The following is a 52,654-nucleotide window of genomic DNA, read 5'->3' on the forward strand; positions in this document are numbered from 1 at the left end:
CGCCGGGGAGCCGTGGGGCGAGGTCCGTGCGGTCGGCATCGGCAGCGCGGGTCCCGTGGACGCGTCCGCGGGCACGGTCAGCCCGGTCAACGTCCCCGGCTGGCGCGGCTACCCCCTGGTCGAGCGGGTCCGCGCCGCCGCGGGCGGACGCCCCGTCGAGCTGGTGGGCGACGGCGTGGCCATGACGGCGGCCGAGCACTGGCAGGGCGCCGCCCGCGGCCACGACAACGCGCTGTGCATGGTGGTGTCCACGGGCGTCGGCGGCGGCCTGATCCTGAACGGCGCGCTGCACCCGGGCCCCACGGGCAACGCGGGCCACATCGGTCACATCAGCGTGGACCTCGACGGCGATCCGTGCCCGTGCGGGGCGCGCGGCTGCGTCGAGCGGATAGCGAGCGGCCCGAACATCGCCCGGCGCGCCCTGGAGGCGGGTTGGCTCCCCGGCCCCGACGGCGACACCTCCGCGGCGGCCGTGGCGCTCGCGGCGCGTGCGGGGGACCCCGTCGCCATCGCGTCGTTCGAGCGCGCGGCGCAGGCCCTCGCGGCGGGCATCGCCGCCACGGCCACGCTCGTCGAGATCGACATCGCGGTGATCGGCGGGGGCGTGGCGATGGCGGGCGACGTCCTGTTCGCCCCCCTGCGCCGAGCCCTGCGCGACTACGCCACGCTGTCCTTCGTCAGCCGCCTGACCGTGACCCCCGCCCTGATGGGCACCGACGCGGGCCTCGTCGGCGCCGCGGCGGCCGCGCTGCGGGCGTACCCGGACGCGACGGTGGGGCGGTTGCGGCCCGCGGTGAATCGCTGAGAGCGGTCGCGCCGGCCGTTGTTGCTACGTGGCTGTGGTGCGCCAGTACGTCACCCAGTCGTGGGCGTTGTGACCCATAACGGGACGCCGGCAGGAAAGGGCTGACCGCGGCTTCACGCCGCTGTGTACGGGCCTGCGAGTGGTCGAGGGGGGGCGCCCTTGGCGAACGGTCTCGTCAAGGGCGATGACTCCGAAGAGTTCGCCGATGCGCAGTGCTACGGGTGCCCACCTGCCGTCGGGTGGCAGGCGGTGGGCACGGCGGGCTGGTCGCGTGGTGTGGAGAACAGCCTGGCCAGGAGTGGGACGTCACTCGGATGGCTCATGCGGACAGTGCCCTGGCGGGCCGAGCGGTGCGGCGGCGTCAAGCATGGCCAGAGACCGCCGTGACGTTTCCGGCGCAGTCTTCCCCGCCTTCGATGCGTTCCGAGCCGAAGGCCGACAGACAGGGATCACGCCATGGCAGAAGACCAGGACCGGCAGGAGAACCAGCCGGGTATGCGCAACGCGCCCACCAGGGGCAAGGAGCAGGAATCGGGCTCGGCCCTCCGCTCGTGGGCGAAGGAACAGGGGTACAACCTCAACGATCGTGGCCGCGTCCCCGCCGACATCAAAGAGGCGTACGAGAGGGCGAGGGACAACGGTTGATACGTCCCTTTGGCTGCCCCGCCCGATCGGCGTTCGGTGCGATCGGGCGGCGGCAGCCGAGAAGGGGCACGGCCCGGGGCCCCCGGCAGAAGATCCGCGAGAAGCATGCGAGTGTCGATCCGGAAGACACACGCATGGCGGGAGAGCACGCGGTGCGAATTGACGGGATCCTGCTCGCGATTGAGCAGGAATTCGCTGCCCGTCGGGAGGAAACTCGGACGCGACGAAGCGATTGGGCAGATGAACGGTGGTCTGATCGTTGAGAGGGCTGACGGCCTCCGCGGACTGCTGATGCACACCGCCGACGTACGAAGTGTCTGACCACCTCGGCCCGTCACCCCTTCGACGTCGCGTCGCCCTGGCTGGGCCGGGCGTGCGGTGGCTGTCCCTCCCGACGTTATGATCTTGTTTGCTGTGGGGGAAAGACCGCACATATTCCGTAATGGGGGGACATCTTGAAGATCGCATCGAAGCTGGCTGCCGTGGCCGCGTCCAGTGCCGCTCTGGTCATGGTGACGCCGTCGACCAGCCAGGCCGATACCTGGATGCTGTTCGTGAACTACAACAGCGGCCGCTGCCTGGAGATCGCGGACGGCAGCTCCGCCAATGGCGCCCGGGCGCAGCAGTGGAGCTGCAACGGTCAGGACTCGGCCCGATGGCGCATGTCGTGGGTCAACAGTGAGCGCGTGTACTTCAAGCTCGTGAACAAGGCCACGGGCAAGTGTCTGGAGATCGAGAACTCCAGCAAGTCCAACGGTGCCCGCGCCCAGCAGTGGGCCTGCAAGTCCGGGGTCCAGGGGCAGATCTGGGGCCGGGGTTCGAACGGCCGACTCGTGAACGCCGCCAGCGGCAAGGACCTGGAGATCGAGAACTCCAGCAAGGCCAATGGCGCTCGCGCCCAGCAGTGGGGTGAGTGGGGCAGCAGCGGAGGCACCACGAAGTGGGCTCGGGTCGCAGCGGGCAACTGAGCTCGGTCGCCTGCCGCGGGATGCCGACCCCCGTGCCGCCGAGCGCTCCCGGGATGCGAGGATCAGGCGGGTGAACAGTGATGCCGTCGTGCTCGACAATCCCGTGGCCCAGTCGCTGCTCGGGCAGCACGCGGAGCTGGCCCGACGGCGGGGGCAGGCGGCCACGTACCTGCCGGACGTCGCGACCTTCTGCGCGGTGCCGGCCGAGCCCGACTCGGCGGACTGGGCCGATCTGGCGCGGTTGCTCGGCAGCGGCGGGTTCGCCGACATGTTCAGCAGCCCGGCGGTCCCGCCGGCGGACTGGGAGCCGGTCTTCGAGCTGGAGGGGCGGCAGATGCTGTGGCCCGCCGGCCGCCGGCCCAGTAAGCCGGACCCTGATGTCGACGTCGCCATCGTGGAGTTGGGGCCGACGGACGTGCCCGACATGCTCGACCTCGTCGCGCGGGCCGCGCCAGGGCCGTTCTGGCCCCGTACCTGTGAACTCGGCACCTATCTCGGGATCCGCGCGCAAGGGCGCCTGGTGGCGATGGCGGGCGAGCGGCTGCGGCCGCCGGGCTGGACCGAGATAAGCGCCGTGTGCACGGCCCCCGAGGCACGGGGCCAGGGGCACGCCGCCCGTCTGGTGCTCGCGTTGGTCGAACGCATCCTGTCCCGGGGCGAGCGGCCGTTCCTGCACGTGGCCGAGGCGAACACCGGTGCCATCGCCCTCTATGAGCGGCTCGGGTTCGAGAGCCGTAAGTCGGTGACCTTCCGCGGGTTCCGTACGCCGTGACGTGCTGTGTGGGCCCGGCCGAGTCCTTGGGACAGGGCCGGGCCCACTGGCGCAGCCGGGACGCGCACGGGCGTCGCGGCCGCGGACTCAGCAGCCGAGTACCGGCTCCGCCCAGTCCGCGTGGTCCGAGTCGATCCCGTCGCCGCCGTCGGTGACGACGAGCCGGACCACCTCGGCGCCGGTCACGTCGGCCGAGAGGGCCTGTGCGGGATCGGCGGTGGTGAGGACGCCGGTGGAGGCGGCCAGTTTGTCGTCCGCCCACACCTGGAAGGCGACCGTGCCCTTGGTGGCCTTCTCGTCGTCGACGCCGACCTGCGCGGTCAGCTTCTCGCAGGCGCCGCCCGCGTAGTACTCGACGCTGCTGTCGGCGTGTACGCCGAGCCCCTTGGCGTACACCTTGCCGCCGATGGTGATCGGATTGCCGTCACCCGCGTCGCTCTCGCCGTTGCTGGTGTCCTTCTCGACCGGGCCCCAGCCGTTGGTGCTGGACAGCCAGGGGAGTCCGCTGAGCGCGGAGTCGCCCGCGGGCGGGGCCACCACGACCTGGGCGGTCAGGGGCAGTTCGAGCGGGACGCGGCCGCCGCCGGGGGCGCGGTGGCTCGCCTTCAGATCGAGGGTGTACGTGCCGGGCTTGGCGTCGCGCGGCGCCGTCACCTGCCATGACGTACCGAGGATCTCGCCCGTGCGGAGCGCGGACGCGCGGGTCGGGGAGGTCGCCGTCAGGCCCCAGCCGGAGGGTCCTGTGAGCGAGACGCGGACGTCACGGGCATTCGTGCTGCCCCGGTTGGCGACCTTGGTGAGGAGCTTCTCGGCCTTGCCGGCCTCCACCAGCGGCCTGCCGTCGGCGCCGAGGTCGACGGCGGGCGGCTTGTCCTGCCACTTGTCGTCGGCCGATACGCGCACCAGGACGGTGCCGTGCGCGGGCACGGTCGCGGAGATGGTGTCCGCGACGTTGTAGCTCTCGTGCTTCCACAGGTCGCGCAGGGTGTAGCCGTCGGCGGCAGGCAGGCCCACGGCGCGCGCGGTGGTGGAGATGGTCTGCGCGCTGCCGGTCTCGTTGAACAGCGCGACGGCGCGGCTGCCGTCCTTCATCTCCTTGGCGACGACCCAGCGCCCGCCCGTGGACGAGACGACGTGGCCCTGCTTGCCCAGCGGGTCCTGGTCGACGGCGATGACTTCCTTGTTGCCGAGGATGTCGAACGTCTCGGGGCTGACCTTGCGCAGGTCGGAGCCGATGAGCAGCGGCGCGGCCATGATCGACCACATGGAGAAGTGCGTGCGGTACTCGGTGGCGGTCATGCCGCCGTTGCCGACCTCCAGCATGTCCGGGTCGTTCCAGCGCCCGGGGCCCGCGTGCTGGGCGAGCGGCAGGTTCTGCTTCATGATCGACAACATGGAGCCCCAGTTGTCGCTGATGTCGCCAGTGGTGCGCCACAGGTGGCCGACGTCGGCGGCCCACTCCCACGGCTTGTTCTCGCCCCACTCGCAGATGCTGTAGACGATCGGGCGGCCCGTCGTCTCGGAGGCGGCCTTGAGCGCGTCGCGCATGGCGATGTAGCGCTTCTTCGCGTCCACGCCCTGGTTATTGCAGTTGTCGTACTTGAGGTAGTCGACGCCCCAGTCGGCGAACTGCTGGGCGTCGCTGTGCTCGTGGCCGAGGCCGCCCGGGAAGCCCGCCGTGTTGCAGGTCTTCGTCCCGGCACTGGTGTAGATGCCGAGCTTGAGCCCCTTGGAGTGGACGTAGTCGGCGACGGCCTTGATGCCGTTGGGGAACCGCTTGGGGTCGGGCACCAGCTTGCCGTTCGCGTCGCGCTGCGGCAGCGCCCAGCAGTCGTCGAGGTTGACGTACTCGTACCCCGCGTCCTTGAGGCCCTTCTGTACGAAGATGTCGGCGATCCCCTTGACCATGGACTCGTCGAAGTCGGCGCGGCAGTGCGTGGCGTTCCAGTTGTTGAAGCCCATGGGCGGGGTGAGGGCGAGGCCGTCGGGCAGCCGTGGGCCGTCGACCGCGCGCGCCTGGGCGGTGTCCGGGGCGTCGGTGTCCCGGGCGACGGCGGGTGCCGCGAGACCGGCCGCGCACAGCAGCGCGGCGGCGAGCGACCCGACCACTCTTCGGCGGGTTGTGGGGGTGGGAAGGTGACGCATCGTTACGTTCCTCCGTACTCGCGGAAGATGGGATGTCTTCGTGTACGTGTCACGTGTGCGCGCTTACGGTAGGGCGTGTTGAAGTCTGTTGGAAGAGGAGCGGTAACGGTTCGGGCAGCCGACGTCAAAACCCTTGACGGCGTTGGCTCTTGGGGGTGAGATCCAAGCCACGCGTTCGGTTGTGTTTGGTTGCACCCCGAGGAGGGGGACATGGCACAGTCAGTGCTCAATGCGTTCAACGGTCCGGGAGCCCCGTACGGCGGCTCCGGACATCCGATGTCCCGGCGGAATCTCCTGCGCGGTGCGGCCGTCGGCGCCGGGGCGGTCACCCTCCCGGCACTGCTCACCGCCTGCGGCGACGGGCCCGGCGGCAACAAGAACGAAGTGACGGTGGGCTCCAACTCGTCGGACGCCGTGCCCAAGAAGGCGTTCGCGGCCGCCTTCGACGCGTACGAGAAGGAGAGCGGCAAGACCGTCAAGGTCAACACCACAGAGCACAACGAATTCCAGCAGAACATCACGCGCTATCTCCAGGGTTCACCGGACAACGTCTTCATGTGGTTCGCCGGTTACCGCATGCAGTACTTCGCCGAGAAGGGCCTGCTGGTCGAGATCAGCGATGTCTGGAAGGACTTCAAGGGGTTCTCGCCGGCGCTGAAGGAACAGTCCACGCACGACGGCAAGCAGTACTTCGTGCCGTACTACTACTACCCGTGGGCCGTCTTCCACCGGAAGAGCCTCTTCCAGAAGCAGGGCTATGAACAGGCCAAGAACTGGGACCAGTTCATCGCCCTCGCCAAGAAGATGCACAAGGACGGCATTCCCGTCGCCTTCTGCGACAAGGACGGCTGGCCCGCCATGGGCACCTTCGACTACATCAACCTGCGGCTCAACGGCTACGACTTCCACAAGAGTTTGATGGCGGGCGAGGAGGCGTGGACCGACCGGAAGGTGAAGAAGGTCTTCGACCTGTGGCGTGAACTCATGCCGTACTACCAAAAGGGCGCGCTCGGCCGCACCTGGGAGGAGGCCGGGCAGGGGCTGCAGCAGCGCAAGACCGGCATGGCCGTCTTCGGAATGCCGCACCCCGGCCAGCAGTTCCCGGTGAACGAGCGCGACGACATCGACTTCTTCGCGTTCCCCGAGATCGACCCGCAGTTCGGCCAGGACGCCGTGGAAGCCCCCATCGACGGATTCCTCATCGCCAAGAAGTCGCGGAACGTCGAAGCCGCCAAGGACCTGCTCACCTGGCTCGGCACCGCGAAGGCCGAGGACGTCTACCTCAAGGGCGACCCCAACAACATCGCGGTCAACGGCGGCGCCGACACCAGGAAGTACAGCCCGCTGCAGAAGAAATCCGCCGACCTTGTCTCCAAGGCCAAACACATCTCCCAGTTCCTGGACCGCGACACCCGCCCCGACTTCGCGCAGACCGTGATGATCAAGGCGCTGCAGGACTTCATCGACAACCCGAAGGACGTCGACGGGCTCGTCAACAGCATCGAACGCCAGAAGAAGGACATCTTCTCCGCGTCCGTGAGCTGAGCCGCCCGCGCGCCAGAGAACCGATTCGGGAGGAACGCACTCCGTGCCGCAGAAAACCGCGCGGCGCGCCGGACGACGGGCGACGCGGCGCTTCACGCGCCGGGACATCGCCGTGCTCGGCGTGCTTCTGGGCATCCCCATTCTGCTGGACATCGTCATCGTCTGGGGCCCGGCCCTGGCCTCCGTGGGACTGTCCTTCACGTCCTGGGACGGCATCGGCGACATCAAGTGGGTGGGCGGCGACAACTACGAGAACCTGGTCCAGGACTATCCCGCGTTCTGGCCCGCGGTCCGCCACAACCTGCTGTGGATCGCCTTCCTCGGCCTGGTCGCGACGCCCTTCGGGCTCTTCCTCGCCGTCCTCATCGACCGCGGCATCCGCTTCAGCCGCTTCTACCAGTCCGTGCTGTACATGCCGGTCGTGCTGTCCCTCGCCGTCGTCGGCTTCATGGCGCAGCTCCTGCTCGGCACCGATCAGGGCGTCGTCAACACGATCCTGAACGACCCCAACGACCCCGTGGACTGGCTCGGCGACTCCGACATCAACCTGTGGATGATGATGCTGGCCGCGAGCTGGCGGCACACCGGCTACGTCATGATCCTCTATCTGGCCGGACTGAAATCCGTCGATCCTGCCCTGAAGGAAGCGGCGGCCATCGACGGCGCCAACGAACGCCAGACGTTCTTCCGCGTCACACTGCCGACGCTGCGCCCGGTGAATGTCATCGTCGGCGTCATCACCGTGATCGAGGCGCTGCGCGCCTTCGACATCGTGTACGCGGTGAACAAGGGCCGCAACGGCCTCGAACTGCTCTCCGTGCTCATCACCGACAACATCATCGGCGAGGCGAGCCGCATCGGATTCGGCTCCGCCATCGCCGTGGTCCTGCTCAGTGTCTCGCTGGGATTCATCGTGACGTTCCTGGTCCAGGAGCTGAGAGGGGCACGCGAGAAATGACCGCGGACATCCGTACCAGCGCCCGCCCCGGCCGATCCGCGCCGCCCGCGCGGGAGTCCGGCCCGCCCCGGCGCCCGCGCCGCGGCCGCTTCGGCGCCCACATCTTCCTGTCCGCGGTGTCCCTGGTGTTCCTCGCACCGCTGCTGCTCGCCGTCTACGCGAGCCTGCGCCCGTACGAGGAGACGGCGCAGAACGGCTACTTCTCGTTCCCGAAGAAGCTGTCGTTCGACTATTACCGCGAGGCCTACACCGAATCCGGTATGGGCAAGTACTTCACGAACACGCTGATCATCGCCGTCCCCGCGGTGGTCGTCACGCTGTTCCTCGCCGCGTTCGTCGCGTTCGCCGTCTCCCGCATCAACATCCGCGGCAGCCTGGCCCTGCTGATGTTCTTCACCGCGGGTAATCTGCTCCCGCCGCAGGTCCTGGTCACGCCCCTCTACGTGCTCTTCCTGAAGATCGACCTGCCCTGGTGGATGTCCGACTCGATGACGCTGTACGACTCGTACTGGGCCGTCATCCTCGTCAACATCGGCTTCCAGGTCGGCTTCTGCGTCTTCGTCCTCGCCAATTTCATGCGCACCCTGCCCAAGGAGATCCTGGAGGCCGCGATCGTCGACGGCGCCGGTGTCTGGACGCAGTTCTGGCGCATCACGCTGCCCCTGTGCCGCCCGGCCATCGCAGCCCTCGCGACGCTCGAGTTCACCTGGATCTACAACGACTTCCTCTGGGCCCTGATCTTCATCTCCAACCCCGACAAACTCCCGATCACGTCATCGCTCAACAACCTGCGCGGCCAGTTCTTCACCGACTACAACCTGCTGGCCGCGGGCTCGGTCCTGGTGGCCCTGCCGACGATCCTGGTCTTCCTGCTGCTGCAGCGGCACTTCATCGCGGGGCTGACGCTGGGGTCGAGCAAGGGCTGAGCATGAGTCCGGATGTCGATTCCGCGTCAGTCCCAGCCGCCGGTGAGCCCTCCGTTGAGCTGCGCGGAGCAGATGTTGTAGCCGCCCGACGCGTGACCCTTCTTTGTCGTGCCGTCCACCGTCACTGAGCAGTTGATGTCGCCGCCGCCCAACAACTGCGCCGACACGTGGTAGTAGAGGGCGTCCGTGTCCAGGGTGAGGGTCTTGGTCATCGGCAGGCCCGATCCCTCGCGACTGTCGCTGTCACTGCCGTAGGTGACATCGGTGCCGGCCGGGGCGGAGCCCCACACCTTGAACACGACCTTCCCGGAGGGAGCCTTGCCAGGGGCCGGTTTGTTGTCGCTGTCCGCAGCGGCTTCGGGCTCAGAGGTTTTGGGCTTCGCTGTCTTGGTGACGGTCACTGTTGGCTGGGGTGCGGGCTTGGCGGCCCTTCCCGCGGGCTTCTGCGTGACGGTGACCGTGGGTCGAGGTTTCGCGGCGGGACTCGTTTGCTCTTCGCCACCCGCTGCGGCGCCGATGCCCATGCCCGCGCCCAGGATCACGAACGCGGCCGGAATCACGATCCGCTTTCTCACCCACTTCGGCCGGGCCGACGGTGTCGGCGGTCCGGGTGGGGGTTGCTGGGGCGGCGGTGCTTGATGATGCGACATGTGTCCCCCACAGGTGATTCAGGGTCAGACGACCGTAGCGGGAGGAGTGGGGGGTTCGAGGGGCGTTCGCGGCCGAGGTGACGGAATCGTGATGAAATATGAACGTTCGATGGCTTGTGCGGGGCGAACCTGTGAAGCCGCCCGGCGCAGTGGGGTGTCTGTTACTGCGCCGGGCGGACTTCAGGACTGCGGCCGCTTGCCGTGGTTGGCCGCGTGCTTGCGGCGGGACTTCTTCTTGCGGCGGCGCTTCGAGGACATGGCCGCGCTCCTCTCACCGGTCGGGTCACGGGTGTACGGCGCCGGAACACCGGTAGCACCGGTTTTCGGCGTTTTTCCACCCTTTCACACCGTGGAGGTGCCCGCGATTCGCCGTCGGCCGGTGGGCCGGCCGGGGCCGTCACGGTCAGGATTCCGGCTCCTGCCGGGCCAGCGCTTCTCGTACGGACGCCACCGGCGAGAGCGTGGCCTTGAGGCCGGTGATGCCCATGACGCGCAGCGACATCGGGTCCGTGCACACCACGCGCAGCCGGGCGCCTCTGGCGTTGAGGCGGCGCTGGGCCCGCGTCAGCAGGGACAGGCCCGAGCAGTCGAGGAACGTGGCACGGGTCAGATCGACCACGACGGTGCGGGCGGAGCCTGCCGTCACCGGGTCGAGAACGGGTATCGCCAGCTGGAACCCCACGAGGTCCAGGTCGCCGTGCAGCTCCACGACGGAGGCGTCCCCTACGTCGTACACCCGGGGTGTTAACTCCGGGGTCTCGCAAGCGAATTCGCTCAGTTCGTCCTGATGCACTAATCCCCCCAGAGCGGGCCCCGGCCAGGGCACGAGGCCGGGGGCGGCTGCCGTGAGGCAACCGGAACGAGGAGGTCACCAGGGGCCGGGGTGCCTGGCGGATCACCGTATCGGCCATGGCTCCGCCACGGAGTGCGGGAACGATTCGCGAGGGTGCGCTGCCACTCGATGGGGGGAAGTTGCCATGAGCCTCTTGACATGATGCGGCAGCTTTTGGACCGAGGGCTGCCGCCCTCATCAGGGGCTGGTTTCCGTGGCAGTGTGTTGCGGGCAAGCCACTGGGGGCCAACAGAAGAGGGGGAACCGTGATCGTCTGGATCAACGGCACGTTCGGTGCGGGCAAGACAAGCACCGCGCGAGAACTGATCGAGCTGATCCCGAACAGCACACTCTTCGACCCTGAGGTCATCGGCGGCGCCCTGCCGCACCTGCTGCCCGCCAAGCACCTCGCCGAGGTGAGCGACATCCAGGACCTGCCGATCTGGCGGCGCCTGGTGGTCGACACGGCGGCAGCGCTGCTCGCCGAGGTCGGCGGCGTACTCGTGGTGCCCATGACGCTGCTGCGTCAGGAGTACCGCGACGAGATATTCGGCGGCCTCGCCGCCCGCCGCATACCCGTGCGCCACGTCCTGCTCGCTCCGGACGAAACGATCCTGCGTGCACGCATCGCGGGCCGCGAGGTCCCCCCTGACGTCCCCGACGCCGAACTGCGCGTTCGCCAGTGGTCGTTCGACCACATCGAGCCGTACTACGCCGCCCTCGCCGCCTGGCTCGGCGCGGACGCCCACCGCGTGGACAACGGCCGTCTGAGCCCGTACGAGACGGCCGACCACATCGCCGACGCCGTACGCACCGGAGCCGCGGCCGTCAGCGACATCGTGCAGACCCCCGAACCCACCGCCGAGACGCTCGCCGCCGGCGTGCTGCTCTTCGACGAGCAGGACCGCGTGCTGCTCGTCGACCCCACGTACAAAGCGGGCTGGGAGTTCCCCGGCGGCGTGGTGGAACCCGGCGAGGCCCCCGCGAGCGCGGGCGTGCGCGAGGTCGCCGAGGAGACCGGCATCCGGCTCACCACGACGCCCCGCCTGCTCGTCGCCGACTGGGAGCCGCCCGTGCCGCCCGGTTACGGCGGCATGCGCCTGCTCTTCGACGGTGGCCGCCTCGACAGCGCCGTCGCCCGCAGCCTGCTGCTGCCGGGACCCGAACTGCGCGGCTGGCGCTTCGTCACCGAGGAGGAGGCCGCCCACCTGCTCCCGCCGGTGCGCTACGAACGCCTGCGCTGGGCGCTGCGCGCGCGGGAGCGGGGCGCGGCGCTGTACCTGGAGGCCGGGGAGCCGGTCGGCGGCTGAGTCAGGCGGGCAGCAGTGGCTGCCGCCCGCTCAGCAGGGCGGCGCCGAGCGCCGTGACCGCGTGCAGCGTGGTGTTGCGGTGGCGGCGGCTGGAGACGAGCGCCGCGTGGCGCAGCGCGGTGAGGTGGCGGCTGGCGTTGGACGGGGTCAGGCCGGTGTGCCGGGCCAGTTCGGTGGTGGTGAACGTGCCGTCGGCCGCGGCCTCCAGGAGCTGGGCGCGGGCGCGGCCGAGCAGGGCGGTCAGGGCCGGGTGCCCGGCGGGGACGGCGGCGGGCGCGAGGTGCTCCCAGCCCGGCCGGTGCTCGATGGGGTAGACCAGGACGGGTTCGAGGACGGGGTCGAAGAGGACCGTGGGGCGGTAGCGGCAGAAGAACGACGGCTGCAGGAGCAGGCCGCGGCCGTCCAGGCGGAGGTCCTGGTCGACGGGGAAGTCCAGGGTGAGGACCGGGTAGCTCCAGCGGGCGGACGCGTGCAGGGTGGTCAGCACCGCCGACCACCCGTCGCGCACCAGGGCCCTGGTGCGCAGCGCGACGTCGTGGCACACCTCGTCGTCGATGGTGCGCCAGTACGGCTGGAGCCCGGCGCCGAAGTACGCGTGCGCGGTGTCGGCGATCCGGCCGAGCACTTGCGCGGAGCCCGCGGCCAGTTCGGCCGTCCAGGAGGGCAGCCGGAGATCCCGGTGGAGGCGCACGAAGGTCTCCAGGTCGGTGCGCAGCCGGTGCCGGGGCGCGGCGCGCAGGGCCGCCGTCTGGGTCCGCAGGTCGGCGCCGGTCTGCGGGGTGAGGAAGTCGCACGTGTAGCCCCGGGCCGGGGAGAGCGTGGTGAGCAGCCGGGTGCCGGCCGGGAGCCCCGGGGCCACTCGCCGGCGCCAGGGGCCGAACAGCACGGAGGCGTCGCGCCGTTGGAGCCGGTGCAGGCTGATGTTCAGCTCCCACATCGGATCGGGCCCCGCGGCGAAACGAGTGCGCGCGAGATCGTCGGAAGTGAAATGAATCCGCAGCATTCCGTTTCCCCCGATTTGGTTATCTCAGGTAACTTCCCTGTGGTCTCGGTGCGGTTCGGTGGCCGCACGCCAGGGATATTGTGTCCAGTCGCACACTTGTAGCAGCGCGGCCGGTTAATGCATCAGTCTCTTTTCGGCACGAAGAAAGGGCGTTCCCTCCACCATCGGTTGAAGGGGAAAACATGCGTAAGGCTTGGGGTGTCGCGGCGGCTTCGGCGACGCTGGTGCTCGGTGGGCTCGCGGCGGTTCCGGCTTCCGCGGGGACGTCGTCAGCTGGGCGCGCATGTACTACACGCCGCAGGCGCTCAACGGTGAGCGATGAATGTGAGAAACGTGATCGGAGGAAGTCGGCGCAGAATTTGGAATTTCGCGCACTTGAACGTGACGTCGCCGCAGATGACGGCGAATGCGCGCCGAGAAGTCGACTTCCGTCGTCGGCCATTGAGGCGCGGCGCAAGCTCGTGCACTCCCTTCCGGAGAAGGATCGCGCGGTTGTCGCCGAGCTGACGGACATTCAGGCGGAGGCGTTGAAACGGGCCAAGGTGGCCCTGACCGGCAAGCCGCGGCGGGCGGTCCGTCAGGCCGCCGCCGGGCGAGCGCCGCTCAGGCCGTGGACACCGTCGGAGCGGGCCTCAGGAGTTCCCGTACTGCTCCGCCGCCGCCCGCAGCACCGCCGCCGCGTCCCGCTCCACCGGTTCGCCGTGCCCGAAGCACGCCACGTCCGTCTCAAGGGCGGCGAGCCGGTGGAAGGACTCGACGGCCCGCGCCTTGTCCAGGTTGTAGACGCCGAGCAGCACACCGGTCTCCGGCGTACGGGCGATCGCGTCCCCCGTGAACAGCACGCCGTGCTCCGGCAGATGGAGCGCGATGCTGCCCTCGGTGTGACCGGGCGCGCCCACCACGCGAGCCCCGCCCCCGAAACCGAGGACGTCGTCGTCCGTCACCTCCTGGAGCTCGGCCGCGTACACGCGCTGCTCGGTGGGCTTCGGGGCGAGCTGTGTGGACCTGGCGAACAGCGGCACCTCCCAGTCCTCCAACACCGGGGCGGGGCCGGGCGCTTCGCCCCGCACCATCGGCGCGTCCAGGTGGTGCGCGTAGACCGTCGCACCGCTGAGCGCCGCGAACTCGCCCGCGCCGCCCGCGTGGTCCCCGTGGAAATGCGTGATGACGACACGGCGTACGTCCTCGGGGCGCCGCCCGAGTCCGGTGATCGCGTCCGCGAGCTGCTGTCCGGAACCGGGCGTGCCCGCGTCGACGAGGGTCAACTCCTCGTCGTCACACCACAGATAGGCCTGTCCGACGGCGAAGCGCAGGAGGTGGAGCCGGGGGAGGACCTGGGTGATCTCGATCTGGTTCATGCCGTGACGTTAGGAACGCCGCGCCGCCCCGGGCCAGTGGGGTCAGCCGTGGGCGTACGCGTTCTGCCCGTGGCATAAGAGGAGTTCGTGGTCACGGCCGGGTGCCCGGGGTACGGCACCGTCAGTACGCGCACCCCGGGCGCGCGCTCCTAGAGCGCGCACGAGTTGACCGGATCGCCTCCGCCCGGCCGCGGCAGCGTCCGGCTCGGCGGCGGTGCCACACCGTCCTCGGCCCAGGCCGCAAGGGCGTCGAAGGCGTCCCGCACGCACGGCAGCAGCGGCCGGACGAGCCGCGGCTGCGCGGCGTACAGGCCGTCGGTGTGGTTGCCGCCGGTGACGCGGTAGTAGCGGTGCAGACTTCCGCGGCCCGCGCGGTCGACGAGCCGCGCGTACCGGTCCGAGCCGGGACCGATCGGGACGAGCGCGTCGAGCGTGCCGTGCACGGTGAGCAGCGGGCGGGCGATGCGGCCGGTCAGCGACACCCTGCCCACGGCGTCGTGCACCGCGCGCGGGCGGGACGCGTAGTCGTAGTCGGTGTCGCAACCCTTGCCGGTGCCCTCGCGGCAGAACGGTGTGCCCGCCTCGGTGGCACCGTCGTACCCGGGGTCGAGCTCCTCGCGGATGAGACGCTGGAAGGAGTCCCACTGCGTGCGGTAGTGCGACTCCCACAGCGGCTCCGACTCGGCCGGGTATCCGGCCGCGACCATCGCCTCGCGCGCCCCCGGCTCGCCCGCCAGCACGCGCGGGTAGGCGCGCAGCGCGGGCGGCAGTGTCGCCAGGAGGTTCGGCGACTTCCGGGTCAGCAGCACGCCCTCCCAGTCCAGTCCGCCGTCGTACAGCCGGGGTACGCTCTCCAGCTGCCAGCGGACCAGATAGCCGGCCATCGACATGCCCGCCGCGAATGTGTGCCGGGGCGCGCGACCGTAGTGCCGGGCCGCCACGGCCTTCGCGGCGACGGTGAGCTGGGTGAGGCGGAAGTGCCACTCGGCGATGGCGTCGCCGGGACGCTTGCCGTCGCGGTACAGCGTGGGGCCGGTGTTCCCCTTGTCGGTGGCGGCGAACGCGTAGCCCTTCGCCAGGACGTGGTCGCCGATCGTGCGGTCGTTGGCGTACTGCTCCCGGATGCCGGGCGGGCCCGCGACGACCAGGCCGCCGTTCCAGCGCTCGGGGAGCCGGATCACGAACTGGCTGTCGTGGTCCCAGCCGTGCGTCTTGTTGGTGGCGGAGGAGTCCGGGAAGTAGCCGTCGAGCTGGACGCCCGGCACACCGGACGGGCTGCGGGTGCCGGGGGCCTCCAGGCCCGCCCAGTCCGCCGGATCGGTGTGGCCGGAGGCGATGGTGCCGGCGGTGGTGAGGTCGGGGAGGCAGGCGGCTACGGCGCGCTCGGCGCCGGGCACGCGCAGCCGGTCGCCACTCCGGCAACCGCGCCCTCCGGCGTCGGCTTCCGTGGGCGTGGCCCCGGCCGCCGGGGTGAGCGCCGCGAGCAGCAAGGCGGCTGCGACGCAGGCTAGTTGTCGCTTCATGGGTGGGCTCCTCTGCTGGGACCGCGAGCTGGCTGCGGGCCGTGGGCTGCGGACTGCGGGCTGCGGTACGGAACGACACGGCGACCGTAGGAAGCGGTCATCGAGGGCCATAAGTGCCGTCCGGCCACAGCCGAGGTCAGGGAACGGGCCTGCCGACGTTGGCGGTTGGCCGTTCGACACGTGCCGAACGGCCAAAGCCGCACCGGAGGTCCGCCGAGGAGTCCTGGCGTCGCGGCCATCCCAAGTACCGTCTGATGCAATCCCGTTGGAGGTGCGGATGACGGCCATGTCCCAGGCCCTTGCGGCGCCCCGCGCGCGGACGGCGCCGCATCGCCGCCCCGCGCGCTCCGTGCTGTGGGTCTCGTCCGTGCTGTACGCGGCCGTGCTGTTCGCCGGTGTGTACTACGCCTTGGTCGGCGACGACCCCCAACCCCCGCTCCGTACGGCCGGGTTCGTCGTGGCGGTGGCCGGGCTGTTCGCCCTGGACGCGGCGGAGCGGCAGCATTTCCGGCGGACCTCGGCCGCGCTTCCCGCCGCTACGGCGGCCGGTCTCCTCGTCGCGCGCCTCGCGCTCTTCTTCGTGGTCGCCGCCTGCGACGGTGCGGGCCTGTCGCGGGTGCTGTTCGTCCTGGTGCCGTTCACGGCGTACTTCGCGTTCGGGCGCCGGGCGAGCCTCGTGCTCGGCGCAGGCTGCGCGGGGGCGCTCCTCGCCTGGTACGTGCTGGCCGTCGACGGCTGGTACGCGGACGCCGAGGCGATCTCCGACCTGCTGATGTTCGGCCTCGGGCTCGTCCTCGCCGTGTCGATGGCGACGGTGGCGACGGGCGAGCAGGAGGCCCGGGGGCGCGTCGAGTCGACGGTGCGTGAACTCACCCATTCCCACCGCCGGTTGGAGGGGTACGCCGCACGGGTGGCCGAACTGTCCACGGCGCGGGAGCGCAACCGCCTGGCCCGCGAGATCCACGACAGCCTCGGCCACCACCTCACCGCCATCGCGGTCCAGCTGGAGAAGGCCGAGGCCTTCCGTGACCTCGACCGTGCCGCCGCCGACCGGGCCCTCGCCGACGCCCGCTGGTCGGCGCGGCGCGCCCTCGAAGAGGTCCGGCAGTCGGTCCGCGCCCTGCGCGACGAGGCCGAACCGTTCGCCCTGTCGGCCGCACTCGCCGACCTCGTACGGCACATCGACGACGGCAGCCCACGCGTCACCCTGCACATCGATGGCAGCGAAGTCGGGTACGACGCAGGGCAGTTGACCGCGCTGTACCGGGCGGCTCAGGAAGGCCTGACGAACGCCCGCCGCCACGCGGACGCGGCCCACGTCAAGGTGTCCGTGGCGTACGGGAGTTCACACGTCCGACTCGTCGTCGCCGACGACGGCTCCGGCATCGGGGACCCGGCGGCGCCCGGTGCCGCGCCCGGCTTCGGCCTGCGCGGACTGCGTGAACGCGTCCAACTCCTGGGCGGTGAGCTGGACATCGAGAGCGCGGCCGGTGCCGGGACGACGCTCGGCGTGACGCTGCCGCGCACGACGCCGGCCGGGAACGGCACCGCGTCGACCGGACGTACGCGATGAGCGAACCCGTGACCGTCCTCGTCGTCGATGATCAGGAACTCGTGCGCGAAGGCATCGCGTCCCTGCTCGGCATCCAGCCCGGCGTCCGGGTGGTCGGCACCTGCGCCGACGGCGCGGAGGCGGTCGAGGCGGCCGGGGCCCTGGCGCCCGAGGTGATCCTCATGGACGTACGGATGCCCGGGATGGACGGCGTCGAGGCGGTGACGGCGCTGGGCGTGAGCGCACCCGCGTGCCGGGTCGTGATGCTGACGACGTTCGACGACGAGGAGTACGTGGTGCGCGCGCTGCGGGCCGGAGCCGTCGGCTACCTCCTCAAGAGCCTGCCCGCGGCCGAACTCGCCGCCGCCGTACGGCTCGCCCGCACCGGCGTCACCCAGCTCGACGCGTCGGTCACCCGTCGCCTCGCGGAGTCACTGACGCTCCCGGAGAAGCCGACTACCCCGGCGAACCCGCCTCCCGCGGAGGAGCGACCGGTCCCGCAGAACCAGCCGCTCCCGGAGAACACCCCGCCGAACACCTCGCCGACCCCCCGCGAGATCGAAATCCTCCGGCTCGTCGCGGCCGGTGCCACCAACCGCGAGATCGCCGGACGCCTCTTCCTGAGCGAGGGCACCGTGAAGAACCACATCTCACGCATCCTCACCCGCCTCGGCCTGCGCGGCCGCGCCCAGGCCGCGCTGTACGCACGCGATCAGGGGCTGCTCTGACGGGCCGGGCCCCGCAGCAGGGTCAGCGCGTCGCGTACCGCTGCAGGAACAGCGCCTCCGCCACCGACATCCGCTCAAGCTCCTCCGGCGACACGCTCTCGTTGACCGCGTGGATCTGCGCCTCGGGCTCGTTCAGGCCGATCAGCAGGATCTCCGCCTCCGGGTAGAGGGAGGCCAGTGTGTTGCACAGCGGGATCGAGCCGCCCATGCCCTGGGCCTGCATCTTCTCGCCGTCGTAGGCCTCGCTGAGCGCCGCGGCCATCGCCTCGTAGGCGGGGCTCGTGGTGTCGGCGCGGAACGCCTGGCCCTGGCCGATCTGCTCGGTGCTGACGCGCGCCCCCCACGGCGTGTGCGCCTCCAGGTGCGCCCGGAGCAGCTTCGTCGCGTCGGCCGCGTCCACGCCCGGCGGCACCCGCAGGCTGATCAGCGCCCGCGCGCCCGCCTGCACGGACGGCGTCGCGCCGACCACCGGCGGGCAGTCGATGCCGAGCACCGTGACGGCGGGGCGGGCCCAGATGCGGTCGGCGACCGTGCCGTCGCCGACGAGTCCCACGCCGTCGAGGACCTTGGCGTCCCCGCGGAAGTCCGCGTCCGTGTACTGCAGGCCCTCCCACACGCCGTCGGCGTCCAGGCCGTCGATCGTCGTCGAGCCGTCCTCGGAGCGCAGCGAGTCCAGGACGCGCACCAGCGCCGCGAGCGCGTCCGGTGCGGCGCCGCCGAACTGTCCGGAGTGCAGGTTGCCTTCGAGGGTGTCGATCTGGAGGCGTACGAGGGTCATGCCGCGCAGCGTCGCGGTCACCGTCGGCAGGCCGACGCGGAAGTTGCCCGCGTCACCGACGACGATCGTGTCCGCGCGCAGCAGCTCCGGGTGCTCCTCGGCGTACCGCTCGAGGCCGCCCGTGCCCTGCTCCTCCGAGCCCTCCGCGATCAGCTTGACGTGCACCGGGACGCCGCCGTTCGCCTTGAGGGCGCGCAGCGCGAGCAGGTGCATGACGATGCCGCCCTTGCAGTCGGCGCTGCCGCGGCCGTACCAGCGTCCCGCGCGCTCCGTCAGCTCGAAGGGGGGCGTGGCCCAGCCCGCCTCGTCGAGCGGCGGCTGCACGTCGTAGTGCGCGTAAAGAAGGACCGTCGGGGCGCCCTCGGGGCCAGGCAGGTAGCCGTACACCGACTGCGTGCCGTCCGGGGTGTCGAGCAGCGCGACGTCCTGGAAGCCCTCCGTGCGCAAGGCGTCGGCGACCCAGTTCGCGGCGGCCTCGCTCTCGCTCTTCGGATACTGCTCGAAGTCCGCCACCGATTTGAACGCCACCAGTTCGGTGAGTTCGGCCTTCGCCCTCGGCATGAGAGAGGCGACGGTCTCGGCGATCGGATGCGGCGACATGGGCACGCTCCTCGTGGGTGCGACGTTGTGCGGGGTGTACGTGATCCTCCCACAGGAGGTTCGCGGGAACGTGCGCCGTAGGATGCCTCAGGAGAGCGCGGCGAGCGCGGCCAAGACCGGGAGCGGGAGCGGAACACCAACGTGAGCAGCGAGAACTCAGCGGACGACGCGCGGCAGGTGTGGGACGTCGTCGTGGTCGGCGCGGGCCCCGCGGGCGCCTCGGCGGCCTATGCGGCAGCCGTGGCCGGACGCAGCGTACTGATCCTGGAGAAGGCCGAACTGCCGCGGTACAAGACATGCGGCGGCGGCATCATCGGCCCCTCGCGCGACGCGCTGCCGCCGGGCTTCGAGCTGCCCTTCAGGGACCGCGTGCACGCGGTGACGTTCTCCCTCGACGGCAAGTTCGCCCGCACCCGCCGCTCGCGGAACATGCTGTTCGGGCTCATCAACCGCCCCGAGTTCGACCAGCAGCTCGTCGAGCACGCGCAGAAGGCGGGCGCCGAGGTGCGCACCGGTGCCACGGTCACGCGCGTCGAGCAGCACGGCCCCGCGGTGCCCGACCGGCGCACGGTCGCCGTCGTCCTCCAGGGCGGCGAGACCGTCCTGGCCCGCGCCGTCATCGGCGCCGACGGCAGCGCCAGCCGCATAGGGGCGCACGTCGGTGTGAAGCTCGACCAGGTGGACCTCGGCCTGGAGGCGGAGATCCCGGTGCCCGAGACGGTCGCCGAGGACTGGGCGGGCCGTGTCCTCATCGACTGGGGGCCGATGCCGGGCAGTTACGGCTGGGTGTTCCCCAAGGGCGACACCCTCACCGTCGGCGTGATCTCCGCGCGCGGCGAAGGCGCCGCCACCAAGCGGTACTTGGAGGACTTCATCGCCCGCCTCGGCCTCGCGGGCTTCGAGCCGGAACTGTCCTCAGGCCACCTCACGCGCTGCCGCAGCGACGACTCGCCGCTGTCGCGCGGGCGCGTGCTCGTGTGCGGTGACGCGGCGGGCCTGCTCGAGCCTTGGACCCGCGAGGGCATCTCGTTCGCGCTGCGCTCCGGGCGGCTCGCGGGGGAGTGGGCGGTGCGGATCGCCGAGGCGCACGACGCGGTGGACGCCCGCTGCCAGGCCCTGAACTACGCGTTCGCGATCAAGGCGGGCCTCGGCGTGGAGATGAGCGTCGGCCGCCGCATGCTCACGCTCTTCGAGCGCCGCCCCGGCCTGCTGCACACGGCGATCACCGGCTTCCGCCCCGCGTGGAACGCCTTCGCGAAGATCACCCGAGGCTCGACGACGCTGGCCGAGCTGGTGCGGACGCATCCGGTGGCGGGGCGGGCGCTGAACCGCTTGGACCGGTAGGACCACTGGGCGGACAGGTGAGCTCACTGTGTGGACGGGTGGGCTCACTGGTTGGACCGGTGGGCCGGAGCACCGAGCCCCGTCGGCCCGCTGACCGTGCCGCTTACCCGCCCGCCGACCCACCACCCGCCGGACCCCGGCCCCCCTCATGGAGGGGCCCGTACTCCACCGGGAGTACGCCTGATCGCCACGCCTGGCGGACGCCCGCCCCCGGGCCCGCGGTCTAGCGTGACGGGCATGGAACAGCAGCGTGGACGCAAGAGTGGCGGTCCGCCCCGAGCCGGGGACGGGCCGCCGTCGTCGCGCCCGGGACCGCCGCCCTGGCGGGAGGGGCCCTCGGCGTGGCGGGAGGGCCCGCGGTCCTGGCGGGGCGGTCCGCCGTGGTGGCGTCAGGGTCCGCCCTGGTGGCGCCTCGGGGACGCCGCCGCGCGCCGCCTGCCCTGGCTCACCACCGCGCTGCTCACCGTCTTCGTGCAGGTCGGCACCACCTTCGCCGCGCGCGGGCAGACCGAGGACCGGGTGTCGCCCGACGCCTTCGCGCGGGCGCTGCTGTTCGCGGGCACGGCTTCGCTCCTGTTCCGGCACCGCCACCCGGTCGTGGTCGCGTACGTCACCGCCGGGACCGCGATGGTCTACCTCGGCGCCGGATATCCGTACGGACCCGTCCTCATCACCGTCGCCGTCGGCTGCTTCGCGGCGATCGTCTCCGGACACCGGTACGCGGCGTGGGGCGCCGTCGGCATGCTGTGGGTCGGGCACCTGCTGGTCGCGCACTGGCTGTACCGGTTCCTGCCCCCCAGCGGTGACGGGGCCCGGTCCTGGAACGGGGAAGTGGTCGTCGCCGTCTGGGTGGTGGCGATCGCGGCCGTCTCCGAACTGGCCCGCACCCGCCGCGAGCAATGGGTCAAGGAGCGCGCCGAGCGGGAGTTCGCGGCCAGGCGCCGCGCCGACGAGGAGCGGCTGCGCATGGCCAGGGAGCTGCACGACGTACTCGCCCACAGCATCTCCGTGATCAACGTCCAGGCGGGCGTCGGCCTCGCCCTGCTCGACTCCGACCCCGAACAGGCCCGCACCGCCCTGACGACCATCAAGGCCGCGAGCAAGGAGGCACTCGGCGAGGTCCGCCAGGTCCTCGACACCCTGCGCGCCCCCGGCGACGCCCCCCGCGCCCCCGCCCCCGGCCTCGACCGTCTGCCCGAACTCGTAGAGCAGGCCAAGAGCACGGGCCTGACCGTCACCGTCACCACCGAGGGCCGCCGCACCGCCCTGCCGCCCGGCGCCGATCTCGCCGCGTTCCGCATCGTCCAGGAAGCCCTCACCAACGTCGTGCGCCACTCGGGCTCCCGGAACGCCCGCGTCCTGGTGCACCACGCGCCCGACGCCGTGACCCTGCGCGTCGACGACGAAGGACCCGCCACCGGCGCCGAGGCGGGCGGCAGCGGCAACGGCCTCGCCGGAATGCGGGAGCGGGCCGCCGCCCTGGGTGGCACGATCGAGGCGGGCCCGCGCCCGGACGGCGGCTTCCGCGTCACGGCGGTCCTGCCCACCCGCACCGCAGCACCTCAGGAGGATCAGTGATCCGCGTACTGCTCGCCGACGACCAGTCGTTGGTCCGCGCCGGGTTCAAGGCACTGCTCGACGCCCAGGCCGACATCGAGGTCGCGGGCGAGGCGGCGGACGGGGACGAGGCGGTGCGCCTGGTGCGTCAACTGCGGCCCGACGTGGTCCTGATGGACATCCGCATGCCGCGGTTCGACGGCCTCGAAGCCACCCGCCGCATCACCGGCGACACCGACCTGGACGGTGTGAAGGTGGTCATGCTCACCACCTTCGAACTCGACGAGTACGTCTTCGAGGCCATCCGCTCCGGCGCCTCGGGATTCCTGGTGAAGGACACGGAACCCGAGGAACTGCTGCGCGCGGTACGGGCGGTGGTCGACGGGGACGCGCTGCTCTCGCCCGGGGTGACGCGCCGGCTCATCGGGGAGTTCGCCGCGCGCTCCAAGGAGCCGGCGGCCGCCGGGACGCTGAGCGAACTGACCGAGCGGGAGCGGGAGGTGATGGCGCTCGTCGGCATCGGCCTGTCCAACGAGGAGATCGCCCGCCGCCTCGTCGTCAGCCCGCTCACCGCCAAGACGCACGTGAGCCGCACGATGGTGAAGCTGGCCGCCCGCGACCGCGCCCAACTGGTCGTGCTGGCCTACGAGTCGGGGCTGGTGCGGCCGGGCTGGCTCGGCTGAGAGGGCACGCCCAGGGTCTGGCCGCCACGTGTCCGTCCGCTGATGCCCTGCCCGCGGCGCGTCTGCCCGCGGCGCGTCTGCTCGCGCGTGCTGAAGCGCCACAGCACAGTGGCGAGGCGTACGAAGAAGGCGACGGCCGCGAGCGTGCCGCCGACGACGAGGAGCACGCGCTCCGTGCCCTCCGAGAGGCTGAAGGCGATCACCGGACCGGCCACCACCACGCCGATCACGGCGACCGCGACGACGGTCGCGCTCACCAGCGCGTACCCGATCTCCACCGTGATGGCGTCCCGCTCGGCCTGACTGCGCCGCCCCTGCCCCGTGGTCCCGCTCATCGTTCCGCCCGCTTCACCCTGTTGTCCCCCGGTTGCCCCCGGATGTCTACAGCGAGTGTCACAGCCGGATGCCCGGCGGGCAAGAAACCCGCCGGGCATCCGGCTCGCGCACGCGGTGCGGGCGACGGCCCGCGCGGACGGTTCAGTCGCCCACGGAGACCCGCTCGTCCGCCGTCTCGCGGGGCGCCGCCGGGGCCGCCGACTTCGCCACGACGACGCTCTGCTGCCTGCGCCGGGCGCGCAGCCCGGTGAGGTTGATGAGCAGGCCCGCGAGCGCGACCAGCGTCACGAGGACCAGGCCGGGCCGGTAGTTGTCGAGGACGGCCTGCGGGGAGGCGGCGGCCTCGCCGGAGCCGTGGTCGGACGCCGTGATGACGGCGGTGGTGATCGCGAGGATCACCGCACCGCCCACCTGGATCGAGGTGTTGAGCAGACCGGAGACCATGCCCTGCTCGTGGTCGTCGACGCCGTTGGTGGCCTGGATGTTGAGCGAGGGGAAGACCAGGGCGCAGGCGACGCCGAGCAGCACCATCGACGGCAGGATGACGGCGACGTACGCGGGCGTCAGGTCGATGCGCAGGAACAGCGCGTACGACGCCACGAGCAGCGCGAAGCCCGTCACGATGACGCGGGTCGTACCGAACCGGTCGATGACACCGGCGATCTTCGTGGCCGAAAGCGCGACGATCACACCCGCGGGCAGGAAGGCGAGCGCCGTCTCCAGCGCCGACCAGCCGAGCAGCGACTGCAGGTACTGCGTGGCGATGAACTGGAACGACACATAGCCGCCGAAGAACGTCACCGCGCCGAGCTGCGCCCGGATCTGCGGTCCGGAGCGCAGCACGCCCAGGCGGACGAGCGGGCTCGCGGTGCGCAGTTCGATGCGTACGAAGACGGCGAGCAGCACGGCCACGGCCAGGAACGAGAGCAGCGTGCGGGCGGAGGCCCAGCCGACCTCGGGGGCCTGCACGACGGTGAAGACGAGCAGCAGCATCGACGCCGTGCCGGTGACGGCGCCCGGTAGGTCGTAGCCGCCGCGCTTCTCCTCGCGCGGCGAGCGCGGGATGAGCTTGAGGCCTGCGACGAGCGCGATCACGGCGATGGGCGCGGGCAGCAGCATGGTGAGCCGCCAGCTGACCTCGGTGAGCACGCCGGACAGGACGAGGCCGAGGGAGAAGCCGGTGGCGGCGCAGGTGGTGTAGATGGACAGGGCGCGGTTGCGGACCGGGCCCTCGGCGAAGGTCGTGGTGATGATGGACAGGCCCGCGGGCGCCGTGAACGCGGCGCTCAGGCCCTTCACGAAGCGGCTCGCGATCAGCAGCGGACCGGAGTCGACGACCCCGCCGAGCAGCGAGGTGAGCGCGAAGACGGCGAGCGCGATCAGGAACACCTCGCGCCGGCCGAGCAGGTCGGCCGCCCGGCCGCCGAGCAGCAGCAGACCGCCGTAACCGAGGATGTAGCCGCTGACCACCCACTGCAGGGACGAGGTGGACAGGTCGAGTTCGGAGCCGATGGAGGGCAGGGCCACGCCGACCATCGATACGTCGAGCGCGTCCAGGAACATCGCTGCGCACAGCACGAGCAGCGTGCCCCACAGGCGCGGGGTCCAGCGCTCCGGGGACGCGGAGGCAGCAGGGAGCGGAGAAGTCATGCGGAGCAGACTCACATGCACGTGCATTGAATGCAAGTGCATTTAATTCATGTGCAATAAACGCCTGGTTCCTGCTACCGTGCCTGCATGGCGGCGACCAAGGCCGGGCCCACGGCGACTGACGCCGAGCAGGGGCTCGTGAACCAGTGGCGGGACATCCTCGCGGTGCACGCGAGCACCCAGTGCGAGCTGGACCGCGAGCTGCACCAGTACGGCTTGGGCGCCTCCGATTTCGAGGTGCTCGACGTGCTCGCCGCGGGCGTCGCGGAGGACGGCGGCGACGCCTTCCGCGTCCAGGAGATCGCCTGCCAGGTGCACCTGAGCCAGAGCGCCCTCTCCCGCCTCATCGGCCGCCTGGAGAAGGACGGCCTGGTGGAGCGCGGCATGTGCAACGAGGACCGCCGCGGGGTGCGGGTCTGCCTCACCGACAAGGGCCACCGCGTGCACGCCGAGGCGCGGCCGGTGCAGCGGGCGGTGCTCGCGCGGATGCTGGAGGGCTTCGGCGCCTGACGGGCGCCTGGGGGCTGACGGACGGCCGCCCGGACCCCCGGAGAAATCCCGGTCGCGCGCGAGCCGTGCCGGATGGTCCAATACCGCGATGTTCACGACGGTCTTCCTGCTCGAGTTCCAGTCCTGGTACTGGCGCGGCCGCGAGCTCGGCGATCCCGAGCTCCGGCGGGCCTACGACGCCCTCAAGCCCCCGACGACACCGGAGGAGTTCGAGCAGGGCTTCCTCGCGCTGCTCCGCAGCGACGACACCGCGGCCCGCGGCATCGCCCTCGACTTCTACGACCGCGGCGAGATGACGAGCCGCTTCGTCGGCGCGAACGCCTTCGAGGAGTACGAGGACGAAGTGTTCGCCGTCGCCCGGCAGTTGCTGCGCGAGCCGCCGTGGCCCGGGGACGAGCACACGAGCCGAGGCGCCAACCATGCGAGCGCGCTGCTCGTGCTGCGCCGCGGCGGCCTGGACTGCGACGACGCCGAGGACGTGAACGCGGTCGCCGCGGTCGTCGAGCGCATGCCGGAGGGCGAACTGGGCGAGAACGCCCTGATGGCCGCCCGCACGCTGCTGGAGGACCAGGAGGAGGAAGGCGAGGCCCCCGACCCCCGGCTGACCGCACTCGTCACGCGCCTCGAGGCATGTGAGGCGCGCGTCGAGGAGATCGCCGACCTGGGCGACGACCCCGGGCCCGAGGCCACCGCGGCCCTGGTGCGCGCGACCGAGGACGAGGAGTGGCGGGTGCGGCAGCAGGCCGCCGCGGCGCTGGCGGCCGGGGAGCGCTTCTACGCCCACCGGGCCCTCCTGGAGCGCCTGGCCGAGAGCTGGGGCGCCGAGGAGGAGTCCGACGCCCGGGACGAGGTCCACGACGCGCTGGGCGACGGCCCGCACAGCGAGTACTGGGAAGGGTCCGAGCCGGAGACGGCGGAACTGCGCGCGGCACACCGCGAACTGCGGTCACCCACCGGCGAGTCGGCCCACCGGGGCGCGTTCCGCACGCTGCTGCACAGCGGGCGACCGGTCGCCGTGGGCATCGCGCTCGACCACTTCCACCACGAGGACGGGCTCACCCGCTTCGGCCTGGACGACGCCGAGCACGCCGACGAAGCGCTCGCCGCCGCCCGGGACGTCCTCGGACAGCCGCCGTCCGCCGCCGACTTGAGCCCGGCCGTCGGCGCGGGCGCCAATCACGCGAGCGCGCTGGACATCGTGCAGGAGCTCGGCGGGACCGAGGACGCGGATGTCCTCGCCGCCGCACTGCGGGCGGAGGGCGCCCCGGCCCTGGTGCGGGACCGCGCCGTGCGGGCGGCTTCGGCCTGCCTGGAGCGGTGGGAGACACCGGACGAGGAGGTCGTCGCCGCGCTGGAGGGCCCGATCTTCGACGGCTCGCTGGACATGGACATACGTACCGTCGCCCTCGACGCCTTGTTCGGCCTGACCTCGCCGCGGGCGGCCGCCGTCTGTCTGCGCGCCGCCCGCGCCGCCGAGCTGCCGATCCAGGTGCAGGGCGTCATCGGTCTTACGTCCATGAGCCTGGTCGACGAGCACCGGGATCTGCTGCGGGAGGTGGTCGCGGCGTGGCCCGACGACGCGGGGGAGCGGGCGTTGGACATACGGGCCGAACTGCTCTGACGGCAACAGGCTCGCTGGCGCTGTACCTCCGCCTCAGCCGATCGCCGACCGCTCCCGCCACAGCGCCGCCAGCGTGGCGTCGCCCGTGACCTGCGGGAACGGCAGCCGGTTCCACAGGGCGAGATACAAGTACGCGGCCTGGCCCGCCACTTCGCAGTCCGCGGGTGCCGTGTCGCCGGGTTCGGTGACGGGGACGTCGTCGGACAGGCGTACCGTCCATGTGCCGTGCGCATCCGCGTCCGTGGCCCGCACCCGCAGCACCTGTGGCTTCTCCGTCCGCACCCGGGACTTGGCGCGCGCGTGGAAGCCGCGCAGCAGCTCGTCGATCCCGTCCAGCGCGAACGCGGTGCCCACCGGTGACGGCGTACCGCCGCGCGCGGACTCGGCGTCGATCCGGTGGATCGTCGTCTCGTTCGCCTGCCGCCGCGCCCAGAACGCGAACGGTGAGGGCGCGGGCAGGAACGTCCAGCACTGTACGTCGGCGGGGGCGCCGCGCATGGTGGCGACGAGCTGCGCGTGCCCCTCCCGGAACCAGTCGTGGAGCGCGGCGTCGTCCAGGCCCTCCGGCTCCTGCCAGGGGCGGAAGGCGGGGTGGGCGTCCGCGACGAACCCCCCGGCCCAGCGGTGCACCATGCCGGTGTGCCGCAGCAGGTCGCGCACCTGCCAGTCGGGGCAGGTGGGCACGGGCGCGTCGAGGCCCGCCTCCTCGGCGGCGTCCGCCATCAACGTGCCTTCACGGTCCAGGACTTCGATGTGCTCGGCAGTCTCCATGCGGGGATTGTGCAGGACGAGGGCCGCTCGTGGCGCGTCGGTTTTCCGCGCTCGGTCCGTGGCAGGCGGCGTACTCCACGGTGGGGAGCCGCACAGTGGGCCCCGCCCGCACCACGACCACTGTGGAGAGCTGCGCACGCCGAAGACGCCCTCGCGCTCAGCAGGCCCGCGCGCTCAGCACGTCCGTGTCGCGGAACCCGCCTCGGTCGCGCTGGCTCGCCCGGACTCATCGTCCACCGACGGCCGTTCCTCCGCCGGCCGTTCCTCCGCCGGCCGTTCCTCCGTGGGCCGGACAGCCGACGACACACGCCCTGTCGCCGCCCCGATGCCCGCCGCCACAGCCGCCAGCACGGCCACGCTGGTCAGGGCGACCGGCAGCGAGAACCAGTCCGCCATGAACCCGATCGCGGGCGGCCCGAGCAGCATGCCGCCGTAGCCGAGCGTGGACGCGGTGGCCACGCCGCTGGGCCCGGCGAGGGCGCCGGCGCGCTCGACCGCCACGGGGAAGATGTTCGCGAGCCCGAGCCCGGTGATGGCGAACCCCACGAGGGCGACGCCGACCGACGGGGCGAGCGCGCCCAGGAGCATTCCGGCCGTCGCCAGGATTCCGCCGCCGACGACGGTGCGCGTGCGGCCGAGCCGTTCGAGCAGTGTCGTACCGGAGAGCCGCCCGATCGTCATGGCGAACGCGAAGCACGAGTAGCCCGCGGCCGCGATTCCCGGATGGGCGTCCAGATCCTGTTCCAGGTGCAGCGCGCCCCAGTCCGCGAGCGCCCCCTCGCCGTACGCCGTGCACAGCGCGACCAGGCCGAAGACCAGCACGAGCCCCTGGGTGCCGCGAAGCCCGCGGCCGGCGCGGCGCGGCGCCCGGTCGTCGGACCGGACGGCGCCGGCGTCGCCGGCGGGCGCCACCGGGGCGTCGTACCGCAGCAGCATCGGCGCGGCGAACGCCGTGACGAGCAGGCCGATGACGGTGAGCGCGAGCAGGTGCCGGGTCGGCGACAAATGCGCCGCGACAAGCCCGCCGAGGCCCGCGCCGATCATGCCGCCCAGGCTGAAGGCCGCGTGGAAGCTGGGCATCACGGGCCGCCGCAGCGCGCGCACCAGATCGACGGCCGCGCTGTTCATCGCCACGTTGATGCCGCCGTACGCGGCCCCGAAGAGCAGCAGCACCAGGCCGAGCGACAGCGCCGAGTGCGTCAGCGGCGGCAGCGCCACGCTCAGCGGCATCAGCACACCGCACACCACCGTCACCGGATGGCTGCCGAAGCGCGTACAGAGCCGCCCGGTCAGCGTCATCGTGACCACGGCACCCGCCGAGACCCCGAGCAGCGCGAGGCCGAGCTCGCTCGCCGACGCCCCGGTCTGCTCCTTGATGGCCGGGATCCGCACCACCCACCCGGCGAAGACGAAGCCGTCCAGCGCGAAGAAGACGGTGAGGGCGACGCGGAGCCGACTGAGGGTGGACGAGGTGGCTCCGGACGCCCCGGACGTGGTTTTGTTTAGTAGCGGCACAAACTCAGCGTAGAGGGGAACCCGGCCGTGGACAAGACGGTTTCCTCGCGGTGCGAAGGGAGTCGTACGAGCGGTGGGACGGGAATCGTACGAAGCGCCGGACCGGAAGCGGTGCGCGGAAGCAGGACCGGGAACGCCGGGGAACAAGGACGACGAGGGGAAGACGGGATGACCGCTGAACGGCGAGACGGCGTACGGATCATGGGAGACTCGCCCTCATGAACGGGAAGGCTGCCACCCGGGGTGAGGCACATCTGTCCGCGCGTACGCGTCTGGAGCGGGGGCGGACCGCGCTCGGCCCCGCCCTCGAACTCGTGCACACCGGGCGCGCCCCCACCCGAGCCGTCCTCACCGCGGAGCTGGGTGTCACGCGGGCCACGGCCGGTGCCGTCGCCGCGGAGCTGGAGGCGCTCGGCCTGATCCGCATCGACGCCAAGCCGAGCGCGGCCGCGGGCTCGCAGGGCCGGCCCTCGCACCGGCTGTCGGTCGCGGAGACCGGTCCTGTCGCGCTGGCGGCACAGGTGCACGCCGACGGTTTCCGGGCGGCGCTCGTCGGGCTCGGCGGCCGGATCGTCGCCACCGCGCCCGGCTGCGAGACCATCGACGCCGACCCGGCGCAGGTGCTCGGCTCGGTCATCGAGGCGGGCGCGCAGCTCCTGCGCGAGACCGGCAGGCGGTGTGTGGGCGCGGGCCTCGCCGTGCCCTCGGCCGTCGCCGAGCCGGAGGGCACCGCCCTCAACCCGCTGCACCTGGCGTGGCCCGCGGGCGCGCAGGTCCGGGAGATCTTCGCGGACTGCGTACGGAACGCGGGCATCGAGGGCCCGGCGTTCACCGGCAACGACGTGAACCTCGCGGCGCTCGCCGAGCACCGGCACGGCGCCGGGCGCGGGGCGCGGGACCTGCTGTGCGTGGCGACCGGGCACCGGGGCGTCGGCGGCGCCCTCGTCCTCGACGGGCGGCTGCACACGGGCAGTTCGGGCCTCGCCCTCGAAGTCGGGCACCTCACCGTGCACCCGGAGGGCCGCCCCTGCTACTGCGGCAGCCGCGGCTGCCTGGACGTGGAGACGGACCCGCTGGCCTTCCTGACGGCGGTGGGCGTGGAGCCGGGACCGGAGGGCCTCCTCGTGCAGGCCCGCGCGCTGCTGGCCGAGCGGTACGCCGACCCGGCGGTCCGGATCGCGGCCGAGGCGCTGATCGACCGCCTCGGCCTGGGGCTCGCGGGCTTGGTGAACATCCTCAACCCCGACCGCATCATCCTCGGCGGCCTGCACCGGTCCCTGCTGGAGGCCGACCACGAGCGGCTGTGCGCCGTCGTCGCGGACCGCAGCCTGTGGGGCCGCAGCGGCGGCGTCCCGATCCTGGCCTGCACCCTGGACCACAACAGCCTGGTGGGGGCCGCCGAGCTGGCCTGGCAGCCGGTGCTCGACGACCCCCTGGGGGCGCTGGGTTAAGCCGCTGGGTCGGCCGCCGCGGGTCAGCCGACCTCGACGGGCTCCCGTACGGCGGCGGGGGAGTCTGCCGGGGTCACGGTGTCCGCCGCGCGCCGCCTCAAGTCCGGTACGAGGGACAGCAGTCCGAGGACCGCGAGGCCGGCGCCGATCCACAGCGGCGCGCGCAGTCCGTAGGCGTCGATGGCCGGTCCGCCGAGGGAGGTGGCGATGATGATGCCGCCCGTGATGAACGACGAGTGGACGCTGTTGACCAGGGCGCCGGTGTTGCCCACGCGCTGCACGCGGGTCACCATCGCCGGGTTCATGGTGACGCCGACCAGGCCGATGCCCAGCATCATCACCACGGCGCCGACGGGCAGGTCGGCGAGGAGCGCGAAGCCGACCAGGAACCCGAAGTTCAGGATCAGGCCGGTGACCAGGACCGGCAGCGTGTGCCGGTCGGCGAGGCGCCCGACGATGGTGTTGCCGATGAGCGTGGCCGCGCCGTAGGCGACGAGCAGCAGCGGCACGGTGCCGGTGGCGAAGCCGGTGACCTCGGTGAGGATCGGGTTGAGGTAGCTGAACGCCGCGAACGTCGCACCGATCACGAAGGTGCTGGTGGTGAGGGTGAGCCACAGCCGGGGGCTCCTGAAGGCGCCGAGTTCCTCGCGCAGCGACCCCGCCTCGTCCCCGGCGTGCTCGACGCGCGGTACGCCGACGAAGGTGGCCACGGCCGCGAGCACCGTCAGGACGGTGATGGCCCAGAACGCCGCGCGCCAGCCCAGGTGTTCACCGACGACGGTGGCCAGCGGAAGGCCGAGGAGCGTACCGAGCATCAGGCCGTTGAGCGCCACGGCGACGGCACGGCCGCGTATCTCCGGGCGGGTGAGCCGGGTCGCCATGGAGATGCCCACGCCGAAGAATGCCTGCGAGGCGACACCGGTGACGACGCGCGCCACGAGCATCGTCCAGTAGTCCGGCGCGAGCGCTGCGAGCACATTGCCGCCGAGGAAGATGCCGAACAGCACCATCAGGGCCCGCTTCTGCGGGAGTTTCAGCAGGGCGACCGTCAGGAACGGCCCGCCGAAGGCCATCGCCACGGCGAAGGCGGTGATCAGATAGCCGATCTCCGGAATCGTGGCGTCGAGCCCTTCGGACATCTGCGGCATGAGTCCGGCGACGACGAACTCGCTGGTCACCATGGCGAAGATGCCTAGGGCCAGGACGTATACGGCGCGGGGCATGGTGCTGCTCCTTGGGGAGAGTGGGGAGGGGTGGGGACGTGGTTCGAAGTATTGGATAGGCCAGTACAAAATATGGGCATGGCTGATCGTGATGGCGGCAGGGGTTTCCACGACCGTGGGGCTACTGGGGCTACTGGGGCGTGCCGGGAGCGGTGACGGTCAGGGGCGCAGGGCGTCCAGGGCGGTGTCCGCGATGGACTCCAGGACCGCGCGGCCCGCGCCCGCCTGGGCGGAGACGCGCATCCCGCCGATGGTGGCGTTGATGAACCGCGCGAGGGTGTCGGGGTCGCGGCCGGTGGTGACCGTGCCGTCGCGCCGCCCCGCTTCGAGGGCGACGCGCAGCAGGCCGAGCCGGAAGTCGAGGTCGCGCTCGACCAGCGCGGCCGCCTCCGGGTCGCGCCGGGCCAGCTCCACGACCGTGTTGACGGTGAGGCAGCCGATGCTGCGCTCGTCGTCCTCGCGGTAGTCGAACTCGGTGTCGACGATCCGCGCGAACAGGGCGCGGATTCGCTCCAGGCCGGGGCGTTCGGCGTCCTCCAGGATCTCCGCCTGGGGCACGCTCATCACGTCGATGTAGCGGGCCAGGGCCCGCCGGAACAGGTCGTGCTTGCTGGTGAACGTGTTGTAGATGCTGCTGCGGCCCAGTCCGGTGGCTTCGCACAGATCCTGGGTCGAGGTGGCCTCGTAGCCATTCGCCCAGAAGGCGCGCATCGCCGCGTCCAGGGCCCGTTCCTCGTCGAATGTGCGCGGTCGGGCCATGTCCGTAACCGTAGCGGTTTTGGAACGGGCAATGCAATACGGGAGATCTGTTGCTGTTCCGGCAACTGTATTTGCCCGCACCGTGACCTGTGGCGCATGGTCGTCGTGGAGGTGTTGGACATGAACGCTCAGAACGATCAGTTGGTGGACAGTTACGACGTCGTGGTCATCGGCGGCGGTGCCGCGGGGCTCAACGGTGCGCTGATGCTGGCCCGGTCGCGGCGGTCGGTGGTGGTGATCGACGCGGGCGCTCCGCGCAACGCCCCGGCCGAGGGGGTGCACGGGCTGCTCGGGCGGGAGGGGATGCCGCCCGCCGAGTTGCTGGAGCGGGGGCGGGCGGAGGTTCGGGGGTACGGCGGGCAGGTGGTGCCGGGGGAGGTCGGCTCCGTGACCCGGGCCGAGGGCGACTCGACGACGCGCGACGCGGTCGGGTTCGTGGTGGAACTGGCCGACGGCCGTACGGTGCGTGCGCGTCGGGTGCTTGTCGCCACCGGCCTGGTCGACGAGCTGCCCGACGTGCCAGGCCTGCGCGAGCGGTGGGGGCGGGACGTGCTGCACTGCCCGTACTGCCACGGCTGGGAGGTGCGGGACCAGGCCATCGGAGTGCTGTCGTCCGGGCCCATGTCCGTGCACCAGACGCTGCTCCTGCGCCAGTTGAGCGACGACATCACGTTCTTCACGCACACCATGGAACCGCCGACCGCCGAGGAGGCGGAGCAGCTGGCGGCCCGCGACATCCGCGTCGTGGACGGCGAGGTGGCGTCCCTGGAGATCGTGGACGACCGCCTCGTGGGCGTGCGGATGGCCGACGGCAGCGTGGTGAGCAGGGAGGCGGTGGCTGTCGCGCCGCGGCTGGTGGCGCGCGTCGGCTTCCTCAAGGCGCTCGGCCTGGAGGCGGTGCCGCATCCCGTGGGCGAGTACGTGCCGTGCGACGCGACGGGTCGTACGGATGAGCCCGGCGTCTGGATCGCGGGCAACGCGACCGACCTGTCCGCGCAGGTCGGCTCCGCCGCGGCGGCGGGCGCGTTCGCGGCGGCGCAGATCAACGCCGATCTGGTGGCCGCGGAGACGCGCACGGCTGTGGCTGCGCGGCGTGGGGCCGGGGTGGTGGAGGGGTAGGGCGCGTGCGGCTCAGGGGGCTGCGTACGTCTCACAGGGCGGTGCGTACGTCTCCGGGGGTGAGGCGCGCGTCCAGGGTGATGCGTACGTCTCCGGGGGTGAGGCGCGCGTCCAGGGCGATGCGTACGTCTCCCGGTGTCAGGCCCGCGTCCCCCAGGCCGTCTTCACGTCGGCCACGCCACCGCGAACGCCCGCCCCGCGTTGACCGTGACCATCCGGTCCGCCAGCTCCTCGCCCACGGCGCGTGCCAGCCGGGGCCGCACCCGGCGCAGCAAGTACGGCATCCCTGGGCCGCCGTTCACGGACCGCGCCGCGGCCGTCGTCGTGTCGCCGCCCAGGAGAAGCTGGTCGCTGTGACCGGCCTCGGCGAGGGCGCGCACCGCGTCCGGCATGCGCCAGTCCGTGGCGTGGTGCGCGCGTGACGGTCCGTCAAAGGCGAGCCAGGCGCCCGCCGCTGCGGCCTCACGGTGTACGTCGAGGTCGGGGGCGCGGTTCAGATGGCCGAGGATCACCTTGCCGGGCGGTACCCCCAACTCGCCGCAGAGCAGGTCGAGTACGTCGAGCACGCCCGTGCCGAGCTCCAGGTGCACGGCGATCGGCGCGCCCGTCGCGCGGTGCGCCCCGGCGGCCGCCGTCATCGTCCAGTGGGCGTGCGCGTCCAGGCCGTGGAAGCCGCCCGCGACCTTGATGAGTCCGGCCCGCACCCCGCTGTCGCCGATGCCCTGAGTGAGCTCGCGGACGAACAGCGCGTCCAGGCCTTCGGCGCGCAAGGCGCTCAGCAACTCCGGGGTGTAGTGCACGGCTTGGTGCAGTCCCGTGGCCGCCACGATCCGGACGCCCGACGTGCGTGCGAGCCCCGGCAGCTCGACGGCTCGCCGCCCCATCCCGTACGGCGTCCACTGCACCACGCTCTGCCCGCCCGCCGCACGGAACGCGGCCAGCTCGCGCGCGGCGGCCTCCACGGAGTCCAGTTCCTGCCCCGGGAGTTGAGGGCTCGTCAGGAAGAGGTGGTCGTGCGCGTCGCAGACCCCCAGCTCGCCGGGGGCGACGTCACCGAGGACCGTCCGGACGACCTGCACGCCCTGCTCGGGGTGCCCGCTCTGCTCGTCGGCGCTCACCACGCCCTCCCGCGCCCGAGGAGCCCCAACTCCGGCGAGGAGAAGTGCAGCACCTGGAACACCTCACCGGCGGCCTTCGGCGTCTCGTCGGCCCACAGTGAGAACGTCACCGCCTCCCAGTGCCGCGGGTCGACCGCGACGACGACGCCGACGGACCCGTCGAGGTCCGCCAACGACCGGGCCTCCGCGAGCAGTTCGTCGGCGAGGTCACCGTTCCGCGTGCCCTCGGGCACGGGCCTGAGATGCCGTACGGCGGCCACCGGCCGGGCGCCCACGGCAGCCCCGTCCTCGTACCCCAGCGCCATCCAGTGCTGCACCACCGGCCGCCCGAAGTCCTCGGACAGCCCCTGGAACCCGGGACCCCAGAGGAAGGAGTTGAGGCCCTCGGGGGTGTTCCAGAGGTAGAACGGCGCGTACTGGTTCACCGGCGAACCGCCGACCCCGCGCTCCCGCATCAGGTACGCCTTGAACCCCAACCCCGGGAACGCGTCGAGGAGATGGCCCTTCGTGGCCACGCGTTCGCGGATGACGCCCATGTCGTAGTCGGCGGGCAGACTGATCTCGTACTGCTTGGCATGCATGCGTGGCTCCAGGGTCAGCGCAACGAAGGCAAGGGAAGCTGGCGGGGCGAGGGGTCAGGCGTCGGGGTACGCCGTGTCGGCGACCAGTTCCTCCCACACGGCCGTCGTGCCGTCGTCCGCCGCCTCGACGACGGCGAGGTGCGTCATGAACGTGCGCGGCGCGGCACCGTGCCAGTGCCGTTCGCCCGGCTCGATCCACACGGTGTCGCCCGCCCTGATCGGCTCGACGGGGCCGCCGTCGCGCTGCACGAACCCCTCGCCCTCGGTGACGTGCAGGACCTGCCCGTGCGGGTGGCGGTGCCAGGCGGTGTGGGCGCCGGGGGCGAAGTGGACGCTGAACATCCGTAGCCGGGAAGCCGGTTGGGGGCCCGCGATCTCGTCGAGCCAGACCGTGCCGGTGAAGTGTGCGGCGAGGCCCTGCGCGCTGGCGGGGCGGGTGCGGGTGATGTGCACGACGTTCCTTGAGGCGAAGGGGGCGAGCGGAGGGTGAGGGGGCAGCCGGTCGGAGGCGAGGCTTCAGAAGGGCCGGTCAGGGGCGAGGCTCCAGAAGGGCCAGCAACCCCCGCACCCCCGCCTCGAACGCCTCCGGCGACCCCGTCGCACGAGCCAGGACATAGCCGCCCTGCACGGTCGCGACGATCGCCGACGCGATCTCGCCCGCGTCCAGCGAAGCGCTGAACTCGCCCCGGTCCACGCCCTCTTGGACGATCCCCGCGAGCCGCTCGCGCAGCCACTGGAGGGTCTCGGTGACCGGCTCCCGCAGCTCGTCGCTGGCGATGACGTCCGGGTCCATCGTGAGCCGCCCGACCGGGCAGCCGCGCAGCACGTCGCGCTCGCGCAGCAGATACGACGCCACACGGTCGTACGCCGGACCGTCACCGGCGAGCGTCGCCTCCGCGGTGGCGCGCATCTCCAGCGCCGTACGCCGGATCGCCGCGAGCGCGAGGTCCGGCTTGCCGCTGAAGTGGTGGTACATGCTGCCCTGCCCTGCGCCCGCGTGCTGCTGGATGGCCTTGGGGCTCGTACCGACGTAACCCCGCTCCCACAGCAGCTCGCGCGTGGACTCGATCAGACGCTCCGGAGTGCTCATGCCTCGACTGTACATACTAATAGGTACAGAGGTCCAGGCGAGGGCCTGCCAAGGGGTCCACCGACGTCGGCCCGCGCCGAAGAAGCAGCCGCCCCCACCCCACGTACTCCCCGGGAGGTACACGCACTGCCGCTGGCCGTACGACGACTTCGCACCCCGCCGCGAGGAGTCTCGAAAGCGACGAGAACCAGCCGCTTTCCGAGGAGATGGACACCATGCACACTCTGGCTTTCGACGGTGGACCCGGCCCGTGGATCCTGTTCTTCCCGCTGATCTGGGCAGCCGTCGTCATCGGCGTCGTGACCTTCCTGCGCCGCACGGTGTGGCGCGGCCGGCGCGGGCCCTGGCGAGCGGCCGGTGGCGGTGACGACAAGTCGCCGATCACCGTGCTCGGCCACCGCTTCGCCACCGGCGAGATCGACGAAGAGGAGTACTGGCGCCGACTGAGCGTCCTCAACGAGGAGTTCGGCCACATGCCGAAGGACACGCGGGGCACGAAGGGCGGCCGGGCATGAACACCGCGACGACCTCCCGAGACCGGCGCGGCGTCCCGGACGCCGCCCGGGTGGAGGCGGCCGTGAAGATCTACGGCTCCTCCGACACCGCCGTGACCGCCCTGGACGGGGTGAGCGTCGGCTTCCCCGCCGGACGCTTCACCGCGATCATGGGGCCTTCGGGCTCCGGCAAGTCCACGCTGATGCACTGCGCGGCCGGCCTGGACACCCTGACCTCCGGCGCCGCGTACATCGGCGACACCGAACTCGGCTCGCTCGACGACCGGCGCCTGACCCTGCTGCGCCGCGACCGCGTCGGCTTCGTCTTCCAGGCCTTCAACCTGGTGCCGACGCTGACCGTGGCGGAGAACATCACGCTGCCCATGGACCTCGCGGGACGGCGCTTCGACCAGGACGGCCTGGAGTGGACGGACGCCCTGATCGACGTCGTCGGCCTGCGCGACCGGCTGCACCACCGGCCCGCCGAACTCTCCGGCGGCCAGCAGCAACGCGTCGCCGTGGCACGGGCGTTCGCCGGCCGCCCCGACGTCGTCTTCGCCGACGAGCCGACCGGCAACCTGGACTCCCGCTCCGGTCAGGAGGTCCTCGGCCTGCTCGGCCGCGCGGTCCGCGAGATGGGCCGCACCGTCGTCATGGTCACCCACGACCCGGTGGCCGCCGCCCACGCCGACGAGGTCGTCTTCCTCGCCGACGGTCGCCTCGTGGACCGCATGGCGGCGCCCACGGCCGACAAGGTCCTCGACCGCCTCAAGGCGTTCGACACGAGGTCGGCCACGATGCCCGAAGGAGCACCCTCATGAGTGCCACCGGTCCGCGGAGCGCGGGCCCCGCCGGGGGCGGGGCGGCGGCCCTCCACATCAGCCTCGCCTCCCTGCGCGGCCACAAGCGCCGCTTCGCCGGTACGTTCCTCGCGGTGCTGCTCGGCGTCGCCTTCCTGGCGGGCACGCTCGTCATGGGCGACACCCTGCGCGCCAGCTTCGACACGATGTTCGGGAACGCGACGCGCGGCACCGACGCGGTCGTACGCGGCGCGAACACCATCACCACGCCCGGCGAGAGCCAGGGCGTGCGGCAGAACGTCGACACATCCCTGGTCGACCGGATCGAGAAGGTCCCGGGCGTCGCCGCCGCCGTGCCCAGCGTCCAGGGCGCGGGCCAGCTCATCGGCAAGGACGGCGACCCGATCGGCGGCCAGGGCCCGCCCACCCTCGCAGGGAACTGGATCACCGACCCCGAACTGAACGCCTACCGCCTGGCCGAGGGCCGCGCCCCCGCCAGGAGCGGCGAAGTGGTCGTCAACCGGGGCGCCGCCGAGAGCGGCGACCTGAAGATCGGCGACACCACCACGCTGCGCACCCCCGATCCCGTCAAGGTCACGGTCGTCGGCCTCGCCACGTTCGGCGGCGAGGACGGCATGGCGCAGACCACCTTCACCGGCATGACGCAGGCCGACGCCGAGAAGTACCTGATGCCGAAGCCCGGCGAGGCCGCCACCGTGCAGGTGCGCGCCGGACCCGGCACCGGACAGCAGGAGCTCGTCGACGCGCTGACTCCCGTCCTGCCCAAGGGAGTCGAGGCCGTCACGGGCCAGGAGGCGGCGGACGAGAACTCCGAGATGATCTCCGGTCAGTTCCTGACCCTGTTCACCACGTTCCTGCTGGTCTTCTCCGGCATCGCGCTGCTGGTGGCGACGTTCTCCATCCACAACACCTTCGCCATCGTCGTGGCCCAGCGCACCCGCGAGAACGCGCTGCTTCGCGCGCTCGGCGCCTCGCGCCGCCAGGTCACCGCGTCCACGCTGACCGAGGCGTCCGTCGTGGCCGTCGTCGCGTCCGCGGCGGGCCTCGCGGGCGGCATCGGCATCGCGGCGGGACTGCAGGCGCTGTTCCCTGCCATCGGATTCCCCTTCCCCGAGGGCGACTTGGTGATCAGCGGTACGTCGATGCTGCTGCCCCTCGCGGTCGGCATCGCCGTGTGCGTCGCCTCCGCGCTGCTGCCCGCCGTCCGCGCCGGGCGCACCGCTCCGCTGGCGGCGCTGCGCGAGACCGCGGTCGACCAGTCCGGTGCGTCCCGCACCCGTGCGGTCGCCGGCACCGCGCTCGCGCTCGCCGCCGTCGCCCTCACCCTTGTCGGCGTCCTCGCCTCGCCGTCCATCTGGCTGGCGGGCGGCGGGGCGGTGCTCGCGCTCGCCGCGTTCGTGGTGCTCGGGCCCGTCGCGTCCTCCCGGGCCGTACGGATCCTCGGCGGGCCGCTCGACAAGCTGCGCGGCGTCACCGGCTCGCTGGCCCGGCGCAACGCCCTGCGCAGCCCGAAGCGGACCGCGGCCACCGCGAGCGCCCTGATGATCGGCGTCGCCGTGGTCTCCCTGTTCACGGTCTTCGGTGCCTCGCTGAAGGCGACCATGGACCAGACGGTGTCCCGGTCCTTCGCGGGCGATGTCGCCGTCAGCACCCCGTCGTTCGGCGCGGGCGGCAGCGGGCTCAGCCCTCGGCTCGCCCCCGCGGTCGCGGAGCGCCCGGAGGTCGCGACGGCGGTCGGCCTCGGCAGGGGAGTGGCCGAAGTGGACGGCGAGGGACGGGCGTTGACCGTCACCGACCCGACCGCGCTCGCCAAGTCCTTCGACCTCGGCAAGGTCGAAGGGTCGATGAGCGGCCTGGGTGACGACGGCATCGCCATCACCCGCAAGGAGGCCGACAAGCAGCACCTGAAGGTCGGCGACAAGGCCGAACTCGCCTTCACCGACGGCAAGAAGAACACCTTCACGGTCCGCGCCCTGTACGGCCAGTCCGAGCTGGCGGGCGACTACGTCATCACCCGCGACGCCTGGGCCCCGCACCGCGGCCAGGACTCCGACACGCTGGTGTCGGTGACCTTCAAGGACGGCGTGGGCGCGGCCGAGGGCAAGGCCGCGGTGTCCGAGGTGGCGAAGGCGTACGGCGATCCGGAGGTGCAGACCCGCGACGAGTACGCGCAGTCCGCGGCGGGCGGCATCGACATGATGCTGACCCTCGTCTACGCCCTGCTCGCGCTCGCCGTCCTCATCGCGCTGCTCGGCATCGCCAACACCCTCACCCTGGCCGTGCACGAACGCACCCGCGAACTTGGCCTGCTGCGGGCCGTCGGTCAGACCCGCGGACAGCTGCGGGCCATGGTCCGCTGGGAGTCCGTGCTTGTCGCGGCGTTCGGTACGGCGGGCGGCCTGGTGCTCGGCGGCTTCCTCGGCTGGGTCCTCGTCAAGGCGTCCGACGGCGCGTCCGACAGCGCCTTCGCGTTCGCGCTGCCGCCGACGCAGCTCGCCGTCGTCGCCCTGGTGGGTCTGGCGGCGGGAGCCCTCGCGGGACTCCGTCCGGCCCGGCGCGCCGCCCGCCTCGACGTCCTGCGGGCCATCGCCGCGGAGTGACGTACGACAGGGCGTACCGATACGACAGGGCGTACGGAAGAGAAGTCACCGCCCGGTCAGCCGGCAACGGCCGACCGGGCGGGAGCATGGGCGCCGACGGCGGAAGGGGTCTCGGCGAACGCGTCGGCGCTCACGGAGCCGTACCCGGGATACGCCGGCAGCGGTGCGGCGGCCGGTGACGCGCAGAGCGTGAACCAGACGACCTTGCCGTCGTCGCCGTGCGGCCGCACCCCCCAGCTCTCGCTGACCGCCGCGACCATCGCGAGCCCGCGCCCGCTGGTCTCGAAGGGCTCGGCGTCGTGCACCACGGGAAGCCGCGGATCGTGGTCGTGGACGGAGACCATGAGGCGTTCGAGCAGCAGCTCGATCTCCACGGTGCACATCTTGTCCGGCTCCGCGTGCCGGTGGACGTTGGTCAACAGCTCGGTCACGCCGAGGGCGGCCTGATCTATCAAGGGATCGAGATGCCAGTAGCGCAACTGTGCCGATACGATTCTGCGGACTTGACCGATCCGCGACGGCAGGGCCTGGAGCTCTACCGTGCAATGCCTGCTTGGCTGGCTGATCACGGTGCGACTCCCCGAATTGAGGTCCGGAAGAAGACGGCGTTCGGATCCAGCAGGGGGCGCGCTGCGTGCCGCCTGCTGTGGTGGCCGGCGGGGCTGGTTCGCAGCGTTATCGCCGGTAAACCCAGAGTGATGTGAGACCAGCGTGACTCAGGGGGTGCGGGCGTGCAACTCGCGCCGACACCCGGCTCTTCAGTCCCGGCGCCCTCCGGCCGCGGTGCGCACCGCTTCCAGGAACGTCCGGACGGTGGGCGGACCTGCCTCTCCGGGCACCGGATCGTGCTCGCCGAGCGTCAGCAGATAACGGGTGCCGTTCACCTCGGCGAGCGCCCGGTCCTGTGGGGCGAACCACGGTTTGCCCGCGCGCACCGCCCGCAGCGGAGCGCTGTCGATCTCCGTGCCGTAACTGGTGAGCAACTCCAGCCTGCCGTCGCTGATCCGGACCTGCCCGGCGCGCGTGAGCGAGCGCAGCCGCCGCCCGATCCGTACGCCCGTGGCTCTGAACTCCGGCTCTGCCATGAGGCTCCGCCCCCTCGTGCGCTGGTGTTCCTGTTGGAACCTACCCCTGTTCCGTGCGGTGCAGTGTGCACGCGCGCGGCGTCGAGGACCAGTGTGCCCGGCCACGTCGCACATGCCACTTTCGGGCGCGGTGGCCGGGTGGCGGGGCGGGGCTCCGACGGGGCTGCAGGTGGGTCGTCGGCAGGACTGCCGGTCGGGTCCTGCCGGTGGGCAAGCCACTTCTTTGAGCCGCCAAAAGGTGTGTTTATGCAGGTGAGAGCGGTGCGGAAGATGCTTATCATCGGGGTGTGCAACCGGATCAATCGGTTCCGGCACGAGGACGAGGAGCCCCGCGGTGAGCACCATCCAGCACGACCCGGCCGACGAGCCGATGACCACGCTCGACGTGGACCGCAGCGACGAGCGGTACCGCTCCTGGCTGAAAGAAGCCGTGCGCAAGGTCCAGGCCGACGCCAACCGCTCCGCGGACACCCACCTCCTGCGCTTCCCGCTGCCCGAGCACTGGGGCATCGACCTTTACCTCAAGGACGAGTCGACGCACCCCACCGGAAGCCTCAAGCACCGGCTCGCCCGCTCGCTGTTCCTCTACGGACTCTGCAATGGCTGGATCCGGCCCGACCGCCCCGTGATCGAGGCCTCCAGCGGCTCGACGGCCGTGTCCGAGGCGTACTTCGCGAAACTGATCGGCGTCCCCTTCATCGCGGTGATGCCGCGCACGACCAGCGCCGAGAAGTGCCGCCTCATCGAATTCCACGGCGGCCGGTGCCACTTCGTGGACGACTCCCGCACGATGTACGCGGAGTCCGCCCGGCTCGCCGTCGAGACCGGCGGCCACTACATGGACCAGTTCACCTACGCCGAGCGGGCCACGGACTGGCGCGGCAACAACAACATCGCCGAGTCGATGTTCCAGCAACTGCGCCTGGAGCGTTACCCGGAACCCGCGTGGATCGTCGCCACCGCCGGCACCGGCGGCACGTCCGCCACCATCGCGCGCTACGTCCACTACATGCAGCACGACACCCGCATCTGCGTGGCCGACCCGGAGAACTCCTGCTTCTTCGACGGCTGGACGAAGAACGACCCGGACGCCACCAGCGACTGCGGTTCGCGCATCGAGGGCATCGGCAGGCCGCGCATGGAGCCGAGCTTCGTGCCCGGCGCCATCGACCGCATGATGAAGGTCCCGGACGCGGCGAGCGTGGCCGCGGTGCGCGCCCTTGACCGCGCGATCGGCCGCAAGGCGGGCGGCTCGACCGGCACGGGTCTGTGGAGCGCCCTGAGGATCGTCGCGGAGATGGTGGCCGCGGGCCGCACGGGCAGCGTCGTCACCCTCATCTGCGACCCCGGGGACCGCTATCTGGACAAGTACTACTCGGACGCGTGGCTGGCCGAACAGGGCCTGGACATCACGCCGTACGAGCGGTCCATCGAGGGGCTGCTCGCCACGGGGGAGTGGCCCGCCCAGTAGTTCGCCGCGTCCGTCAGGCCCCGGCCGCGTCCCTCAGCTGCCGGTCGAGGTTGGCGACCGCGGTGTCGAACGTCTGGTTGAGGCCCCGCTGCCCGCGCCTCAGGAGGAAGCGCATCGGGGCCACGGCGTCCGCCGCGAACGTCCACTGCACGCGGGTGCCCGCGCCGCCGTCGGTGCCGAGCGGGGTGAGCCGCCACTCCTCCACCAGGGCGCGCAGGCCGGGGAAGTTGGTGCGGTCGATGCGGTACGCGTACGCCGTGGGCGCGTCCGCGGCCAGGATGGTCTCCCGGAACCAGAAGCGGCCCTGGACGCGGACCAGGCGGCCCCTGCCCTCGTCGATGGACCTCGCGTACACGATCGAGGAGAACCACGAGGGCCAGTTGCCGACGTCGTACGCCAGCGCCTCGTACACCGTCTTGACCGGCGCGGAGACATCGCGCGCGAGCACGTGACGTACCGGAGCGGTGGTGATGAACTCCAGGCCCTCGGGCCTCAGACGGCGTGCCATGGATCGCGACCCCCAGGCGGAGCGGTGCGGTTGACCGGCTCGGTCACCATAGCCGGGAGGCCATCAGAAGTCTGCCGGGTTCTCCGCGCCGCCGGAGCCGTCCGCAAGGCCGCCGTCCTCGGCGTCGACGGTCTCCGGCGCGCCCGCGACCAGCAGGCGCCGCAGATGCTCCGAGATCTCCGCGCGCGCCTGCGCGGGCAGCCCCGCGTCCGTCACGAGCGTGTCGACCTGCCCGAGCGTGGCGAACGAACTCAGGCCCACCGTGCCCCACTTGGTGTGGTCCGCGACCACGACCACGCGGCGCGCCGACTGCACCAGACGCCGGTTCGTCTCCGCCTCCGCGAGGTTGGGCGTGGACAGGCCCGCCTCGGCCGATATGCCGTGCACACCGAGGAACAGGACGTCGAAGTGCAGCGCGCCGATCGCCTGGTCGGCGACCGGGCCGACCAGCGAGTCCGACGGCGTGCGCACCCCGCCGGTGAGGACCACTGTGGCCGCGCCCTGCCGCTGGCCCGAGCTGCGCTGCGCGGAGTGGAAGACGTCCGCGACGCGCACCGAGTTCGTCACCACCGTCAGGTCCGGGACGTCGAGCAGGTGGTGCGCGAGCGCGTACGTCGTGGTGCCGCCGGAGAGCGCGATGGCCGTGCCCGGCGCCACCAGGGCCGCCGCGGTCCGCGCGATGTCCTCCTTGGCGCTGAGCTCCAGGCCCGACTTGGCCTCGAAACCCGGCTCGTGCGTGCTTGCCTCGGCCACCGGGACGGCGCCGCCGTGCACCTTCTCCACGACGCCCTGGCGGGCCAGCGCATCCAGGTCGCGGCGGACGGTCATGTCCGACACACCCAGTTTTCGGGTGAGTTCGTTGACGCGGACCCCGCCGCGGCGGCGCACCTCGTCGAGGATCAGGGCGCGTCGCTGCTCCGCGAGGAGGTTCTGATTCTCACTCACGTCAGCTCCGGCCCTTTCGTCTGGTCAAGCCCTTCGCAGGGTCGCCTCATCCTCGCACGAGCCGTCGTTGCGGGTGCCACCGACCGGGCTGCCCCGGGGCGTACGGAAGGGGGAGATTACGTGACGGTGGGTGCGTGCGGGGAGACGAGCGGCGATCCTTGTTCCTCGCATGGCCCGTACACGGCTCATGACAGCGCATGACTCGGGGGAAGCGGAACAGTGGAGCGCGTCACGGCGGCCCGAACCGCCCAGAAGGACCCAGACAAGCCAGAGAAGAGCGGCCAGGCCGAGCCCATCGCCCTGGAACTGCTCGTCCACGGAGTCGGCGGGACCACGCCGGAGGAGATGCTGGGCGATCCCCGCACCGTCCGCGTCTCCGGCGACGGCACCGCGGCCGTCTACCGCCGCACCGACGACGTGGACGCCGAATCCCGCCCGGCGGACTACCGCGACCGCCCGGTCCCGGAGGCGTACGTCTGGTGCAATCTGACCTCGGGCAACGGCTCCCGCGCCCTGTGGCTGCTGCTCCTGCCGTTCATGGTGGTCAACCTCGCCCACTGGATGCGGCCCACGGCCCGCCGCGCGAAACGCGCCGTGCGTACGTACGGCCTCCTTGTGCGCCTGGTCGCGCTCACCCTCACGGTGCTCCTGGTCGCCGCCGCCTGCGAGATCGCGATCGACCTGACGGCCTGGCAGTGCGCGGGCACCGCCGCCTGCGTCGACGACCACTCGTGGCTCGGCTTCCTCGCGCCGGAGTCCGCCGGGGGCGGCGGCTGGTGGTCGCAGCCCGGCCGCCGTCTCGCCCTCGCCGCGCTGCTGCCCGCCGCCCTCACCGGCCTGCTGTGGTTCCTCTCCCACCGCACATGGAGTGCGTACGAGTCCCAGCAGCCGCTGCCGCACCAGCCGGACCCGGAGGAGACCGCCCGCAACGCGCTCGGCAAGCCCGGCTTCTGGTACGGGCGCCGCCTGGTCGCACGGCTGCGTGCCGCCCACACGGCCGCGGGCCTGCTGACGGTCGCCGCGGCCGTCGGCACCTCGGCCGCCCGGTACGACCGGAGGCCCGGCGGGCCCGCGCTCCTGGACGTACTCGGCTGGGCGCTGGACTCGGCGCTCGTGCTGGCGGGCGCCTTCGTCGTGTGGGTGGTCTGCCGCCGGGGCCGCAGCGAGAACCGCCTCGACCGGAGCCTGGACCGCACCCTGGTGCGCTGGCTGCCGCTCGCCGCGCTCGCGCTGCTTGTCCTGGCGGTCCTGTACGCCGGGTGGTCGCGGCCCGGCTGGACCTCGACGGGCCGACTGCCGGGCAACACCACCTTCGGCGGCATCACCCTCGTCCAGGGCGTCCTGGTCCTCGCCCTCGCCGTGGTCGCCGCCCGCATCTTCCGCGGGTCGCCCGACGCCCGCACCGCCATCCGCGGCCTCGGCGGACCGGCCGTGGCGATGCTGGCCTGCGCCCTGGGCGGGGTGATGTCGGGCGGCGGCTCGCAGCGCGTCGCCGACTGGCTCGACGGGTCGGGGTCGCCCGGCGCGGGCGGCTCCATCGACGGCCCGCCCGCCCTGCTGACCTGGCAGGCCTCCGTCATCCCGCCGCTCCTGGTGGTCGTCGCCGTCCTGTGCGGCTGGCTCGCGGTGCGTACGGCACAAAAGGTGCGCCGTGAACTGGCCCAGGTCCGGCTCGACTACCCGAAGGAGCGTCAGGACACCACGCGTACCCGCCGCATCGCCGGCACCCGCGCGGGCGCCGCCCTCACCGACCGGGCGCCCCAGATCGTCGGCGTCACCTCGGCCGCGACGCTGCTGCTCGGCGCCGCCGCCCTCGTCGGTGCCTGGGCCAGCGGCAAGGTGCCGGGTGAGGCGGCCAAGAGCGCGCCGGCGTTCGTCGAGGGCGCCGCGGAGACCGCGCAGGCGATGGGCTCCTGGCTGATCGGCCTCGGCTTCATACTGTTCGTCACCTGGGGCCGCCGTGCCTACCGCGACCCCTCGGCCCGCCGCACCATCGGCATCCTCTGGGACGTCGGTACGTTCTGGCCGCGCGCCGCCCACCCCTTCGCCCCGCCCTGCTACGCCGAGCGTGCGGTGCCCGACCTGACCTGGCGCATGCACACCTGGACCCGTGCCACCGGCGGCCGCCTGGTCATCTCCGGCCACTCGCAGGGCAGCGTGCTCGCCGCCGCCGCGGCCTGGCAACTGCTGCCATCCGTACGCAAACGGGTCGCGCTGCTCACCTACGGCTCACCCCTGGAGCGTCTCTACGGCCGCTGGTTCCCGGCGCACTTCGGCCCCGCAGCACTCAGCTCCCTGCACCGCGAGGTCGACTGCTGGCGCAACCTGCACCGGCCCACCGACCCCATCGGCGGCCCCGTCCGGCTGCACGGCGAATGCGGCCCGCAGGTCGACCGCGACGCCTTGAAGGACCCGCTGGCGTACGGCCGCACCGAGGCGCATCCGCTGCCCGCGCCGATCCTCGGTCACGGGGACTACCAGGCGGATCCGGCGTTCGCGGAGGAGCGCGCGCGGCTGCTTGCTCGGTTGAGGCCCGCGGTGCCCGGGCCCCGGCCGCGGCGGGCCGGAGCGGGGGCGGTGGATCCCGAGGCTACGGAAAGTCCGGCAGGTCCGGGAGGTCCGGGAGGTCCTCCGGATACAGCAGGGTGAGGTCGTCCGTGCTCGGCGAGGCGAGCCGGGCGGCCCGACCCGCGTGCCGCTCCACCATCGCCTCGAACGTCTGCCGCGCCGTGCGGCCGTTGCCGAACGCCGGGCCCTTCGGGATCGCTGTGAAGTACTTGAGCAGCGCCTCGCCCGTGCCCGAGCCGAGCGTGTACTCGTGCTCCTCGGCCTGCTGCTCGACGATGCGCAGCAGTTCCTCCGGGGCGTAGTCGCCGAAGGTGATGGTGCGCGAGAAACGGGACGCCACACCGGGGTTGACCGACAGGAAGCGGTTCATCTCCGCCGTGTAGCCCGCGACGATCACCACCACCGCCTCGCGGTGGTCCTCCATCAGCTTCACGAGCGTGTCGATGGCCTCACGGCCGAAGTCGCGCCCGGAGTCCTCGGGGGAGAGCGCGTACGCCTCGTCGATGAACAGGACGCCGCCGCGGGCCCGGTCGAAGGCCTCCTGGGTGCGGATCGCCGTCGAGCCGATGTGCTCGCCCACCAGGTCCACGCGGGACACCTCGACGAGATGACCGCGCTCGAGCACGCCCAGCGAGGCGAGGATCTCGCCGTAGAGCCGGGCTACGGTCGTCTTGCCGGTGCCGGGGGAGCCCGTGAACACCAGGTGGCGGCGTACGGAGGCGGCCTTGAGGCCCGCCTCCTGCCGGCGCCGGCCCACCTCGATCATGTCGGTGAGCGCCCGCACCTCGCGCTTGACGCTCTCCAGGCCCACCAGCGTGTCGAGTTCGCCGAGCACGGCGTTCGACGAGCGGGAGGGCGGCGCGGGCGCCGGGGCGACCTGCTCGTCGGCGGTGCGCTGGCCCGGCACCGAACCGAGCAGCCCCGCGGTCTGCGTGGCCGTCAGCACGGAGGCCTCGGGCGCGGCGGGCTTCGTGCTGGCGCTCTCGTCGCTCGTGCAGTCCTCGACGAGCGGGCCGTCCTCCGCGAACTCGTACCCACCGCGCGCGCACCGCTCCGTACGGCAGCGGCGCAGCGTCGTACGACAGCCGTCGATCACGTGGAAGCCGTAGCCGCCGCTGCCGACGACCTTGCAGCGGTCCAGGCTGCCGCGGCCGCCCGCGGAGACGTAGAAGCCGGCTTCGGCGGGCGAGGTGACCGTGCACCGCTCGATGGTGGGGTCGGCGCCCTTGGTGACGATCACGCCCGTCTGGCTGCCGTCGACCGTGCAGCCCGCGAGGACGCCGCCGCTGCCGTGGTCGCGGAACCACGCGCCGGTCGCGGCGTCGCGGATGCGCACGTCGTCCAACTGCGCCGTCGCGCCGTCGCTCACCGACACCGCCGTGTTGCGGACCTGGGTGAGGTCGCTGTCGACGACGTCGACGCGCGAGCCGCGGTCGAGCACGAAAAGGGCGTCCGGCACGTCGTGCACGCGGCACGACTCCAGGACGGCCGTCGCGCCGTCGCTGACCCACACCGCCGGGTAGTCGCCCGTACTGTCGTGGATCTCGCACTGGTTGGCGTCGACGCGGGTGCCCGGGTCCCACACGGAGAGGCCGTTGCGGCCGAACTCGCGGACGGTGGTGCGCGTCAGCGTCAGGACCGAGCGGGAGCGCAGGTCGACGGCGTTCTCGGGGATGTCGTGGATGCGGCAGTCGGCGAGGGTGAGGACGGCGTCCGTGTCGAGGGTGACCCCGTCGGATGTGGTGCGGTGCACCCCGCAGTCCGTGAGGTGTGCCGTGGCCCGCGCGGCGATGTGCACGCCCGAGCCCTTGATCTCGTACACCTCGCAGCCGACGGCCTCCAGGCCGCTGCCCTCACCGGTCACCGAGAGACCGGCGCCGGACGCGTGGTGCACCCGGCAGCGCTCCAGGCGCGGATGCCCGCCCGCGCGCACCGCGACGCCGGACTGCCCCGCGGAGACGACCTCGCACTCCTCGAACACCCCGCCACCGCCGTCCAGCACGGCGATGCCGATGCCGCCCGGGTTGTCGACCGTGCAGCGGCGCAGCGTCGGACGGGCGCCGCCGCGCACCTCGATCCCGGCGGCGGAGCGCGTCATCACCCGCACGTCCGTCAGTTCCGGGGCGCCGTCCTCGACGAGCAGCGCGGGCGCGGCCGAGTCCTGTCCCTCCACGTGGAGGTCCTGTACGAGCGCGGACGCCCGCACGGTCAGGGGCACGCCGTCGACCGGCGCGATGCGCACGGAACCGGCGGAGCCCTCGGGTCCGCGCAGCGTCACCGCCCGCTGGACGACGAGGTTCTCGCGGTACGTCCCCGGGGCCACCGTCAGGACGTCCCCGTCGCTCGCGGCCTCCAGGGCGGCCGCCAGTGATGCGTACTCGCCCGTGCGGCGCCGCCATCGCGACGTACCGGTGTGCGTCACCTGGACCGTGCCCTGTGCCATGGAGTTGCTCTGCCCCCACCTCGAAGTACGCGGGACCTCGCGCCGCGCGCAAGGCGGCCGAAGAGTTCGCCCGGTCCACCGTAGCGCGCGCGGGGAGGGGGAGTTGACCTGATGGCCGGGCCGGTGCCCGGGCTCTCACCTGCTCAAGCGCCCGTGCGGGGGCTCAGGCCCCCGTGCCGGCCCTGCCCCAGTCCGGGCCCGCGCTGTCCCAGGCCTGGTCCCAGCGTGCGTGGCGCCGTCGGACGAGGCGCCAGAGGGCCAGGCGTCTGGCGCCCTCGACCAGACCGGCGCAGGCGAGGGCGGCGCCCAGGCCCGCGAGGGCGGCGTGCGTGGTGGCGGTGGCGGTGTCCAGGGGGCGGGCGACGACGCGGCCTTCGTCGTCGGTCCAGATCCGGAACCGGTCGCCGGGGTGCGGGGACTTGAGGTCGGAGACGACCGTGCCCGCCTGTCCGGAGCCGTCCGGTGCGGTCCAGCTGGCGAGGACGCGGTGGTGCGCGTCGCGCGAGGAGGAGGTCTCGGGGTCCGGGTCGAGCGGGGGCTGGGCGATGCTGCGCAGGACGGTGGCGGTGACGCTGTGCCGGGCCTCGTGCTGGGCCGCCACGGAGCGCAGCAGCGCGTCGTTCGTCAGGGCGCCGGTGACCGCTCCGGCGACGGGGGCCGCGACCACGATCAGCGCGAGGGCGAGGAGTGCGATCCATGCCTCGGCGAGGTCGGTGGCGCGGCGCAGCGGATTGTGGCGCCAGCGCCAGATTCCGGCGATCGCCCGCACAGTTCCGCACCCCCTTCCGCGTCCGTGATAGCCGCGAACGGCACGGCTCACGCCCGGGTCGCGGGAAGAGAGAGCGACATCACCCCGCATGCCCCCCTGCTGCCGGGGGCCGCCCGATCTCTTCCCGCTCCCCTCCTCCGTTTCCCCCGTCCCCCGTGCTTTCCCCGTCCCCTCCCGTTTCCTTCACTGACCACCCACTGACCTTCAACGTCCTCCCACTGACGTCGAGTTCCCCGCTCGCGTGCCGTTCATTCGAGGATCGTCAGCGGGTCACCGATTCGAATGGTTCCGGTCGATTCCGGGATCAGATTGAGTCCGAAGAGGAGCTGGTCACCGCTGCGGCGATGGTGGGCGAGGGTGCGCAGCGGCTCCTTGCCGCGCTCGGCGGTGCGCTGGTCGGTGGTGGTCACGACGCACCGGGCGCACTTCCTGGCCACGCGGAACACCACGTCGCCGACGGCGATGCGCGACCAGTCGTCCTCCGCCCACGGCGCGACGCCCTCCACGACCACGTTCGGCCGGAATCGGTTCATGGGCAGCGGGCCCTCGTCCGCGTGGTCGCCCTGGGCGATGAGGGAGTTGAGGGCGTCCAGCGAGGAGAGGGTGGTGAGCAGCAGCGGGAAGGCGTCGGCGAACGACACGGTCTCGCCGGGGCGGCCGTAGGCGGCGTTGACCGGGCGCCGCGTCGCCGGGTCGTCGAGATACCCCAGGCGCGCGTCCAGGTCGAGGAACGCGCTGAACCAGGCGTCCGCCGCGGGATCGGCGGGCACCGCCTCGGACTTGTCGCGCAGGAACTCCACGGGCACGGTCTCACCGGGCTCGGGCACGCCGACGGTGAGCGGCTTCATGCCGGGCGCGGACACACGTATGCCGCCGTCGGGCTGCGGCTCGACGGCGGCCAACGCGAGGCGGGGATGGGGCCGTTGTGTCACGGCCCGGCCCGCGCTGTCGATCAACACCCATCTGCGGTCACCCGCGAGCCCCCAGGGCTCCACGACGGCCTCACGCGAAGCGTGCCCCCCGGCCGCCTTCAGCGGGTGGATGTGGATCGAATGGAGCGCGGGATTCGGCATGCGGCCATCCTGCCAGCAGACACTGACAGCGACGGCTGCCGCCGATCAGTAGCCCCGGTACTGCTGCCTGTTGTACGGATCCTCGTGCGGCGCCGGGGCCGGGCGGGGCGCCGCGGGGCGCATGGCCTCGTACCCCGTGCCGCCCATGGGGCGCTGCTGCTGCGGGCCGGGATAGCCGCGCGGGCCTGCGGCCTGCTGCGGGATGTACGGCGCCGGGGCCTGTTGCAGCGGTGCGGGCTGCGGGGCGGGGGCGTAGCCGTACGCCGGGTTCGGGTGGCCCGCGGTGGGCATCGCGGGGGCCATGGCGGCCGCCTGGTATCCCATGTGACCCGAGGGGCCGGAGGGCAGGGCGGGCAGCGCGGCCGGGAGGGCGGGCAGGTGGCTGCCCGTGTCGTACGCGGAGGGGACCCGGATCGGAGCGATCTGAGGAGTGCCCCGCTCGGCGACCAGGGAGTCGTAGATCGGGGTGTCCGGGAAGGACGGCGCGGAGTAGTAACCGCCGCCATAGGTGGAGCGGGGGGAGGTCATGCTCCATAAGTTAAGCCCTTCATGTGCTGGTTGGGGAGACCGATAAGAGGGTTGTTTTACGTGTCGGCAGTGACCGCCGATCCCCAATGCGAGCGAACTTGGGAAAATCGGTCGCGCATCGACGTACAGATCGTGTAAATAGCGCGTTCCTCAGGGGTTACCCGCGGTCGACCGGCGGCTGACCGGGGTGGTTGGAGGGTGTCGTGGGGGACCGCCAGTGCACCGCTTCGAATGCCAGGTAATAGGTTGGGCAGGAACGCAACGGCGGCCCGGCCGGACCCGGCAACTTGTGATGGGGGCAGACATGTCTATGGCCAAAGGTTCGAATGTTCCCGTGCAGGCACCCGTGGTGCGGGTGGAATTGGGGTGGGGATCGGGGCCGGGGGTGCCGGACGCCGACGCCTCGGCGCTGTTGCTCGACGGCTCCAGGAAGGTCCGCTCGGACGCGGACTTCGTGTTCTACAACCAGGCGACGCACGCCTCGGGGGCGGTGCGCCACGAGGGCAAGCAGTCCGCCGGCGGCGGTGTGACCGACGCGCTCGTCGTCGACCTCGCGCGCGTGGAGCCCGCCATCGAGACGGTCGTGCTCGCCGCGTCCGCCGACGGCGGCACCTTCGGGAAGGTCCCCGGCCTGCACATCCGGGTCGTCGACGCCGCCAGCGGCGCGGAGATCGCGCGGTACGACAGCGCGGACGCCAGCGTCGAGACCGCCTTCGTGCTCGGCGAGCTCTACCGCCGCCAGGGCGCGTGGAAGTTCCGCGCCGTCGGCCAGGGCTACAGCAGCGGACTCGAAGGCCTCGCCACGGACTACGGCATCTCGGTCGACGAGCCCCAGCAGGCGGCCCCCGCTCCGGCCTCCGTGCCCACCCCGGCCCCCGCACCTCCCGCCGCCGCACCCCCCGCCGCCGCGCCCCCCGTGGCGG

48 protein-coding genes and 1 pseudogene (1 of these 49 only partly in view) are annotated in these 52,654 nt (G+C 72.1%); 23 read left to right on the forward strand and 26 right to left on the reverse strand.

Annotated elements, in window-relative coordinates:
* The 4 genes and pseudogenes from IEY91_RS10070 to IEY91_RS10085 form a co-directional block, all read left to right on the forward strand.
* Positions 1-805 carry the 3' portion of an ROK family protein gene (locus IEY91_RS10070; protein ID WP_189173688.1) on the forward strand. The gene continues 167 nt to the left of window position 1, outside the view, so only the last 805 of its 972 coding nucleotides appear in the window; the start codon falls outside the window, past its left edge; the stop codon is at positions 803-805.
* A 492-nt stretch (positions 806-1,297) separates the two neighbouring features.
* Positions 1,298-1,450, forward strand: a pseudogene (locus IEY91_RS10075) (Lsr2 family DNA-binding protein); the annotation flags it as partial.
* Positions 1,451-1,905: 455 nt separating this feature from the next.
* Positions 1,906-2,418 carry an RICIN domain-containing protein gene (locus IEY91_RS10080; protein WP_189173689.1) on the forward strand — a complete coding sequence of 171 codons (513 nt, stop codon included), beginning with the start codon at positions 1,906-1,908 and terminating at the stop codon, positions 2,416-2,418.
* A 70-nt stretch (positions 2,419-2,488) separates the two neighbouring features.
* Entirely contained in the window at positions 2,489-3,190 is a 702-nt protein-coding gene (locus IEY91_RS10085; RefSeq protein ID WP_229696839.1) for a GNAT family N-acetyltransferase, read from the forward strand.
* A gap of 87 nt (positions 3,191-3,277) precedes the next feature.
* Here IEY91_RS10085 and IEY91_RS10090 read toward each other — a convergent pair whose 3' ends face one another.
* Entirely contained in the window at positions 3,278-5,335 is a 2,058-nt protein-coding gene (locus IEY91_RS10090) for an NPCBM/NEW2 domain-containing protein (RefSeq protein ID WP_189173691.1), read from the reverse strand.
* Between the two features lie 276 nt (positions 5,336-5,611).
* Here IEY91_RS10090 and IEY91_RS10095 point away from each other — a divergent pair, with 276 nt between their 5' ends.
* Genes IEY91_RS10095 through IEY91_RS10105 form a run of 3 tightly spaced genes read left to right on the forward strand, consistent with a single transcriptional unit; the run spans position 5,612 to position 8,764 of the window.
* On the forward strand, positions 5,612-6,880 hold the full coding sequence (locus IEY91_RS10095) for an ABC transporter substrate-binding protein (RefSeq protein ID WP_189173872.1): 1,269 nt from the start codon (positions 5,612-5,614) through the stop codon (positions 6,878-6,880).
* Between the two features lie 43 nt (positions 6,881-6,923).
* On the forward strand, positions 6,924-7,838 hold the full coding sequence (locus IEY91_RS10100; RefSeq protein ID WP_164326844.1) for a carbohydrate ABC transporter permease: 915 nt from the start codon (positions 6,924-6,926) through the stop codon (positions 7,836-7,838).
* Complete coding sequence (locus IEY91_RS10105) at positions 7,835-8,764, forward strand: carbohydrate ABC transporter permease (protein ID WP_189173692.1); 930 nt, start codon at positions 7,835-7,837, stop codon at positions 8,762-8,764. The genes IEY91_RS10100 and IEY91_RS10105 overlap by 4 nt, the downstream gene beginning before the upstream one ends.
* Positions 8,765-8,790: 26 nt before the next feature.
* Here IEY91_RS10105 and IEY91_RS41700 read toward each other — a convergent pair whose 3' ends face one another.
* The 3 genes from IEY91_RS41700 to IEY91_RS10115 form a co-directional block, all read right to left on the reverse strand.
* Positions 8,791-9,324: a hypothetical protein gene (locus IEY91_RS41700; RefSeq protein WP_229696840.1), complete on the reverse strand. Its 534-nt coding sequence runs from the start codon at positions 9,322-9,324 to the stop codon at positions 8,791-8,793.
* Between the two features lie 270 nt (positions 9,325-9,594).
* Positions 9,595-9,672, reverse strand: coding sequence for a 50S ribosomal protein bL37 (locus IEY91_RS42615; protein WP_373287922.1), 78 nt, complete (start codon positions 9,670-9,672; stop codon positions 9,595-9,597).
* A gap of 145 nt (positions 9,673-9,817) precedes the next feature.
* Positions 9,818-10,150: an anti-sigma factor antagonist gene (locus IEY91_RS10115; RefSeq protein ID WP_229696841.1), complete on the reverse strand. Its 333-nt coding sequence runs from the start codon at positions 10,148-10,150 to the stop codon at positions 9,818-9,820.
* 362 nt (positions 10,151-10,512) lie between these two features.
* Here IEY91_RS10115 and IEY91_RS10120 point away from each other — a divergent pair, with 362 nt between their 5' ends.
* Positions 10,513-11,556, forward strand: a complete 1,044-nt coding sequence (locus IEY91_RS10120; protein WP_189173693.1) for an NUDIX hydrolase — start codon at positions 10,513-10,515, stop codon at positions 11,554-11,556.
* Between the two features lies 1 nt (position 11,557).
* Here IEY91_RS10120 and IEY91_RS10125 read toward each other — a convergent pair whose 3' ends face one another.
* The 3 genes from IEY91_RS10125 to IEY91_RS10135 form a co-directional block, all read right to left on the reverse strand.
* Positions 11,558-12,559, reverse strand: coding sequence for a winged helix-turn-helix domain-containing protein (locus IEY91_RS10125; RefSeq protein ID WP_164326848.1), 1,002 nt, complete (start codon positions 12,557-12,559; stop codon positions 11,558-11,560).
* Positions 12,560-13,191: 632 nt separating this feature from the next.
* Complete coding sequence (locus tag IEY91_RS10130; RefSeq protein ID WP_189173874.1) at positions 13,192-13,908, reverse strand: MBL fold metallo-hydrolase; 717 nt, start codon at positions 13,906-13,908, stop codon at positions 13,192-13,194.
* A gap of 158 nt (positions 13,909-14,066) precedes the next feature.
* Positions 14,067-15,440 (reverse strand): 3-hydroxybutyrate oligomer hydrolase family protein, encoded by a 1,374-nt coding sequence (locus tag IEY91_RS10135; RefSeq protein WP_189173694.1) that lies wholly within the window; start codon positions 15,438-15,440, stop codon positions 14,067-14,069.
* A 277-nt stretch (positions 15,441-15,717) separates the two neighbouring features.
* Here IEY91_RS10135 and IEY91_RS10140 point away from each other — a divergent pair, with 277 nt between their 5' ends.
* Positions 15,718-17,013: a sensor histidine kinase gene (locus IEY91_RS10140; RefSeq protein ID WP_229696842.1), complete on the forward strand. Its 1,296-nt coding sequence runs from the start codon at positions 15,718-15,720 to the stop codon at positions 17,011-17,013.
* The gene (locus IEY91_RS10145; protein WP_189173695.1) at positions 17,010-17,720 is read left to right on the forward strand and encodes a response regulator; all 711 of its coding nucleotides are present in this window, start codon (positions 17,010-17,012) and stop codon (positions 17,718-17,720) included. Before IEY91_RS10140 ends, IEY91_RS10145 begins: the two co-directional genes overlap by 4 nt.
* A 22-nt stretch (positions 17,721-17,742) precedes the next feature.
* On the opposite strand, the gene IEY91_RS10150 is transcribed toward IEY91_RS10145, so the two are convergent.
* Complete coding sequence (locus IEY91_RS10150; protein WP_189173696.1) at positions 17,743-19,098, reverse strand: dipeptidase; 1,356 nt, start codon at positions 19,096-19,098, stop codon at positions 17,743-17,745.
* A gap of 141 nt (positions 19,099-19,239) precedes the next feature.
* Here IEY91_RS10150 and IEY91_RS10155 point away from each other — a divergent pair, with 141 nt between their 5' ends.
* From IEY91_RS10155 to IEY91_RS10165, 3 genes are all read left to right on the forward strand, one after another.
* Entirely contained in the window at positions 19,240-20,442 is a 1,203-nt protein-coding gene (locus tag IEY91_RS10155) for a geranylgeranyl reductase family protein (RefSeq protein ID WP_189173697.1), read from the forward strand.
* Positions 20,443-20,679: 237 nt separating this feature from the next.
* The gene (locus IEY91_RS10160; RefSeq protein WP_164326853.1) at positions 20,680-22,020 is read left to right on the forward strand and encodes a sensor histidine kinase; all 1,341 of its coding nucleotides are present in this window, start codon (positions 20,680-20,682) and stop codon (positions 22,018-22,020) included.
* Positions 22,017-22,682: a response regulator gene (locus IEY91_RS10165; protein ID WP_189173698.1), complete on the forward strand. Its 666-nt coding sequence runs from the start codon at positions 22,017-22,019 to the stop codon at positions 22,680-22,682. Before IEY91_RS10160 ends, IEY91_RS10165 begins: the two co-directional genes overlap by 4 nt.
* Here IEY91_RS10165 and IEY91_RS10170 read toward each other — a convergent pair.
* Together IEY91_RS10170 and IEY91_RS10175 are read right to left on the reverse strand one after the other, a co-directional pair.
* Complete coding sequence (locus IEY91_RS10170; protein WP_189173699.1) at positions 22,643-23,017, reverse strand: DUF6332 family protein; 375 nt, start codon at positions 23,015-23,017, stop codon at positions 22,643-22,645. The genes IEY91_RS10165 and IEY91_RS10170 overlap by 40 nt on opposite strands.
* Positions 23,018-23,159: 142 nt before the next feature.
* Positions 23,160-24,668, reverse strand: coding sequence for an MFS transporter (locus tag IEY91_RS10175; RefSeq protein ID WP_189173700.1), 1,509 nt, complete (start codon positions 24,666-24,668; stop codon positions 23,160-23,162).
* A gap of 87 nt (positions 24,669-24,755) precedes the next feature.
* On the opposite strand from IEY91_RS10175, the gene IEY91_RS10180 reads away from it, so the two are divergent.
* Together IEY91_RS10180 and IEY91_RS10185 are read left to right on the forward strand one after the other, a co-directional pair.
* Positions 24,756-25,178 carry a MarR family winged helix-turn-helix transcriptional regulator gene (locus IEY91_RS10180; RefSeq protein WP_189173701.1) on the forward strand — a complete coding sequence of 141 codons (423 nt, stop codon included), beginning with the start codon at positions 24,756-24,758 and terminating at the stop codon, positions 25,176-25,178.
* An 88-nt stretch (positions 25,179-25,266) separates the two neighbouring features.
* The gene (locus tag IEY91_RS10185; RefSeq protein ID WP_189173702.1) at positions 25,267-26,799 is read left to right on the forward strand and encodes a hypothetical protein; all 1,533 of its coding nucleotides are present in this window, start codon (positions 25,267-25,269) and stop codon (positions 26,797-26,799) included.
* A gap of 33 nt (positions 26,800-26,832) precedes the next feature.
* On the opposite strand, the gene IEY91_RS10190 is transcribed toward IEY91_RS10185, so the two are convergent.
* The gene (locus tag IEY91_RS10190) at positions 26,833-27,570 is read right to left on the reverse strand and encodes a maleylpyruvate isomerase family mycothiol-dependent enzyme (RefSeq protein WP_164326859.1); all 738 of its coding nucleotides are present in this window, start codon (positions 27,568-27,570) and stop codon (positions 26,833-26,835) included.
* A gap of 174 nt (positions 27,571-27,744) precedes the next feature.
* Positions 27,745-29,085, reverse strand: coding sequence for an MFS transporter (locus tag IEY91_RS10195; protein ID WP_189173703.1), 1,341 nt, complete (start codon positions 29,083-29,085; stop codon positions 27,745-27,747).
* 218 nt (positions 29,086-29,303) lie between these two features.
* Between IEY91_RS10195 and IEY91_RS10200 the strand changes: the two genes are divergently transcribed.
* Complete coding sequence (locus IEY91_RS10200) at positions 29,304-30,536, forward strand: ROK family protein (RefSeq protein WP_164326861.1); 1,233 nt, start codon at positions 29,304-29,306, stop codon at positions 30,534-30,536.
* Between the two features lie 23 nt (positions 30,537-30,559).
* Here the strand turns inward: IEY91_RS10200 and IEY91_RS10205 are convergent, their stop codons facing one another.
* Positions 30,560-31,759 (reverse strand): MFS transporter, encoded by a 1,200-nt coding sequence (locus IEY91_RS10205; RefSeq protein ID WP_189173704.1) that lies wholly within the window; start codon positions 31,757-31,759, stop codon positions 30,560-30,562.
* Between the two features lie 159 nt (positions 31,760-31,918).
* Positions 31,919-32,518: a TetR/AcrR family transcriptional regulator gene (locus IEY91_RS10210; protein WP_164326863.1), complete on the reverse strand. Its 600-nt coding sequence runs from the start codon at positions 32,516-32,518 to the stop codon at positions 31,919-31,921.
* Between the two features lie 120 nt (positions 32,519-32,638).
* On the opposite strand from IEY91_RS10210, the gene IEY91_RS10215 reads away from it, so the two are divergent.
* Positions 32,639-33,637: an NAD(P)/FAD-dependent oxidoreductase gene (locus IEY91_RS10215; RefSeq protein WP_229696843.1), complete on the forward strand. Its 999-nt coding sequence runs from the start codon at positions 32,639-32,641 to the stop codon at positions 33,635-33,637.
* Between the two features lie 164 nt (positions 33,638-33,801).
* Here the strand turns inward: IEY91_RS10215 and IEY91_RS10220 are convergent, their stop codons facing one another.
* The 4 genes from IEY91_RS10220 to IEY91_RS10235 form a co-directional block, all read right to left on the reverse strand.
* Entirely contained in the window at positions 33,802-34,716 is a 915-nt protein-coding gene (locus tag IEY91_RS10220; protein ID WP_189173876.1) for a phosphotriesterase family protein, read from the reverse strand.
* Between the two features lie 35 nt (positions 34,717-34,751).
* The gene (locus tag IEY91_RS10225) at positions 34,752-35,336 is read right to left on the reverse strand and encodes a DUF4865 family protein (protein ID WP_189173706.1); all 585 of its coding nucleotides are present in this window, start codon (positions 35,334-35,336) and stop codon (positions 34,752-34,754) included.
* 54 nt (positions 35,337-35,390) lie between these two features.
* Entirely contained in the window at positions 35,391-35,789 is a 399-nt protein-coding gene (locus IEY91_RS10230; protein ID WP_164326867.1) for a (R)-mandelonitrile lyase, read from the reverse strand.
* Positions 35,790-35,865: 76 nt separating this feature from the next.
* The gene (locus tag IEY91_RS10235; RefSeq protein ID WP_189173707.1) at positions 35,866-36,441 is read right to left on the reverse strand and encodes a TetR/AcrR family transcriptional regulator; all 576 of its coding nucleotides are present in this window, start codon (positions 36,439-36,441) and stop codon (positions 35,866-35,868) included.
* A gap of 200 nt (positions 36,442-36,641) precedes the next feature.
* Between IEY91_RS10235 and IEY91_RS10240 the strand changes: the two genes are divergently transcribed.
* Genes IEY91_RS10240 through IEY91_RS10250 form a run of 3 tightly spaced genes read left to right on the forward strand, consistent with a single transcriptional unit; the run spans position 36,642 to position 40,341 of the window.
* Positions 36,642-36,941, forward strand: a complete 300-nt coding sequence (locus tag IEY91_RS10240) for an SHOCT domain-containing protein (RefSeq protein ID WP_164326869.1) — start codon at positions 36,642-36,644, stop codon at positions 36,939-36,941.
* The gene (locus IEY91_RS10245) at positions 36,938-37,741 is read left to right on the forward strand and encodes an ABC transporter ATP-binding protein (protein ID WP_189173708.1); all 804 of its coding nucleotides are present in this window, start codon (positions 36,938-36,940) and stop codon (positions 37,739-37,741) included. Before IEY91_RS10240 ends, IEY91_RS10245 begins: the two co-directional genes overlap by 4 nt.
* Positions 37,738-40,341: an ABC transporter permease gene (locus IEY91_RS10250; RefSeq protein ID WP_189173709.1), complete on the forward strand. Its 2,604-nt coding sequence runs from the start codon at positions 37,738-37,740 to the stop codon at positions 40,339-40,341. Before IEY91_RS10245 ends, IEY91_RS10250 begins: the two co-directional genes overlap by 4 nt.
* 56 nt (positions 40,342-40,397) lie before the next feature.
* Here IEY91_RS10250 and IEY91_RS10255 read toward each other — a convergent pair whose 3' ends face one another.
* Together IEY91_RS10255 and IEY91_RS10260 are read right to left on the reverse strand one after the other, a co-directional pair.
* Positions 40,398-40,910, reverse strand: coding sequence for an ATP-binding protein (locus IEY91_RS10255; RefSeq protein ID WP_164326872.1), 513 nt, complete (start codon positions 40,908-40,910; stop codon positions 40,398-40,400).
* A gap of 189 nt (positions 40,911-41,099) precedes the next feature.
* Entirely contained in the window at positions 41,100-41,426 is a 327-nt protein-coding gene (locus tag IEY91_RS10260) for a hypothetical protein (protein WP_164326873.1), read from the reverse strand.
* A gap of 370 nt (positions 41,427-41,796) precedes the next feature.
* On the opposite strand from IEY91_RS10260, the gene cds1 reads away from it, so the two are divergent.
* Positions 41,797-42,897 carry an L-cysteine desulfhydrase Cds1 gene (gene cds1 / locus IEY91_RS10265; RefSeq protein ID WP_189173877.1) on the forward strand — a complete coding sequence of 367 codons (1,101 nt, stop codon included), beginning with the start codon at positions 41,797-41,799 and terminating at the stop codon, positions 42,895-42,897.
* Positions 42,898-42,910: 13 nt separating this feature from the next.
* Here the strand turns inward: cds1 and IEY91_RS10270 are convergent, their stop codons facing one another.
* Positions 42,911-43,405: an SRPBCC family protein gene (locus IEY91_RS10270; RefSeq protein WP_189173710.1), complete on the reverse strand. Its 495-nt coding sequence runs from the start codon at positions 43,403-43,405 to the stop codon at positions 42,911-42,913.
* Between the two features lie 63 nt (positions 43,406-43,468).
* Complete coding sequence (locus tag IEY91_RS10275; protein WP_164326875.1) at positions 43,469-44,350, reverse strand: DeoR/GlpR family DNA-binding transcription regulator; 882 nt, start codon at positions 44,348-44,350, stop codon at positions 43,469-43,471.
* Between the two features lie 294 nt (positions 44,351-44,644).
* Here IEY91_RS10275 and IEY91_RS10280 point away from each other — a divergent pair, with 294 nt between their 5' ends.
* Entirely contained in the window at positions 44,645-46,999 is a 2,355-nt protein-coding gene (locus IEY91_RS10280) for a hypothetical protein (protein WP_373287923.1), read from the forward strand.
* On the opposite strand, the gene IEY91_RS10285 is transcribed toward IEY91_RS10280, so the two are convergent.
* The 4 genes from IEY91_RS10285 to IEY91_RS10300 form a co-directional block, all read right to left on the reverse strand.
* Positions 46,941-49,361 (reverse strand): right-handed parallel beta-helix repeat-containing protein, encoded by a 2,421-nt coding sequence (locus IEY91_RS10285; protein WP_189173711.1) that lies wholly within the window; start codon positions 49,359-49,361, stop codon positions 46,941-46,943. The genes IEY91_RS10280 and IEY91_RS10285 overlap by 59 nt on opposite strands.
* Before the next feature lie 163 nt (positions 49,362-49,524).
* A complete protein-coding gene (locus IEY91_RS10290; RefSeq protein WP_189173712.1) occupies positions 49,525-50,130 on the reverse strand; it encodes an Rv1733c family protein in 606 nt (201 codons plus the stop codon).
* A gap of 248 nt (positions 50,131-50,378) precedes the next feature.
* Complete coding sequence (locus IEY91_RS10295) at positions 50,379-51,203, reverse strand: MOSC domain-containing protein (RefSeq protein ID WP_189173713.1); 825 nt, start codon at positions 51,201-51,203, stop codon at positions 50,379-50,381.
* Between the two features lie 45 nt (positions 51,204-51,248).
* Complete coding sequence (locus tag IEY91_RS10300; RefSeq protein WP_164326879.1) at positions 51,249-51,731, reverse strand: DUF6643 family protein; 483 nt, start codon at positions 51,729-51,731, stop codon at positions 51,249-51,251.
* 310 nt (positions 51,732-52,041) lie between these two features.
* Here IEY91_RS10300 and IEY91_RS41705 point away from each other — a divergent pair.
* Positions 52,042-52,654 (forward strand): TerD family protein (locus IEY91_RS41705; protein ID WP_373287924.1); only part of this gene is annotated, 613 nt, incomplete at its 3' end.

It is taken from the genome of Streptomyces lasiicapitis, assembly GCF_014646335.1.
Taxonomy (GTDB): domain Bacteria; phylum Actinomycetota; class Actinomycetes; order Streptomycetales; family Streptomycetaceae; genus Streptomyces; species Streptomyces lasiicapitis.

Excerpts from the sequence above, each read along its gene's own strand:
- IEY91_RS10090 (WP_189173691.1), bottom strand. The coding sequence starts at position 5,335 with ATGCGTCACCTTCCCACCCCCACAACCCGCCGAAGAGTGGTCGGGTCG.
- IEY91_RS10095 (WP_189173872.1), top strand. The coding sequence starts at position 5,612 with ATGTCCCGGCGGAATCTCCTGCGCGGTGCGGCCGTCGGCGCCGGGGCG.
- IEY91_RS10105 (WP_189173692.1), top strand. The coding sequence starts at position 7,835 with ATGACCGCGGACATCCGTACCAGCGCCCGCCCCGGCCGATCCGCGCCG.
- IEY91_RS42615 (WP_373287922.1), bottom strand. The coding sequence starts at position 9,672 with ATGTCCTCGAAGCGCCGCCGCAAGAAGAAGTCCCGCCGCAAGCACGCG.
- IEY91_RS10125 (WP_164326848.1), bottom strand. The coding sequence starts at position 12,559 with ATGCTGCGGATTCATTTCACTTCCGACGATCTCGCGCGCACTCGTTTC.
- IEY91_RS10135 (WP_189173694.1), bottom strand. The coding sequence starts at position 15,440 with ATGAAGCGACAACTAGCCTGCGTCGCAGCCGCCTTGCTGCTCGCGGCG.
- IEY91_RS10140 (WP_229696842.1), top strand. The coding sequence starts at position 15,718 with ATGACGGCCATGTCCCAGGCCCTTGCGGCGCCCCGCGCGCGGACGGCG.
- IEY91_RS10145 (WP_189173695.1), top strand. The coding sequence starts at position 17,010 with ATGAGCGAACCCGTGACCGTCCTCGTCGTCGATGATCAGGAACTCGTG.
- IEY91_RS10150 (WP_189173696.1), bottom strand. The coding sequence starts at position 19,098 with ATGTCGCCGCATCCGATCGCCGAGACCGTCGCCTCTCTCATGCCGAGG.
- IEY91_RS10160 (WP_164326853.1), top strand. The coding sequence starts at position 20,680 with ATGGAACAGCAGCGTGGACGCAAGAGTGGCGGTCCGCCCCGAGCCGGG.
- IEY91_RS10170 (WP_189173699.1), bottom strand. The coding sequence starts at position 23,017 with ATGAGCGGGACCACGGGGCAGGGGCGGCGCAGTCAGGCCGAGCGGGAC.
- IEY91_RS10175 (WP_189173700.1), bottom strand. The coding sequence starts at position 24,668 with ATGACTTCTCCGCTCCCTGCTGCCTCCGCGTCCCCGGAGCGCTGGACC.
- IEY91_RS10180 (WP_189173701.1), top strand. The coding sequence starts at position 24,756 with ATGGCGGCGACCAAGGCCGGGCCCACGGCGACTGACGCCGAGCAGGGG.
- IEY91_RS10185 (WP_189173702.1), top strand. The coding sequence starts at position 25,267 with ATGTTCACGACGGTCTTCCTGCTCGAGTTCCAGTCCTGGTACTGGCGC.
- IEY91_RS10190 (WP_164326859.1), bottom strand. The coding sequence starts at position 27,570 with ATGGAGACTGCCGAGCACATCGAAGTCCTGGACCGTGAAGGCACGTTG.
- IEY91_RS10200 (WP_164326861.1), top strand. The coding sequence starts at position 29,304 with ATGAACGGGAAGGCTGCCACCCGGGGTGAGGCACATCTGTCCGCGCGT.
- IEY91_RS10205 (WP_189173704.1), bottom strand. The coding sequence starts at position 31,759 with ATGCCCCGCGCCGTATACGTCCTGGCCCTAGGCATCTTCGCCATGGTG.
- IEY91_RS10210 (WP_164326863.1), bottom strand. The coding sequence starts at position 32,518 with ATGGCCCGACCGCGCACATTCGACGAGGAACGGGCCCTGGACGCGGCG.
- IEY91_RS10215 (WP_229696843.1), top strand. The coding sequence starts at position 32,639 with ATGAACGCTCAGAACGATCAGTTGGTGGACAGTTACGACGTCGTGGTC.
- IEY91_RS10225 (WP_189173706.1), bottom strand. The coding sequence starts at position 35,336 with ATGCATGCCAAGCAGTACGAGATCAGTCTGCCCGCCGACTACGACATG.
- IEY91_RS10235 (WP_189173707.1), bottom strand. The coding sequence starts at position 36,441 with ATGTACAGTCGAGGCATGAGCACTCCGGAGCGTCTGATCGAGTCCACG.
- IEY91_RS10240 (WP_164326869.1), top strand. The coding sequence starts at position 36,642 with ATGCACACTCTGGCTTTCGACGGTGGACCCGGCCCGTGGATCCTGTTC.
- IEY91_RS10245 (WP_189173708.1), top strand. The coding sequence starts at position 36,938 with ATGAACACCGCGACGACCTCCCGAGACCGGCGCGGCGTCCCGGACGCC.
- IEY91_RS10250 (WP_189173709.1), top strand. The coding sequence starts at position 37,738 with ATGAGTGCCACCGGTCCGCGGAGCGCGGGCCCCGCCGGGGGCGGGGCG.
- IEY91_RS10260 (WP_164326873.1), bottom strand. The coding sequence starts at position 41,426 with ATGGCAGAGCCGGAGTTCAGAGCCACGGGCGTACGGATCGGGCGGCGG.
- cds1 (WP_189173877.1), top strand. The coding sequence starts at position 41,797 with ATGACCACGCTCGACGTGGACCGCAGCGACGAGCGGTACCGCTCCTGG.
- IEY91_RS10270 (WP_189173710.1), bottom strand. The coding sequence starts at position 43,405 with ATGGCACGCCGTCTGAGGCCCGAGGGCCTGGAGTTCATCACCACCGCT.
- IEY91_RS10285 (WP_189173711.1), bottom strand. The coding sequence starts at position 49,361 with ATGGCACAGGGCACGGTCCAGGTGACGCACACCGGTACGTCGCGATGG.
- IEY91_RS10295 (WP_189173713.1), bottom strand. The coding sequence starts at position 51,203 with ATGCCGAATCCCGCGCTCCATTCGATCCACATCCACCCGCTGAAGGCG.
- IEY91_RS10300 (WP_164326879.1), bottom strand. The coding sequence starts at position 51,731 with ATGACCTCCCCCCGCTCCACCTATGGCGGCGGTTACTACTCCGCGCCG.